Below are 56,747 nucleotides of genomic sequence, written 5' to 3'. Positions count from 1 at the left end.
TCAATTCTTACTCAGCAAGAAAGAGCAAGATATCAATATGGAAGAGCAGAACTTTCTGAATCTTTTTTTTGAGATTTGTCCTCAAGCAAAAAAAGCAAGGGGAATGGCTTTGAGTTTTCATACCATCTTTGAGAAAAAAGATGCCAAAGCACTGCCAGATTGGATACTGCAAGCAAAAGATAGTGGCATAGCGGCACTCAAAAACTTCGCTACAGGATTAGAAAGTGATTATGCAGCCGTGGAAGCTGCCGCTACCTATCATTGGAGTAATGGTCAAGTGGAAGGGCAAGTAAACCGACTCAAACTCATCAAAAGGCAGATGTACGGTCGTGCTGGCTTTGAATTACTCCGCAAAAGAGTGGTCAATCACTATGCCTCAGGTTGATATCATCAAAAATGAAGAAGAACCAGCAGGGACAGAAAATCTTTGAAAGCTATTGCACGGCTTGTCACAAAATTGAAGAACGATTTATAGGACCAGGTCTTAAAGAGGTAACTACTCGCAGAAGTCCTGAATGGATTATGAATATGATACTTAACCCGGATGGTATGGTAAAAGAAGACCCCATAGCAAAGCAACTTTTACAGGAATATCTGTCTCCCATGGCTAACCAGAATTTAACAGAAGAACAGGCAAGACAAATACTGGAATACTTCAGGACATTGAGTGAAGTGGATAGCCTTAATCATCAATCTTAAGTTATTTACTGATGTTACGCAAGATCTGCCAGATTTCGGAAATCTGGCAGATATACACCCTCCTCTTAGCATTTTGCACAATGATTTGCGTAACGTCAGTTGCTTATCTGTTTTCTTACTAGGTTTTCAAACGCCCCAACCCCTTAATCAAAGTAATACATAAGCCAAGAAAAGTAAGCAACCAGGCAATCAGCGCCACATAAATAAAGCCAGTGGGTATGAGTTGCAAATAAGACAATTCCAGCGCCTGACTCAACCGCCAGGTACATACCGTATACATGCCTAAGGGGAACACCATTCCCCAGTATTGTGGATGGTAAAAAAGCGGAATCTTGTTATAGAGATGCCTCCATATACCTAATATGATGATAATGGGTATCCACCAGGTGCCGGTAGCCCAGAAGAAAAGGCTAAAACCCTTAAGAAAAGGAATAAACTCCAGAAGACCTGTGGTCTCTTCAATAGTTAATATGAGTGTCGCGCCAGACAAAGTACTAATAGCTACAGCTCCCATATTGATCCAGAAGGGAGGCGCAAATTCTTCTGCCCGCATAGGAAAGAATGTGAGCCTGTAAAATATCAGCGTGATCAGGATGATGTACAACATACAGCCTAGTAAAAAACCGGAAAGGGTTAAGAACAGCACTCTTTCCTCTGGAAAAGGTAATTGGTCAGAGAGTAATGTGCCTAGTATAGAAACAGCTTGTGTAGCAACCACAATTACTAACCAGATACCATTGATACCTTTTTCCAGGGGAGGTTTTACCTTTTTTACCGTAATGAGTACAAAAAAAGAATAAATCAAAACCACCCATAGAATCAAAGAAAAAAACCATAGAATAATAGCCGGTCCATACATATCTCTCAAAAGAATGTATTGTACTCCTAAAATGCAGGAAGCCGCCACCAGCGTAAAAAAACCAGCTCCTTTTGCGTGCGAATCAAAGTCTTCCATAAAAGAGGGGAAGAAAAATAGTATGCGTAATAGCAACATGCACAACAACACAACAAAGGCTACATTATTAATCCAGAAAAGAATATCGCTGATGGCAGGGAAGTCCAAAAGATGAGCTGCAATGGAAACAATACCTGTTGACATCACCAAAGCAAAGTATGCTGGAAACAAGCTTTTAACCTCTGCTTTGAGTAGAGAAAATATCTTCATAACATTCATTTATCCTGTTTATGTTGAGTAACTTCTTGTAGAATGTCTTGATGCAATAACGCACCTTACTAAGGGCACTTTTCTAATATTAATCAGCCAAAAAGATGGTATTAATCATTTGAAATGGAAGTTTAAAAAAAGTTATTGCAGCTGTTATTGATTCTCAGATCATGGATTTTGTGATTCAGTTTATATTCATTAATTTAATTATTCGCAAATATAAGCTATCATCAATAAGTAAAATTACTAATTTTTTAATTACTGAATACATAAAATGATGACAAGCCCTGAGCTTTAACTTTCAGGGATTTTTTTAATAATGACTGTTTAAACCAACCGGCCATATGTTCAAAATATTTGCAACGCTAAACAGAAAGGCTTTACTGAATGCTACCCTCGCCATGATTCTGGTCATTGTGCTGGTGTATGTTGGCTCCCGGGACCTGCAAAACTTTGATGCTGCCCTTATAGCCTACCTGTTTGGGACTATATTTGCCATTTTTGGCATTGTCTACCGCTATTCTGTATGGCTACAACGCCCACCGACCAGGCTTTACTGGCAACGGACCTGGCAATTTGTGTTTAGCAAAAGGTTTATTCCTTATACCGGATTTGTCATTAGCCAGTTTGTCAAAAACATTCTGTTTCAGCGTTTTATATATCCGCGGGGAAGAACCCGCTGGGTAGGACACTTTCTGCTGGCTACCGGCTGCATGCTGGCCTTCCTAGTAACCATTCCTCTCACCTTTGGCTGGATACATTTTACGCTTAAGCCGGATGCTATCAATATCTATGAAGCACATTTGTTTGGCTTTCCTGTTTCTGAATTTACATTGGGCGGATTTGTTGCTTTTAACGCTTTTCACATCCTTAACTGGTGCTCTTTGTTCGTGATTATTGGTGCTATTATGATGATGCGCCGCCGCCTAACCCATGGAGGGCTTATTGCTACGCAATCTTTCCAAGACGATTGGCTACCACTGGTTTTACTGCTGGCAATTTCTGTTACAGGTTTGGGGCTAACTTTTGATTACTCCTTCATGCAGGGCAAAACGTTTGAGTTTATGTCAGTTACACATGCCATTACGGTAATTTTATTTCTGGTGTGGATTCCTTTTGGTAAATTTTTTCACATTTTCCAGCGCCCTGCTCAGTTGGGCAGCAACGTATACCGAAGAGAAGGAGAAAAACAGGGCATGGCAGTATGCCCTCATACCGGTGAGGAGTTCGCAACGCAACTTCATATCAACGATCTTAAAAAAGTAACCAAAGAATTAGATTTCAATTTTGATTTGGAGAACGGAAGCAGCCACCTTGATTACAGCCCGGAAGGGAAGCGGTCAGCACTTGCAAAAGCACATCTGGCGGCCCGTAATCAGCAGGGAAAATTCTTTGGATAATACTTACTACTAAAAACTAAGAGTATGGCAAAGCTACCGATTTCGGTTGATAAAATAATAGAAAACTATGGCCCTCATAAGGCCTATGCTCCCAAACAGGGCTTCCATGGCCACGCCGATCCCGATAAGCTGGTAAAAACACATTGCTGTTTTTGCGGAATGCAGTGCGGTTTACAGTTAAAAGTAAAAGACAATGCTGTAGTGGGTTTTGAACCCTGGATGGAATTCCCTTTCAACGAAGGCCGTATGTGCCCTAAGGGAGTCGCTCGCTATCTACAGAATAACCATGCTGACCGCCTGCTGTCTCCCCTTGAGCGAGTAGAAAGTGAAGGTTTTAAAGCAGTGGACTGGGAAACAGCCATGAGCAGAACGGTCACCGAAATCAAACGTATCCAGAGTACTTATGGAAATGATGCTTTTGCCATGCTCTCAGGTGTGTCGCTCACCAATGAGTTGAGTTATATGGTCGGTAAGTTTGCCCGAGTAGCACTTAAAACAGCCAACCTTGATTATAACGGCCGACTATGTATGGTAAGCGCTGGAGCAGGCAACAAAAAAGCCTTCGGTCTGGACCGCATCTCTAACAGTTGGGTTGATTTAAAACACGCGGAAGTGATCATGATCTGCGGGTCAAACGTCAGTGAGACTTTTCCTACCCTGATCCATTATATTTGGGAAGCCCGTGACAATGGCGCCAAACTTATCGTCGTAGATCCTCGGGTAACTCCTGTGGCCCGCACTGCCGATCTGCATCTGCCCGTACGTCCGGGTACTGACTCGGCTTTATATGGCGCTATGTTACAGCAACTGGTAGAAAATGACTGGCTGGATCATGATTTTATTAATCAACATACCAGTGGGTTTGATGCAACTATTGCCGCCGTAAAAGACTATAGTCTTGAGTGGGCTGAAAAAGTAACGGGCATACCTGCAGAAAGTATTAAGCAGGCCGCAGCTATGTGGGGCCAGGCTAAAACCAGCTTTATGATGCATGCCCGAGGGATAGAGCACCACTCCAAAGGCGTTGACAATGTGTTAGGGTGTATCAATCTGGTATTGGCTACCGGTAGAATTGGTAAACCTTATTGCGGGTATGGCACCATTACCGGTCAGGGAAATGGACAGGGAGGGCGTGAACACGGGCATAAATGTGACCAACTCCCCGGTAACCGCGATATTACCAACCCGGAACATCGTAAATATATCGCAGACGTTTGGGGCATTGATGAGAAAGATATGCCCGGCAAAGGACTTACAGCTTATGAAATTCTGGAGGCCATTCACAGAGGTGAAATTAAGGGCTTAATATCAATCTGTTTTAATCCGGTGGTTTCTTTACCAAATAATAATATGGTGCGTGAGGCACTGGAAAAGCTGGAGTATTATGTAGCCATTGATTTCTTTTTGAATGAAACTGCACGGCATGCCAATGTAGTACTGTCGGGTGCCCTACATGAAGAGGAAGAAGGGACCGTTACCTCGGCCGAAGGCCGGGTGATAAAAATCAATGCAGCAGTAACTCCACCTGGAGATGCACGTACCGATGCTTCTATATTAAAAGAACTAGCGGCACGCCTGGGCGCTGGCGATAAATTCGCTTTTAAAAACAGTGAGGCGATTTTTAATGAACTCAGGGTAGCTTCCAAAGGGGGGACAGCGGATTATTATGGAATCACTTATGAGAGAATTGTGAAAAACTATGGGGTTTTCTGGCCCTGTCCTAGCCTGGACCATCCCGGTACCCCAAGACTGTGGGAAGACAGGAAATTTGCTACTCCCGACGGAAAAGCGCATTTCAATCCGGCACCTTACCGTGATCCGGGCGAACCTACTGATAAAGAATACCCTGTAGTCCTTACCACAGGAAGGGTTGTCTCACAGTACCTGAGTGGTACTCAAACACGTCGCATTGGAAAACTGCTTGATCAATACCCTGAACCCCTATTGGAAATCCACCCGAGCCTTGCCCAGCAATTTGGTATCCAGGACCGTGACCTGGTAAAGGTAGTCACCCGAAGAGGGGAAGCAGAGTTTCCGGCACAAGTAGTAACCACCATACGGTCCGACACTGTTTTTATCCCCTATCACTGGGGCGGAAGCAAATCAGCCAACCAGCTAACCATAGGAAATCTTGATCCAATCTCAAAGATTCCTGAATTTAAGGTGTGTGCCTGTAAGCTGATTCCCTTAGGACGAAAAGCGCCACCAGTATCTGAATCTGATGCTTACCAGAGTGTTTAATATTTTTTCAATTATATACAGAATAGACTTATGGCAGAACCAGAGAAGAATTTTGATCAGGACATGGAATTTTTTGTGGATATGCAGCGCTGCATTAGTTGCCATGCCTGTGAAACGGCTTGTGCCGAATGTGAAACCAACGGGCAGGAAACCATGATCCACGTAAATTATGTAGACAGAGCGCATTCTGTACAAACTACTGTGCAGGTCTGTATGCATTGCGAAGATCCTGCCTGCGCTAATGTGTGCCCTGCTGATGCCATTTCAAAAGACAGCAATGGAGTAGTTCATTCAGCTAACACTTCCCGCTGTATTGGTTGTTCCAATTGCGTAATGGCATGTCCTTTTGGTGTACCTAAAAAGATGGAAGCAGCCGAGCTTATGATGAAGTGCAACCTTTGCTATGACCGCACCAGTGTAGGAAAAAAACCTATGTGTGCAACTGTGTGTCCCAGCGGAGCCTTGTATTATGGAACGCGGGAAGAGATGCGGAAGAAACGTCCGAATAGTGATCCTGTCAATACCTTTAAATTTGGTGCGCAAACAGTGCATACCAAAGTGAATGTGATGATGCCAAAAGGAAGTAAAGAACTAAAAGTACATTAAGATAATTGACCGATGGCTTACGAACCCAAAGAAAAGAATCCGCCAAACTGGAAGGGAGACTTTCCCATACGTCAGGATGAAGCAACGCATGTTACGCGCCGTGAATTTGCCAAGTTTCTTTGCCTCCTTTCAGGGGGGCTGGCGCTGGGCAATGGCTATGTCGTACTAAGTTCTTTTGCCTACCCCGATAAGGAACTGGAAGGAGAACATCTTGTATGTAATACTTCAGAGGTGCCGGTTGGAGGCATGACGATGTTTGCCATCAAGGGTACTAAAGAAATTCCCTATATTTTAATCCATTTAGCAGAAGGGGAATGGCGTGCCTTTGAGCAGAAATGCACTCATCTTTCCTGCGCAGTAGTGTATCGCGATGAGGTTAAGAAAATTGAATGCCCCTGCCACAACGGTTGGTTCAGTGCTGATACCGGCGAAGTACTGCAAGGTCCCCCACCCCGTGCCCTTCCGCAGTTAAGTGTGGTCGTACGGAATGAGAAAGTGTATGTGACTGCGTTTAAAGATACAATAAGCTAAACAAAAAAGTTATGAGCAGTTTCAGAGTTACCCAAAACCAGAGCCATCCCAATAAAACTAATACCTTGATGCTGGGTATTATCATGTTATTAATAGGCATTCTCAGCATACAGATATGGCTCCTCTATAGTGCCCTCAACAATGCCCTGGATGAAAACCAGGATCTTGCCATTGCTGCTTTCATCGGTTCCCTTCTCCTCTTCTTTACCGGGCTGTGGCTGCTCAAGTATCTGCCTGATGCCAGAGGAAGATTTCTGAAAAAAGAGTTATCAGAGAACAAGTACAAATAAAAATGGAAAATTAGAGCTAAGCAGAGGACCATTGAGCTCTTGGGGTGAATCTGAAGTATTTTGAGTTTCTTTTTTCATGATGGTGATCTTAAGTTGAGGATAACTTAGAACAGAAGAACAACTATACACCCTTAGTTTTTAACATTACTGATATGTACAAAAACTGTTTTGAGCTTTCCGACATAAAACTTTTGCCTTATGCCGGAAAGTTTCTATAAGATGTTCAAATATCGCATCAATTACTCCGTAATTTCAGTAGTAGGTCCAAAGAACTCAAAATGAATTCGTTCCTGCGGCACTCCCCAGGCTGTAATAGCATGATACAACATTCTCATAAATTCCTTAGGTCCGCAGAAGTAAAAGTCAGCTTCCTTACTCGGTAATAAATCTTGGATCAGATCTAGATTGATAAAACCCTTTGCATCATAATCTTTCCCTAAAATATCATTAGGCCCTGGTCTCTCATAACAGATGTAGGTATTTATATGATCATACTGCTGATCTATACTTTTAATATGGTCCTTAAAAGCGTGTTCTTTGCCATTTCTTGCTCCATGAATGTACCATACAGGGCGTTTTGAACCTTCCGCAACCAATGTATTCAACATACTCATCATAGGAGTTTGCCCTACTCCACCACTGATCAGCACTACTGGCAGAGATAGTTCTTTATTCAAATAGAAGTTTCCGGTAGGTATATGAACAGGTGCGACTGAGCCTTCCTGTAAATGGTCATGAAAATAGTTGGAGGCCACTCCCATCGGATACTCCTCAGGGTCAGTTACACCAGGCTCCCGTTTGATACTGACCCTATAGTAATCTTTGTCTGGTGAATCTGATAGGCTATAGTTACGCAACACCGTATGCTCTAGCCCGGGAATTTTCAGTTTGAAAGTAAGGTATTGTCCGGGTTCAAAACCAGCAATAGCTTTTCCATCTTCAGGTTGTAAATAAAAAGAAGTAATCATACTGCTTTCTTTCACTTTGCGGGCGATGACAAAGTTTCGGAATCCTTCCCATCCTCCCTTTTGTGTAGCGCCAGCATGGTATATCTCCTGTTCCCGCTTTATAAATACATTGGCTAGCAGTTGATAGGCTTCTCCCCAGGCTTCTATCACTTCATCAGTAGCAGCATCGCCAAGTACATCTTCAATAGCTCGTAAAAGATATTTACCTACAATAGGATAATGTTCCGGACGAATGTCAAGCCCGGCATGCTTCTGAGCCACGCGCTCTACTAAAGGAATTACTTCCTCCAGATTTTCTATATGCAAAGCATACTGATAAATGGCATCTGCCAGGCTTCTCGACTGCATCCCCGTAGCCTGATGACTCATGTTAAATATATTTTTTAACTCAGGATGATGCTGAAAAAGCAGCTCATACATTCTGATGGTAATGGCATTCCCATGTTCTTTTAAGGCTGGCGTTGTGGCTTTAACTACTTGAATAGTTTCTGATGAGAGCATAAATAATGCTGGTTAAAATTTTAAAAGATAAAAAGATATTTTAGTCTTTTAATACCCAATAATAGAGTATATAGTTTCAAAGCTAACCGAAGTTTTTTACAAAAAACGGGCAATAGGATTTCCAAAATAAGGATCAGCATACATTAACGTTTTATAATGCTAAAACATCCGATTATTTATTCTCCTTCTTATCTTTTCTCTCATTCGGATCCTCAATATATTCAGGACGCAACTCATCCGAATTGATATAGCATACCGGACTAGCATTTCTCACGGAAGTATCAGCTTTTTCTTTGTTTCTATTTTTCTTTGGCATAGCATACATTTATTTAGTACAATATTGATTCACTATAAACCAGGCTCTCAATCATAAATGATCAGACTCATTGGAGTTTCTATAAACTTATGTTATTTATCACGTTTCCTTCGTAGAGAAGATTCTAATTCCTAAATCTTTCCATATTCTTTTCGCTTAATTGTATACTAATTTAATCTCCGAAAGATGAAAATATTAGTAATAGAAGATGAAGCTGATATGCGTAATAATATCATAGAATCGCTGCAGGCAGAAAATTACCTGATAGAAACAGCCATAAATTATGATACAGCGCTTGAGAAAGTACACCTTTATGAATATGACTGTATCCTTCTGGATATATCTTTACCTGATGGTAGTGGTTTGGATATATTGAATGAGTTAAAAAAAAGCAATAAAGCAGAGGGAGTAATCATTGTTTCTGCTAAAAACTCGCTGGATGACCGGATACAGGGGCTTAACCTGGGCGCTGATGATTATCTATCCAAACCTTTTCATATGGCAGAACTGCATGCCCGCCTGAAATCTGTGCTACGCAGGAAAAAATTTAATGGCTCCAACAAAGTTAACGTGCAAAACTTGATCATAGATCCGGATGAACGCAGGGTAATAGTAAATGGAGAAGAGTTACAACTTAACCGTAAAGAGTTTGACATATTATTATACTTCGTTTCCAACAAAAACCGCCTGGTGAGCAAGTCAGCACTTGCGGAACATGTGTGGGGTGATCAGATTGACGAAGCGGATAGTTTTGAGTTTGTTTATTCACAAATCAAGAATCTTAGAAAAAAACTAAAAGACCAACAGGCAGCCATGGAGATTCAGGCTGTATACGGTGTGGGTTATAAACTGGTGTTGGCGTGAAATTACTGAATTATACCTCATCCTACTTCATAGGACTATTGCTGATCATCATATCGGTTTGGGCCATTATCTTTTATTTTGTTATGCTGGATGAGATTTACGATAGTATTGATGATGGGTTACAAAACTCCAAAATACTGATTATTCAGAAAGCAGCTAATGACAGTACGGTTCTATATCAAAGTAGCTTTCAGGAAGGCAATTATGCGATCAGGAAAATTTCGCCCAATGAGGCTATCACGCATGATGACACCTATCAAGACACTACCCTATACATGTTTAATGAAGAAGATTATGAACCGGTAAGAATGCTCAGATCAGTATTTCTTCTTGATCAACAATACTATGAGTTGAGCATCATTACCTCTATGGTAGAGGAAGATGACCTGATTGAAGACCTGCTATACGCTATTTTGTGGCTTTATCTGGGACTAGTCGCCAGTATGATTGTGCTCAACAACCTTCTACTGCAACGTATCTGGCAGCCTTTTTATAAGTTACTCAGATATTTAGAACGATTTCAGCTGGACCGACCAGAGTCAGTGCGTATACAAAAGACACAAGTTGAAGAATTTAACATCTTGAATGATACGATCAGTAAGCTTTTACAGAGTAATATCAATGTTTACAATCAACAAAAACAATTTATTGAAAACGCTTCCCATGAGTTGCAAACACCCCTTGCCATTAGCCTGAATAAACTAGAGCTAATTATAGGGAAAAATGACCTGACAGAAACACAACTCACCGGCTTAATGACTGTCATAAACAATCTGGAGCGTCTTACCCGGATGAATAAATCCCTGCTATTACTTTCCAAAATTGAAAACAGGCAGTTTCAGGATGTTGAAAAAGTGTCAGTTGATAAGCTGGTAAAAAATTTATGCGATGATTTTAAGGATCAGGCTGACTTTAGAGAGATTGAGTTCAGTTTACAGATAATCTCACCTTGTGAGAAACATATGAACCCAGAACTTGCGCGCATCATGATCTCAAATTTATTCAAGAATGCTATCGTTCATAATACAAGAGGAGGCTTAATCTCCATAAATGTCAACTACGACGGCTTTAGCATCTCTAATACCGGTATAGAGGAGCCATTGGATTCAGGCCAAATATTTGAGCGTTTCTATAAAAACAATACCAGAGTTCACTCTACAGGCTTGGGCATGGCAATTGTAAAATCCATAGCCAGTTTATACGATATTACTATACAATATAGCTACCGACAGCAACAGCATCATTTCAACATGCGATTGTAGGTCAATGATAGAAAATAACAGAAGCTTTCCGCTATTCCCAATTCTTTCCAGTTTTGTTATTGACCTTTGGGATATAATTAATTTAAACCCAAAAACTAATAACATGAGAATCATTATTTCACTTTTCATATTTAGTGGTGCGTTGATGTCTTGCGCACAGGATATTAATCTCAATGACATACCCTCAGTAGTATTGAATACTTTTAAAACTAATTTTCCCGATGCCCGGGATGTAGAATGGGAAAAACATGGAGATGATTACGAGGTGGAATTTGACCACAACCAAATAGATCATAATGCTTACATTGATGCTATGGGCGAGCTTATTCTTTACAAATACGACATCAGGCCAAGCGAACTTCCTGAAGCGGTAAAAAATACCATTCAGGTAGATTTCAAAGACTATCAGATTGATGACGCGGAACTCGTGGAAAAAGGCGGAGAAAAGCTCTATGATGTAGAATTGGATAGTAACTTAGCAGATCGTCAGGTAGTCTTAACACAAGATGGTCAGGTGACAGAAAATGCTTATTCCTTTATTGATTAATCATCAATTGAAAAGAGGCTGTCTAAAACATCAGGACAGCCTCTTTTCAATTCGTTTTCTTTACCCTTATTCCCTTTTCATAATATAATGGGGGATCCTAATTTGAGTATCTCAAGTTCATATACCTCACTTTATTTTTTACCTGAACAGCATAAGTTATTATAGAAAGTCCATTACATGAATGTCAAATTAAGTACTGTCCTACTTTTTATCTCTTTAGTGTGTCTGTTACATAATACATTTGCTCAGCAAAATGATGGTAAAGCAAAAGATTTCTTAACCACACAAATTGAATATACTTCAAAGGGCTTTCAATTTACCTCCCCAGACAATAAGTTTCAGTTGCAGATTGGTGGCAGGCTTCAGTTCAGGTTTGCCACGCCTAATGACCAGAACCCCATTACGTTTGCGAATTTTGCACCTGAGCGGGAGACAATATTTAAAATCAATCGGGCGCGACTAAAAGTAGGAGGCCATACTTTTCAACCCTGGTTAAAGTATTATTTTGAGTACGAACTGGGTGCTTCAAGATTACTGGACTTCAGGATAATGAGTGAAAAATGGCCCTGGCTGAGTTTCAAATTAGGACAGTGGAAGACAGAGTATACCCGAGAGAGGATGATTTCAAGTGGCAATCAGCAGATGATGGAACGCTCAATCATTAACCGTCCCTTTACCATAGACAGGCAGCAAGGTTTCACAATGTACGGGCATATCCAAAAGTCTAAATTAGCTGACTTTAACTATCATCTGGCTGTGCTTACCGGAACGGGCATTAATGCCAGGGAAAATGATGACGAAAACCTAATGTACACTGCCCGTGTTCAGTGGAATTTTTTAGGAGAAGCAGTGCCTATGATAGGTTCAGACCTGGAAGGTCGTCAAGAACCCTTGGCTTCAGTGGCCTTGGCAGGGGCAACCAACAGGAGCCGGTATACCAGGTTTTCTTCTTCAGGGGGAGGAAGCCTGGCTGGTTTTGAGATAGGGGAAGCCGGACAGTATACCGTTAACCAATGGTTGTTTGAAACGGCTTTTATGTACCGTTCATTCAGTTGGCATAGTGAGATGCACCTGAAAGACATAGATGATCATATCAACCAAACTTTCACTCGTCTGAGAGGAGGATTCTGGCAGGCAGGCTATGTGCTGAATCACGAATCAGATACTACAAAACCACTTTTTGAACCGGCCCTCCGTTATGCAATTTTCCAACCATCTATTGGCTTTCCTGAATATGCCAGAGAAGAGTTTTCTTTAGCCTTAAATTGCTTCTTCAGCAGACATGCGAATAAGCTGACTGCAGATGTCTCTTACTTTGAATTTGAGGAAGGTGATGTAGATATCTCTTATCAAAGCTGGAGATTTAGGGTGCAGTATGAAGTTTCCTTTTAATAGCTAATTTTAAGTCGCTTTAAAACCGGAAAAGTCATTTTAATGAACTTGTGTATTAATAAAAGTGATTTGACAGTTTAAATTTTTTAATATCAAAATATAATGCGTTAACTTTGTGTTAATTTTATAAGTTGTATTTGTAGTAGTGTTCTGCTAATTATTTGCTTTTCTATCAGTCAACCTGATTAATTTTTATCGTCTAAACATAAGCCATTTGGTCTTGTAAGAAGGGTTCAGAGAGCGCTAGCATTTACTGAAAACACAAAGCATTATGAAAACTCCATACGAAAAAACATTTAAATATGGGCTTCAGCGCCTTTTATTCGGCAAAACCAAGAAGAAGACACGCACTTTTTACACAGGACTTCTTTTGCTTTATATTTTTATTTACCTTCTGATAGAAAGTGTTAGGCTGTTTTGAAAAAGTAGCTCGTGTATAGGAGATATTGATATTTTTTAACTTATGGTGAAAATTATAAGATTCTTGAAAGAAAAAGTGTGGACAGTCCACGGAATGGCAATACTTTTTATATTGTGTTTATGTTTATATTTTGAAAGACCCATTTTAGGAGTACTAACCTCAACATATCTCCTTTTATTTTTATCTAGAAAACCGCGGAGGTAAAATATATTTGATCATTTAAAAATTTTATCGTGACTTTCATAACCCTAGTAATTTTCTGAGCGGTAACCTAAACTTAATGAAATAACAATTTTGAAATACCAAGCAAACCACCAATTCCTAAAGTAAACAACCCTGCTAAAAACATGCGTATCCTGGGACCATGCAGTAAGCATCCTATACGCAGCCCATAGACAAAAAGTGTGACATAGATTAAGCATTCTGCCAGCATCACTGCAGTTGCTACTGAAAACAATCCTACAGCTGCAATTAACAACATCAGTATGGGCAAGTAGGCTGAAGACAGAATCGGTCGGGTCTCATGCCAAATGATAAGAAGCTCTTTTTGTCCAGCTTTTTCTTTCCCGCAATTACCTGACTGATTGTTTCGCTGAATGCTTCGGCATGGGCTACCGAAAGTGAAGTCCCAAACAAAAGCAACATTCCGTGCCAAGCCGATAGTTGATGATCTTTGAAAGATAGCAACACCGCCAATATGGTAATAGATCCATAGAGTGTTTTTGAAATAAATGCTTTGCTAAAAAATTTCTCTGTCATCATCAGTAAGAATGGTTGTATTTTAATAACCTATTTCGGTGTGCTCATAATCTTAACCTCTTCATGGTTGTTTTTAATTTTTTTCCATCAGATACTCGGCCACAGCCTGATAAGCTGGTAGCGAATAGGCATCGTTGGCGGCATTAGCTGCAACCGGGTGCGAAGCTAGCCGTACAATCACCATTTCAGCTTTTGGGTCAATGTAGATAGCCTGTCCGTGCACCCCACGGGCGCTAAAGGCTCCGTGTTCATTTTCAGTCTTCCCAGTCGGGCATAACCACCACATATTGCGGTACGACCAGCCTTTGAGTTCAGTGTGATCTGATTTAGCGAAAGCTTCCTGACTCCCCCCTTTCTCAATATCTTCCACCGCAGCTTGCGGAATGATCTGCTTGCCTTGCCACTCTCCTTTGTTACGAATCATCTCTCCAAAGCGGGCCAGATCGCGCAGCCCGGCGTTAAAGCCACCTCCGGCAAAGGGAGTCCCTAGGCCATCCACCTGGTAATAGCTGTCTTGTTCCACACCTAACCGGCTCCAGATTTTGTCAGACAATAACTCGTCTACTGACTTACCCGTGGCCTTCGCCATAATCCAACCCAGCGCGTCGGCGTTGATGGTGTGGTAGCCAAAAGCTTCCCCGTGCTGTCCATTCTTTTTCACTGTTTCCAAGTACTCATAATATCCTATCGGACCGTCATAGTCTTCGGACTTGGGTAAAGGGCTTCCGGCTGCCGAGAAACTCCAGACTTCGGCGTTAGGATCAGCATAGTTCTCGCTGTATTCCAATGCGGTGGTTATGTCCATCACCTGTCGGACAGTGGCGTCGCCGAAGCCCGAGTTTTTTAGTTCCGGCACGTATTCCGCCACCAGTTTATGTTCGTCAATCACTCCTTCAGCAACCAGGGCAGCTGCCAGGGTGCCAGTAAACGATTTAGTGAGCGACATCACAGCATGTACATCAGTTTCGTTCAACTCACTAAAGTAGCGTTCGTAGACTACCTTACCTTGATGTAAAATAATGATACCATCGGTATAATTTTTCCACAACGACTCCTCTCAAGTCATGGAATCTTGTGCATCCCACAGCAAATAAGTTATCGAATTCATATTTTCGCCCCGCTCGTATTCAAAAGAAATCGGAGCATCTAAACCGCCTGATACTTCGACTGTGGGTAGGAATTCCCGCATATGCACCACACTCCAGCGTATGGCTGGAAACTCAAAAAAAGATCCACCCGATACTTTTAGCACTCTGTCAGGAGGAGGTGGAAAGTCCTGCATCCAACCGAAATTGCTGGGTTCACTTTCTTTTGCCGAAAGATATTCTTTATGGTACTGGGCAACGCTCTCATTGAGTGTAAACTATAAGGTGATTGACAAAAGAAGATAAATGTATCAGAGAGAATATAGTATATTCATAGTACGTGATTTAATCCAGGGTTTGCACACCACAATTTTGTGCAACCATTTACCGGAAGTAGAGGCCGGTCAGCCACCACACACCAGGCGAAGTGGATATCCATGTTCAATGGGAATATTTTTTCCATTCATAGCCCAAGCAACCAGCGTTTCATCCTGTAATGCCTTAGACATAGGAACTCCGCGCGAGATGGGTACTTTGAAGGGATCACCACTGAGATGCATATCTTTGTCATAATAACCAATGTATACTGCATCCTCCTTGATGCACACATCTTCTAGTATATCTTTGAGGAGTGCGCCTGTCCATTCAGCGTTGTATATTGGGGGGGGGGGTGATTGTGCTCTTTATTTATCATATCTAATGAATAAAAAACTTGAAATATCTGATTAGGGCAGCTAACTACACTTTAAAATGTTTATGCTTAGTAGCATGTATTAACCATGAGAAAACTAATTTATAAGAAAAAAACCCGAATTTTACTTCGGGTTTTACAGCCAGCCTTGGAGGAGAAGCCTTAAAAAAATACTTATGGATTCTCACCACCTAAACTTAACTAAACAATGATAAAAAAATTACTACTCCTCTATCCATCTGCCAGCCTTATCTTTCTCAGAGAAATGGAAGCTTTTTAGTTTGATGCCCCCAACTACATTGGTTAACTGAGCAGCTTGCTTGAGCCAGTCTTTCATGGTAATAATTGCAGCTTTTTCAAAATGTCCAAGATGACCAAAATTATATTTGAGGTCCTCAATCAGCGTATCCATAGAAAAACCATGAGAATCCACATATTCTACATATAGCCTTACCTTAGCGTGAGACTTAAGTTTTTCCCTAAGTTTGATTAGCACAGGTTTCAAATCTGCCTCACTGGTTGTTCCGTCTATACGGAACCCAACAATGTCATCTCGCCGGGTTGTGATTGTTTCCATCATACTAAAAATTACTATATTAAAGTAGTTGCATTCTGGTTAATCTATATTTAGAGCATAAACTAGAATTGTACTCTACCCGATGATTTTGAGTAAGAAAAAGAAAAGCTGAATTTTGAGGTTACCATACACTCTAAACTCAGCTTTACCATGAAATATTTATTAGAATCAAAGATAAAAAAACTTTGAATGCCTTTCCTGTTGTCCGCCATTTGTCACGACAGAAATTTGTCTGGCAGTTTGTAAAAACAGTTATCAAAATGCGCACTGTGCAATTCTGTGAGTTAGCTACGGAACTGAATGATGAAGTACGAGAGACTTCAAATGAACGGCGCATCCAAGCTTTTTTCAAAGATGCTCTTCTTGATTATCAACAAGTAGCGGCCCTTCTATCTAGGTTTCTACCCCCCGGAGAAGTGAGTCTGAGTCTTGACCGTACGGAATGGGATTTTGGCCAGTGCCAGGTTAATATTTTATGTATCACCGCTTGTGTAGGTAAAGTGGGCTTGCCTTTATACTTTGAGATGTTGGATAATAAAAGTGGGAATAGCAACTATCAAGATCGGATCGATCTACTGAAGCAGTGTGTAAGGCTGCTAGGTAAAGCACGCATCGCTTCAGTCATTATGGATAGAGAATTTATCGGCCATCAGTGGCTGACTTGGCTTCAGAAGGCTGAAATTCCCTTCTGTGTCCGCGTTCCTAAACATCATACTATCACCTTGCGTAACGGTGAAACCTACCAAGCCGAAGAATTAATGGCTCACCAGTCTACACGGTACTTTCAAAATGCTATTGTGGATGGAGTAAGAGTTAATGTAGCTATTAGAAGACTGGCTAACCGAGAAATGTTGTATGTCATCGGTACTCACTTTGCTAAGCAGCTTCCGCACATATATCGCAAACGCTGGACCATAGAGGTTTTCTTTCAAAGTTTGAAAGGACGCGGTTTCAAATTGGAAGGTTCACATTTACGAAGTCTAGACAAGTGGAAAAAACTATTTGCTTTAGTGTGTATTGCTTTTGCTATTTGCCTGTCCTTAGGCAGAGAGTTCTTGGATAAAACACAAAAAGTAGCGATCAAAAAGCACGGCTATCCAGCCAAGAGTACTTTCCGCAGAGGGTTAGATTGGTTCCGGCAGTATTTAAAAGGCAAGCATCAAGCTGACTTTGATAGGCTGCTTAAACTATTTCTGCGAAGAGTAGAGCGAACTGGGGCCTGCGATTATCAACTGATAAATATCATCGGGTAGAGTACTAGAATTGTTATTACAAAGTACGCAAAGTAAAAATCAGGATACAATGATGTAAGTCTCTCACATTTGATGATTAAAATCATTTTATTCCCATAGGTCTGGAGCTATTCTTTCACTTCAAAAAATAATTTAATGAACCCTAAGCCTGATTTTGATATTGTGAAAAACCACCTTCAGAAAAGCATATCCCGACAAGCCCCGCTAAAGGAATTACTAGAGCAGATCATCAAGTGGATAGAAGCCCAGTCCAGTGAGTTTTTAGTTTCTATACTCGTTGGTGACAAAAGCACAGGAAAATGGCAAATAGGCGCTGCTCCCTCACTGTCACCTGATTTATTGGAACTTATCAAACTTGTGGTATTCAAGCAGTTGCCTGGTATCAACAGCAATTCATCTTTTGAACCGATAAGCAAAAGAATTATTTGGAAAGATAGTACTTACTCACTTCAGAATGGCTGGTGGGCCACTCCCATTCATTCCAGACTAAATGGTAAATTATTAGGCGCACTCGTGTTTTTTTTCAAGGAATTCAGATCGCCCAAAAAAGATGAGATTTCATTGATCATCAACGGTGTGGACTGGGCGGCTACGGTGATTGAGCAAAAAATGTCAGTAGATGCAGTATTGACACCTGAGGTTAGACAGAGGACGTATACTGAAGAACTGGAACAAAAAGTAAAGGAGCGCACTCGAGAGTTGACTGCTATGGTGAAGAAACTGGTAGAAACCAACCTTTCCCTGGAATACCAGATCCATGAAACCCGGCAGGCAGATGCGCAGGCAAAGAAAAATTATGCTTTGTACGTGGCAATTGCCCGCTACTTTCCTAAAGTGATGATTGTGGTCATCAACCGGGACTATCAGATTGTATTTTTGGATGGTGAAGAATTGCGAAAAATAGAGTTGAGCAAAGAAAATGTAGAAGGACATTCTGTAAAACAGGTGAAGAACTTCTCTACAGAATGGAAAAAACAAATGCTCACCTATGCGCAAAAAACCTTTCATGGTGGACATTATTCTTACGAGATCAAATACAAAGCGAATAGTTACAAAGTCAACACTATGCCGTTGGATGAGGGTCACCTAGATGTAAACCTGGTGATGTTTGTTTTTACCAATATTAGCGAGCAAAAAAGTACTGAGCAGAAAATGCTTAAAGCCCTGAAAAAAGAAAAAGAACTCAGCGAGCTAAAATCCCGCTTTGTATCCATGGCCTCTCATGAGTTCAGAACGCCATTGAGCACCATCTTGTCTTCTGCCAACCTGATTGCCCGCCTGAATGAGCCAGGGAAGGAAGATAAAAGGCTGAAAAATGTGGAACGCATTAAATCCAGCGTAAAGAACCTGATAGATATTCTCAATGAGTTCCTTTCTCTGGGAAGGTTGGAAGAAGGGGCTTTACAGATGAAGAAAGAGATCTTTGACCTGATGGAGTTTATGGAAACCATTGTTCAGGAGTTGCAGCATGTACAGAAGCCGGGACAGGAAGTACAGCTTACTTCCGATCAGGAAACCATCCAGGTCAATCTGGATAAGCAGTTTACCCGAAATGTTTTTTTGAATCTTTTGTCTAACGCACTTAAATATTCTCCACCAAATGAACCAGTGGACTTGATTATAAATACTAATGATACATCTCTCACCGTAAAGATTATAGATCAGGGGATTGGTATACCGGAAGATGAACAGCAGAATTTGTTCAACCTGTTTTTTAGGGCACGTAATGTGACCAATATTGAAGGCACAGGCTTAGGACTGCCCATTGTCAAAAAATACATAGAACTTATGAATGGGGAAATTACTTTTGACAGTAAACTGGAGCAAGGCTCTACTTTCACAATCACGCTACCCTTAGACCAGGAAGAAAATGCATAAAATAGTATTGATAGAAGATAATGCTGATGTCAGAGAAACCACCGCCGATATTCTTGAATTGGCGAACTATGAGGTAATCACTGCTGAAAGCGGAAAGCTAGGCATAGAAAAGGCCACCGAGCATCAACCTGACCTGATCATCTGCGATATTATGATGCCCGGCCTGGATGGTTATGGAGTGCTGCATATCCTCAGTAAAAAAGCGGAAACCGCCAGTATTCCTTTTATTTTTCTCACTGCCAGGGCAGAAAAAGAAGATGTGCGCAAAGGCATGAACCTGGGTGCGGATGACTATCTAACCAAGCCTTTTGAAGAAATGGAGCTGCTGAATGCGGTGGAAAGTCGTCTGCGCAAAAATGAAATCCTGAAGAAGGAATACGCTAATAATATCAATGGGCTCAATGAATTTTACACAGAAGCCAGTGAATATAAAGAACTGAAAGACCTCTCCAAAAAGAGAAAGATCAAGACGTACAAAAAGAAAAAAGGCATTTTTCAGGAAGGCGTCAAAGCTGATATGCTTTACTTCCTAAGCAAAGGAAAGGCCAAAACTTTCAAGACTACCGAAGATGGTAAGGAATTCATTACCGGGATTTTTCAGGCAGGGGATTTCTTTGGGTTTATGCCTTTGCTCAGCGAGAAAGATACTTATACCGAAACTGCCATAGCTTTAGAAGATACAGAAGTCTGCCTGATCCCCCAGGAGGATTTCTTTAAGTTTCTCTATAGCAATCGTAGCGTAGCCAACAAATTCATCAAAATGCTTTCCAACAATCTGATGGAAAGAGAGGAGCAGTTATTACAGGTGTCTTATTTTTCAGTGAGGCAAAGGGTAGCCGAAGTGCTCTTGAGGGTAAGTGAACAATCTTCCAGACAGGATGGAACTCTCCCTGAAGTCACTTTAACCAGAGAAGACCTTGCCAGCCTGATCGGAACAGTGAAAGAGACAGTAATCAGGACTTTGGCGGATTTCAAAGAAGAAAGCCTGATTACTATTGACAGAAAAGGGATCACTATTCTGGACAAGGAGGGATTAATAAAAGTGAAGTCATAAGTGCGCTTCAATTTTGACGTTATACTTTTTTGATGATATAAATCATATGTTTTTTCAGACGTAGGTCATATTAGATATGAGAAATTAGCCTTTTCTTTGCTTCATCAATAGGCATTTCATATTCAACTTAATAATGAACAAGGTACCTCTAAAAGATAATCTGGAGCATAAGTGGAAGATACACCTGCATGTAAAGGTGTGCAATACACTTGCTGAGGGTGAGGCTTCGGTCCGAAACCTAAAAAACCGCCACCCTCCCCTGGAGCATCTTTCTGTATTGGGAAAAATAAACAGCTTTTCTGATGAGGATTTTTGTCATGTTTCAGCCTGTTTTACACATTTGACTTCTACAAAAATCCATATCCTTGACATTTCAGGGATAGGGAAAATTTTTGTGGCTGGTTCTTTATCCTCGCTTTTGCTGGAAAAAATTGATGGCAAAGCCTTGGGATCATTGGAGGGAGGCTTAATGGGAATCCTGAATGGCTATGGCTTGAGCAGTAAGAAAACTTCCTACTATCTGGAGCAGCTACGGAACGGAAAACTGGTGGTTATTGGATGGGAATATGCTTCTCTTTTAAAAAGCAATAACACTTTTACTTCAACAGGAATTGTAAAATAAATTCTGAAAAAAGCTTCACTAAAGGATATTCTGATATTCTAGATAAGGGGACGCGCTGGCTGGGTTGCAACCCCCGCCGGGGTAGCCCTTGTTTTAAATAGAATCAGAACAATACCCATTATATAAAATAAATCATTCCATTTAACGCATATCTAAAATGTCAAAAAAGATTGTAGTCACTGAAAGAGATTATGATTTGATCTCAAAATTTGTCAATTATAATCCTCATAATCTATCCAGTTATTCGTATTCAAGACTGGTGGAAGAATTAAAAGAGGCTAATATTGTCTCTGGAGATAAAATTCCAGAAGGCGTAATTGGCCTGAACTCGGAAGTTACATTGTATGAGAACACACTGGGAAAAGAGATTAAAATAACTTTAGTAGTGCCCAGTAAAGTAAACCCTAAAAACAATAAAATTTCAATATTTTCTCCACTAGGCGTAGCACTCATCGGATATCATGAAGGAGACTCAGTGGAATGGGAAGTACATGGAACTGTAAGGCAGTACAAAGTACTTCAAGTCATTAATTCCGGACATAAAGAATAATTTAAAGTAAAAAGTAGCATTAACCGTATTGTATTTCCTGCTGTTCTCATCATCCGGGCTGACAGGTTTTTCAATTCCAATCATCATATATAATATGTTTAATATCAGCTTAAGAAGAGGTAATAGCCTTGGCTTAGATCTTGGAAACAGTAATACTATTTTTACTGAAAAAGAAGGTGACTATTTTACCCAGCCCTCCTTTATTGCATTGCATAAAGATAAAAAGGCTGTGAAAGCAGTAGGGCAAGAAGCTTATGATATGCTGGGTAAAGCCAGTGAGCAATTTAAAATTGTAAAACCACTAAAAGGTGGAGTTATCATGGATTATGATTCGGCCAATTGTATGGTAAAGTCAATGATCAAAAACCATCACTCCAGATCTTCCTTTTTTTATGGCTTTGACAATGTGGTGGCAGGTATTCCTTATGATACTACCGAAGTGGAAAAAAGAGCTTTGCGAGATGTGCTAGAACAATTTAAAGCGCACCGGAAATATCTCATCTTTGAACCTATCGCAGCTGCCATTGGCATGGGGCTGGATATTCAGGAACCTGATGGTAAATTTTTGGTAGACATTGGTGGTGGCGTTACAGAAATTGTGATTATTTCATTATCTGGCATTGTGTCCCATCAGTCTATTAAAATAGCGGGAGATACTTTTGACGAAGACATACAAAATTACTTCAGAAAGCGATACAACATGTCTATTGGCAGTAAGGTAGCAGAGCAACTCAAGATCAAAGTCGGCTCAGCTACTGATACCCCTGAGGATGTTCCCGAACCCTACCAGATGATAGGCAAGAACCTGATGACCGGACTTCCGGTGAGTATAGAAATAGGTCACTCAGAAGTAGCAAATATCTTAGATAGCACTATCAGTAAGATAGAAGATGCTATTCTACAAGCACTTGAAACTTGTGAGCCAGAACTTGCTGGTGATATCTACGGAAACGGAATTTACCTGACAGGTGGAGGTTCTTTGTTACGTGGACTTAAGCAAAGATTGAAAGCCAAAACTAAGCTTCAGGTACAACATGATGTTGATGCTTTGCAGTCCGTGATCAGAGGTATTGCCAGGGTTATTCATTCCCCCAAACTGTATCAGGCTGTGTTATTCCAGTAACCACACTATTTTAAAAGTTTATGATGAAAAAGTGAATGATATTTGTCAATAGCTCGGAGAAGTTTAGAGTACTATTCAATTTGGCGTATGGGATCAATTTGTAGCAAAAATTTGACCTAACGCCAAATTGACAAATTTTCCATACCATCCTATCATCTTTCTCATGCTGCTTCTTTGGAATAAGACCTGCTTTAATAAGAATAACTTTTCAATGACAAAGATCATCAATTATGTATGACATGAGTCGTTTTACTACAAGCTGCCCCTTACTAACTTGTGAACAAGTTTTTACTCCGGATGGTATTGCCCCGCATCAAAGCTTGCGGATAAATTTTTTATAACATTAAAGCCATTTATCATGACGTTGGAAAGACAATTTATAAAAAATAAGAGTAGCTTCATATACAAGGGAATAGGTGCTATTACATTTGGCCTGGTAGCTTTGTGTTATCCTGGTGATGAAATCAATGCATTGGCCATCCCATTTGGATCTCTTTTGATTTTGAGTGGCTTAATCATTATCATTAGAAACATAAGCTCTCAAAAAAACAACAAATTCTCACCTCTAGGTAAAGGAGTGACAGAGTTATTCATAGGTAGCTTTGCTATTTTTTCTGCGGCAGCACAAATTAACCTTCTCTGGGAGTTGATCGCACTTTGGGTCATTGTGACCGGTGTTTTTCAAGTCCTCACTTTTAGCAGGATCAAACAAATTGTGCAGGAGTGGAAGGTTATGGTGATTTTAGGAAACCTTGCCGTCATCTTTGGGGCCAGCATGCTAGCCAATAGTTCAATACAGTGGATATCCCCCACCTACGAGCTGGCAATTTTTGCCATATTTTACGGAAGCTGTTTTATCTATATTTATTTTCAGCTCAAAGAAAAACGCAAGTACCTCAAAGATAAACCGGTCAGAGTTTTTCAACCCGAAACCAAAGCATTTTATGAAAAGGTGGTGTAGTATTCAATCCGTAAATTTAACTCTGGGTAAATAATTTTATTTGTTGATTTGAAACTACCCTACCTAATTAGTTAAGGGTTAAAAAAATTATATCGGATAAATTTGTCCGATATAATTTTTTGTTTTACCTTTCTACCAAACCAGAGAGAATATGTTTTCAAAAGCCTGTGAATATGGAATCCGGGCTACTATTTATGTAGCAGTACAGTCCCTGGAAGATAAAAGGACAAGCCTGAAGGGTATTGCTAATGAAATCGGATCGCCATTGGCGTTTACTGCTAAAATACTCCAACAACTGGTAAGAAGTAAGATACTAAGTTCTGTGATGGGACCAGCAGGAGGGTTTCAAATAGAAAAAAAGAAAATTGATCAGATCACTTTAAGCCAGATCGTTGATGCTATTGATGGCGATTATATTTACAGGGGGTGTGGCTTGGGGTTGGAAGAATGCAATGCTGCCCAGCCTTGCCCTGTGCATGACAAATTTGCCAGGATCAGGGATGAACTAAAATATATGCTCAATACTACCAGTTTATTTGAATTAGCCTCCGGTTTAGAAACAGGACTAACATTTTTAAAAAGATAAAAAAATTATTCAAAAATAGGATAAAAAGGTCTTAATATATTAAATAATGATTTACCTTATCACATTCTTATTTCCCCTACCCAAACTAAACAGCCTATTATTGCAAGCAAATACCATTGATACTGAGAATTGGCTGACCAGCCCCGGAGTGATCGGCACCTTGGTATTAATCGTCATTGTCATAGTAGTTGGCATACTCATTCTGATGGCCAGGTTGAATAGTTTTCTTGGAAGACAAAAAGATAAACAAGTCAGAAAACAAAAGTCGCAATGGAATGAAGAGCTGGTCAATCTGGAACAAAGCGAAATAGACACAATTCTGGAAAGGCGTAAAAGGGCGCATAAATATCAATTGAAAGGGGAAGAATTAGGTAGTGCTTATGATGTGTCAGACGAGAAGGGCTTGATCCATAAGGTGACCCACAAGCCGGAAAACCCCATCGCTGATGAAAAGAAAAGTGCGGCAGAAGCCATTGAAACACCTGACCAACTGAAAAAGCTTATTATTTTCTATCTGGGAACCGCGGTGTTTTGGCTGGTATTTGGCACATTCATAGGCCAATATTTAGGCATGAAATTCGTCTGGCCGGAACTGGATAGTGCTTCCTGGCTTTCGTTTGGCAGGCTTCGTCCGGTACATACCAATACGGTATTCTGGGGGTGGACTTCGCTCACCATGTTTGGCCTGGGGTACTTTGTCGTGTCCCGTACCTCTAACACCAAAATATATAACTACAATTGGGGTTGGCTGGCATTGGTATTGATCAACCTTACTGTAATTATCGGTAATATTTGCCTGATGTCAGGTATCAATAATGGTGGAGGGGAATACAGAGAGTATGTCTGGCCGGTGATGTCACTTTTCGCACTTGGCCTCATCATTAACTTCTTGAATTTTTATAAGACGGTGGCCAACCGCAAAATATCTGAAATTTACATATCCAATTGGTACATACTGGGTGCTATGGTTTGGACCATTGTACTGGTGATTATCGGGTATCTGCCCAACTTTCAAAACGGTTTGGGTGAGACTGTGATCCAGGGGTACTATATGCACCAGGGGGTCGGTATGTGGTTCATGACTTTTACCCTGGGGCTCATATATTATTATCTGCCCTCTGCTCTCAACAAACCCATCTATTCTTATTCGCTGGGAGTATTGGCTTTTTGGACGCAGATGCTATTTTACACCATGATCGGCACCCATCATTTTGTATTCAGCCCCCTACCCTGGTGGTTACAGACTGTGGCGATTGTTTTTAGTGCGGGTATGTTTATCCCGGTCATTGCCGGAACTACCAACTTCTTGATGACCATGAGAGGAAGCTGGAACCACATTTCCAAAAGCTATGTGCTGCCTTTCTTTTTGATAGGCGTGATCTTCTATTTTGTGGGTTCTGCCCAGGGCAGTTTCCAGGCATTTCGCTTCACCAATTACATCTGGCATTTTACAGACTTCAATGTAGCCCACTCCCACATGACGATGTACGGCATCATCGCGTTTATCCTCTGGGCCTGCATTTATGCAATTTTACCCAGGCTAACAGTCAAAGAGCCACCTCAGATTTTGGTAGGTGCCCATTTTTGGCTGGCACTGATCGGATTAATTGCCTATATGATATCGCTTATGGCAGGGGGAACGCTCAAAGGCCTGAGTTGGGTAGAAAACGCTCCATTTATTGAATCGGTGATTATGATGAGACAATACTGGGTATGGCGGGCTATTGGCGGAACCCTCATGTTCATATCTCACCTGCTTTTCGCCTACAATTTCTATTACATGGTCAAAAAAAGAAAGGTAACTGAACCTATAAACATTACACCAAAAAAAGTGAATCAAGCTGAACCTAAAGAGCATGTTTAATTTTCATAAAGACCATAGAAGTTTAGTATTTGTATCTTTTCTGGGATTCCTAATCTTGAGCCTGGGCGTAGCTGTATTTCCTGCCTACCAGTCGCAGGAAAACACTGCACCATTGCCCACCATGGAACCCATGACAGAAGCAGAAACCAATGGCCTTCACATCTTTGTCAATGAAGGCTGTGTAGCTTGTCATACCCAACAGGTAAGGAGTATAGAGATGGACAAAACTTGGGGTGACAGGCCCTCTATTCCTTCGGATTATTACTATAGCAAGCAACGAATGAGCCTGTGGCGGCAATCACCATCCGTACTGGGTAGTGAAAGAACCGGCCCGGACCTTACTAACATCGGGAAACGTCAGCCCAGTGAGGATTGGCATCTTTTGCACTTGTACAATCCACGTATTGTAGTCAAAGAATCTATTATGCCCTCTTACCCCTGGTTGTTTGAAGAGAAAAGTGAGGTGAACCAAAATGATCAGGTTTTAGCCATTCCCGAAGAATTTTCAAAAGAGGGTGTAAAAATAGTGCCTACAAAAATGGCTTTGGACCTGGTCGCTTACCTGCAATCACTGAAACAAGCACCACTAACCACTGAGCAGGAAGTTGATTTTATTCCTTCTACCCGCAAAAAGCTGGAAGATGTAAAAAGTGAAAACAATGACAATCAGGGAGCATCTTTGCCCGATGGTCAGTCCCTTTATACATCAACCTGCGCGGCTTGCCATCAGGCTGAGGGTACCGGCTTACCTGGTGCTTTTCCTCCTTTGGCAGGTAGTTCGGTAGTGAATGATGAAGACCCTGAATTACTGGTGCGTATCATACTGCAAGGCTATGACGCACGGCCTGAGTACGCACAAATGCCGGGCTTTGCTGATCAGCTAAGTGATGAAGAAATTGCTGCCATTGCCAATCATGAACGCTCAAGCTGGGGTAATGATGCACCATCTTTAACCGCCGAAGATGTGAAAAAGATCCGTGAATTAGTTATGAACCAAACACCATAAATACGATGGAAAACGCAGAAAACTATTTACCAAGTTTAATTACTTCTACACCGATAGAAGGCCGCGAACTCGCTATCAAGCTGGCAAGAAAATCTATTGCTGCCATACAAACGGATGCTGAGCTTAGGAAAAAGCTCAGGTCGGAGTATGCTGAAGATACCGCGCAGCTTATTGCTTCTGCCCAGGTGATCGCTACTGAGTTTCAGACGATTGCGGCAGCAAACAATTATTGGAGAAAGTAAAAGCAAAATCAAATGAGAAAGCTTATTCTAATTCTTTTTTTGATACTTACACTACCCACACAAATGGCACTCGCCTGTGAGGTATGCAAACAGAATCAGCCTGAGCCTTTACAGAACATTACGCATGGTGCAGGCCCACAGAGCGATTTGGATTTTGTGATCATCATTGTGGGTATAGTTATCGTCTCGTTTACGCTTTTTTATAGTCTCAAATTTCTTATCAAGCCCGGAGAAAAGCATCCCGGGCATATCAAAAATATTGTAGTAGATGAAAGATATTGAAACCCTGGAAGATAAGCGTGTCATTAAGATATTTCTGGATGATGAGGATGTTCCCTTTGCTGAATTCAAACCGCCGGTAAAATTTATGCTGGATACCACCAAAATTCCGGATGGAAAGCACCGCCTTAAAATTGTTGCCAAGTCATCTAACAATGTAGAAGGGATAAAAGAAATCCCTTTTGAAGTCCGCAACGGTCCGGAGATAGCAGTTGTAGGATTGAGGGCTAATGAGGTAGTGGATGAAAAGGTTTCCATCACAGTCAATGCCTATGGCAGCGAACGTAGAGATCATTTTGTGGTCACCGGCTCTGAAACTCCCAAGGGTATTCCTGCCTGGGTATGGGCGATTGTGATCGGATTCATTGGCTTTGCCATATTCTACTTCATCATGTACTGGACACCTGATTTTTATCAATCATTTTTCTGATGAAAAAGACCATTTTACACCTAGAAGATATCAAACTGCTGGTGGACAGCTTTTATGCTAAAGTCCGTGAGGATGCGATACTGGCACCGGTCTTTAATGAGCGAATTGGCAAGCGATGGCTGGAACACCTGGAAAAAATGTACAAGTTTTGGCAGACCGTCTTGCTGGATGAGCATACATATTACGGTAGCCCATTCGTGCCCCACGCCCGACTGGAAGTTGACAGATCGCATTTTGAGCGATGGCTCACCCTTATTTTATGCAACTGTGGAGGAATATTTCAAGGGAGAAAAAGCAGAAGAAGCTAAATGGCGGGCTAATAAAATGGCTGAGATGTTTCTGTTTAAAATTGAGTATTACAGGGACAATCCGAAAAAGCCAATACTATGAACACTGCAATAAAATACCCGCTTGCAATTGCTTCAGTTTTTCTCTGGATAGGCTTTGTTTGTGCTATCAGCTTTATGGAAGCCTGGCTTAAGTTTAAAGCCCCCGGGGTTAGCTTGCATATCGGCCTGGGCATCGGTCGCCTGGTATTTAATGTATTGAACAAGGTAGAATGGGTACTTGCCTTTGCAGTAATTACCAGCTTGTTATCATCAGGCGGTACACTTCAGGCGAGCTTTATGTTTTTATTCATTCCGCTCATTTTATTGGTAATACAGACATTCTGGTTGCTGCCTGCCCTGGATGTCAGGGCTGAGATGTACATACAGGGATTGGCGGTACCACCTTCAGATCTCCATATTTACTATATCGTCGCTGAAGTTTGCAAGGTAATTAGCCTATTCATATTCGGCATCAAAATAATCAGATAATGCTCAAAGAGATTGTACGCGAAATTAGAAAAGACATAAATAATAATTACCAGAATTCGGATGATAATCTCAATCCTCCAGAGGGTTTATCCAAGACAAAAAAGGTTACTTACTGGGACTACGTGAAGGTGGATACATTGCTGTCATTACAAAAACCCAAAACAGATTTTAAAGATGAAGTAACTTTTATCCTTTATCATCAACTTACTGAAATTGTTATGAAGATGATATTGCATGAGGTAGAGCAAATTTCAGGACAGGAATCTGTAGATGTAACTACACTTTCTGAGAAAATTGATCGCCTGAACCGCTACCTTGAACTAATGATCAACTCTTTTGACATCATGCGCTATGGTTTGAATTATAAAGACTACAATCAATTCAGAAAATCATTGGTACCGGCAAGTGGCTTTCAGAGTGTACAATTCCGGTTCATAGAATTGAGGTGTACCCGACTTGAAAACCTTCTTAATCAAAAAGGTAAAAAGTTAATATCAAATAGTGCAGCTACTCAAAAGCTTTTTAAACATATCTACTGGAAAGGTGCAGGAATTAAGCCTGAAACCGGAGAGAAAACGGATACTTTAAGCATGTTTGAAGAAAAATACATTGATCAGCTTATAGATTTAGCAGAACAGATGGAAGGTCATACACTTGAAGACAAAATAATAGGCATAGGAGGCTCATTACCCCCAATATTGAATCAAGCATTACGGCGTTTTGACTATTTATTTAATGTTAATTGGCCGCTTGTACATTTAAATACTGCCGAATATTACCTTAATGCAAAAGGGGAAGAAAAGGTAGCTACTGGAGGTAGTAAATGGAGAAAATATCTACACCCTAAATATCAACAGCGCAGGTTTTTTCCTTTGTTGTGGTCTGAAGAAGAAATTAAAAATTGGGGCAAATGCTGAACTTAAGGAAACTGTGTCAATAGAATTTGAAAAAAAAAATGGTTATGAAAAAGTTAGTGAATCCTACGATAGGTGAAATTGTAGCAACAGATTATCGTACAGCTACAGTTTTTCAAAAGTACGGTATTGATTTTTGTTGCCGTGGTAACCGCACTATTGAAGAAGCGTGTAAAGACCAGCCAATTGATTTTGAAAAAATATTGAATGACCTAGCAGCTATAAAGAAACAAAAAGATGACACTGGTCCCGAATTTAGAAGCTGGCCGTTGGATCAACTGGTTGATTATATACAGTATAAACACCATAAATATGTAGAAGAGAAATTAGAACAGATTAAGCCTTTACTTGATAAGGTATGTAATGTTCACGGCAAGTATCACCCAGAGCTCTACAAAATACAAAAAGAGTTTATGGAAGGAGCAGGTGAGTTGACCAAACATATGAAGAAGGAAGAATTCATTCTTTTTCCATTTATCAAAAAGATGGCTACACAGGGCCAGGTTAGTAGCCCTTTGTTCAAAACAGTACAAAACCCCATAAGCATGATGCTTCATGAACATGATACTGAAGGTGAACGTTTTCGCAAAATTAGTTCACTAACAGATCAGTATGCTCCACCAACTGACGCCTGTAATACTTACATTTTGACTTACGCATTATTAAAAGAGTTTGAAGAGGATTTACATCTGCACATTCATTTGGAGAACAATATTTTATTTCCCAAAGCTCTTGCCTTGGAGAAAAAGTTAGATCATTAAACTGGACCAAAAAAAGATAAGCATGAAACATAAAATTAAACAGGAGCAACTTGAGTGGACAAAAAGTAAAATAAAAGGGTTTTATGGAAAAGAGCTTATTGCTCAGGAAAAAGGAAGCGTTAAACTGGTCAGGATTGATCCCGTAGCTACTTATCCGGAGCATCTTCATCCCAGCAAAACCGAATATGCTCATATCATTGAAGGTAACCCAATTATTGTGATAGAAAATCAGCACTACACGAGCAAACCTGGAGATTTTTACATTTTCCCTGTTAACACCAAGCACGCTATTATTAATAATACAAGTGATGAATGTTTGTTATTAATTGGAGCTATTGAGAATTGACTCATGATGGATACAGTTAATTGTAATTTAAAAATTAAGAGAATATACGAAGAGTATTCCAAGAATGATGGTTACAGGATTCTTATTGACCGTATTTGGCCGAGAGGAATTAAAAAAAAGGATGCTAAACTTGATGCATGGATGAAAGAGATAGCACCTTCCTCTTCATTAAGAAAATGGTTTGGCCATGAAGCTGAAAAATTTGATGAGTTTTCAGCGAAATATAGGGAAGAGCTCTCGGATAAAAGAGAAACTTTACAAAAAATTCTTGCTGTTGCAGACAGTCAAAAGTTGACTTTACTTTATGCAGCGAAAGACACGAAAATGAACCATGCTGTGGTGTTACTAAATTTTTTAAATAACAGTATTTAATATGAATACTTATGAGACAGTAAGCGAGGCAGTAAACGACCTTATAAAAAGAGGGTACACTACCGACTTTTCTCTTTATAAAGAAAATGACTGTTTAATATGCAAAAAAACTTCGCTAAGACTTGCACCCGATGAATTTAAAATTGATGAAATTCATCGTTTTGAAGGAATGACAGATCCGGGAGATCAAATGATTGTATATGCCATTTCATCAGACATACACCAAACAAAAGGCATTGTAGTCAATGCTTTTGGCATTTACTCAGATGCCACTTCTTCCAAGATTGTAGAGCGTTTGAGCAGACATATAATTTAACTTACATTAAACAGAATAAGATATGGACAAAGATGAGAAGCCTTTCTTTCTCCCTGCTACACGGGAAATTACAAAGATGAAAGAAACGCTGGCACCAGAAGTAATGAATGCCTGGCAGAATTTTAGCCGTACGGTTTTTAAAGAGGGAACCCTGGATGAAAAAACCAAGCAGCTTATTGCTGTGGCAATTGCGCATGTGACGCAGTGTCCTTATTGCATTAAAGGGCATACCAAACAAGCAATGAAGAAAGGAGCTAGTAAAAAAGAGATCATGGAGGCCATCTGGGTAGCAGCGGAAATGCGTGCTGGTGCGGCTACTGCTCATGCAAATATTGCTATTAATGAAATGGAAGAAAAATGAAAACTTCAAAACCAATAAAACGCGATAAATCCTTACAACCTTTAAGCCGTGAGCATCATCATAGCCTGCTTCTATGCTGGAAAATCAGATCAAGTTTTAGAAAGAGAGTTGAAGTAAAGCGAATAAAAAAATATGCTGATTGGTTTTTTGAGAACCACATCAAACCCCATTTTAAGATTGAAGAAAAGCATGTTTTTCCTGTGCTTGGTGATGAGCATGAACTGGTAAAAAAAGCCCTTGCCGAACACAGAAGGTTAACAAGGCTATTTGAGAATGATGAAGAGGTGGAGAAGTCACTGAACCGCATAGAGGAAGAACTGGAAGCCCATATCCGCTTTGAAGAACGTGTTCTGTTTAATGAAATTCAAAATGTAGCTTCAGAGGAGCAGTTGAAACTAATTGATAAACATCATTCTGAAACAAAATTTCAGGAAAATACTGAAGATGAATTCTGGAAATAATGTTTAATTGGAACAAACAGTTTCAACTTAAATGTGAATAGAAAAGGATAAAATATGAACTGGGTTTTGTTAATAATAGCAGGATTATTTGAAGTGTGCTTTGCAGCTTGTCTTGGAAAAACAAAAGAAAGCACCGGAACTGAAACAACATATTGGTACATTGGATTTTTAATATGCTTAGGAATAAGCATGTACCTGCTCGTAAAAGTAACTCAAGCATTGCCCATAGGAACCGCTTATGCCGTGTGGACAGGAATAGGAGCCGTAGGAACGGTGCTCGTCGGAATTCTGGTATTCAAAGAACCTGCTACTTTTTGGAGACTGTTTTTTATCACCACTTTAATTGCTTCAATCATCGGGCTGAAGTTAGTATCAAATTGAATGGACTAGTAAAGCACATACTGCCAATCTTCTAGCGAAAAGCAAGGTTAAGCATATGTAAAGGTAAATAAAATATATAAAGACCTTTTTAACTTTTTATTTTCTTATATTGATATTTATTTGAGTACAAAGTATGAATCACATGGCGTACGCAAAAATATTATCAGACGATAAAGGCTTAGAAGCATTGGTAGTCGGGCAACTGAAGAAAGTTTTTGACCCGGAAATTCCTCTGGATGTGCTGGGACTGGGGCTAATCTATCATGTAGAAATCGTTATCAAAAAAGTATCAGTATTAATGACGCTTACCAATCCTGCCTGTCCGTCTGGTGCAGCTATAGTGCAGACAGTAGAACTGGCTATCAGCGACCTGAAAGAAGTGGAAACCGTAGATGTAGAACTCACTTTTGACCCTCCATACACCTTTGAGACGATGTCGGAGGCAGGTAAGCTTGAGCTGGGTTTCCTGTAAAATTATGATATAGGTTATTTTGCATATTCATCATTTAAGGAACAGGCAAGCCAGTTCTTATTGACGACAATTTTTTAAACAAACCTGGCAACAGATTTTTAGTATGGAAAAACTTTTAATAGCTATCAGTTTTGGACTTTTTCTCATCATCATCTACCTGGTCTTTCGTACGACTACACTAATTTCTCTAATAAGCAAAGGAGAAATAAAAGAGAATATAGATAGTAGTAACCAACTCAACGCTGTAATGATGATCGTCTTTCTGGTGGGCGGCATGGGACTCATATTCTGGTATTCCAATAGAGCTTCTGAGCATTTCTTGCCGGAGTCCGCCTCTGTCCACGGGGATTGGATTGATCAGCTGTTTTGGATTACCATGTATATTACTGGCTTTGTTTTCGTAATTACTCAGGGTTTACTTTTCTATTTTTCTTACAGATACCGATATAGGCCCGGACGAAAGGCATTTTTCTATCCCTATAACAACAAGCTTGAAATTACCTGGACAATTGTTCCTACCATAACTTTTATCGTAATGTTTATTGCAGGCTTGAGTTCGTGGAACAAAATCACTTCAAAAGCTCCTGATAATGCTGTAGTCATTGAAATAGTAGGGCAGCAATTCAACTGGAATGTAAGGTATCCGGGAGAAGATGGGACATTAGGAGAGCACGATTACAAATTAATAGACGCGGTCAATAACCTTGGCCTGGACTTCACTGACCGTGCGAGTTTTGACGACTTTACCGCTCTTCAACTGCATATTCCCAAAGGAAAACCGGTACTTCTAAAAATCAGGGCAAAAGATGTAATTCACAGCGTATATATTCCTCATTTCCGGTTGAAAATGGATGCAGTACCTGGCATGATGACCAGGTTTCATTTCGTAGCTAAGTATTCTACTCAAGAGATGAGGCAAAAACTGGGTAATCCGGATTTTAATTTTGAAATGGCCTGTGCAGAAGTATGTGGGCGCGGCCATTTCGCCATGCGTTTTATTGTGGTGGTAGAGGAAGAAGAAGATTTTAATGAATGGTATAAAAATCAGGAAAGCTGGCTTTCTAAGAATCCGGAATATCTTTCAGTAGTACCTGATGAGCTAAAAGAACTGGCAAAAAAGAAAGCGAAAGGAGATGAGGAGTCTACTCCGGGAAGTACTGCATCATTATTAGAAAACATATATTTTTAGTTATGTCTGTACAAAATATTAACCAGAAACCTGATGAGCACTCAGTGGTGTCAGACGAACATCATGAAGATAGTTTTATCACCAAATATATTTTTAGTACCGACCATAAAATGATTGCCAAACAGTATTTAGTTACCGGTATTATGTGGGCAGTCATCGGAGGGCTTTTATCCCTACTCTTCCGTCTCCAACTGGGTTTTCCCGAATCCAATATGAATTGGCTCGAGCCTTTACTTGGTGATTGGATACAAAACGGTAAAATAGACCCTGAATTTTACCTGGCCCTGGTAACCATGCACGGTACCATCATGGTTTTTTTTGTATTAACAGCAGGGTTAAGTGGTACTTTCAGCAACTTTCTGATTCCTCTACAAATTGGCGCCCGGGATATGGCATCCGGCTTCATGAACATGCTATCTTACTGGTTATTTTTTGTCGCTGGTGTGATCATGTTCTTATCTATGTTTATTGAAACAGGACCTGCAGCAGGGGGCTGGACAGTATATCCACCGCTCAGTGTACTACCTCAGGCCATTTCAGGTTCCGGGTTGGGAATGACACTTTGGCTCATCAGCATGGTCTTCTTCATAGCATCAACCCTTATGGGGGGCATCAATTATATCACTACTATAATCAATCTTAGAACCAGAGGAATGTCTTTCAAAAAACTACCGCTGACCATTTGGGCACTATTTTTTACCGCAATTTTGGGGTTATTAACTTTTCCGGTATTATTTGCTGCAACCTTGCTTCTCATTTTTGACAGAAGCTTTGGTACCAGTTTTTATCTTTCTGATATCTATATAGCTGGTGAAGCTCTATCTAATGTTGGAGGCAGCCCGATTTTATATCAGCATTTATTTTGGTTTTTGGGACATCCGGAGGTTTATATTGCCATACTACCTGCTTTTGGAATAGTATCAGAGGTCATTGCTACTAATGCACGTAAACCAATATTTGGTTATCTAGCTATGGTTGGTACCATGTTTGTCATCACTTTTTTATCTATTACTGTATGGGCTCATCATATGTTTGTTTCAGGTATGAACCCTTTTTTAGGGTCAATATTTATGCTGGCATCATTCATTATTGCTGTACCCTCTTCAGTAAAAGTCTTCAACTGGCTGACCACCCTTTGGCGAGGAAATATCCATTTCACCCCGGCTATGCTATTTGCCATCGGCATGGTCTCATTTTTTATTGCTGGAGGGGTAACGGGTTTGTTTGTAGCTAACTCTGCTATAGATATTCAGCTTCATGATACGTATTTTATAGTAGCCCACTTTCATTTGGTGATGGGCAGCGCGTCCTTCTTTGGTTTTCTGACTGGCGTATACCATTGGTTTCCAAAAATGTTTGGCAGAATGATGCACAGAGGTTTAGGGCATCTACACTTTTGGTTAACCTTTGCTGGCGTTTACCTGGTTTTTTTTCCTATGCATTATATAGGGATGGCAGGTTTTCCCAGAAGGTATTATTCTTTTACCGGTTTTGAGGTTTTCAGAACATTTGTGGATCTAAATGCATTTATCAGTATTGCTGCTTTCATTACATTCGGTGCACAAATCATTTTTCTGTTTAATTTCTTTTATAGTATGTACCGTGGACGCCTGGCACCTGCAAATCCCTGGAGGTCTAATACTTTAGAATGGACTACTCCCCGCTTTCCGGGGCATGGAAACTGGCCCGGAGAAATCCCTAAAGTATATAGATGGGCTTATGATTATAGTAAGCCTGGTGCTCAGGAAGACTTTATTCCTCAGACAATACCATTTTCGCAAACGCCCGAATCTAACCTGCCGGAAGAGACAAAATTGGTTAGTGAAGGTTTGCCTGAGGTTGTGGGAGAGGATTTGCAGAGCAAACTTAAAGAAAAGGGCAAGTAGCTTAATTATAACAAAAAAAGAACATCGTCTCCTATATTTTTAATATGTGCAATGGTATATCTGAAAGTCCTGTTCATGACTCATTCTATATAAATCATTCGCCTTATCATTTTTTTATCACTTAAAAATCACAGATCATGAAAAAAGTAGTTATTAATGGGTTGGGAAGAATTGGAAGAGCAACTTTAAAGGTCTTACTTGAAAAGCATGACTTTGAATTAGTTGCTGTTAATGACCTGGTTTCACCGAAAAACCTTGCTTATCTGTTAAAATACGATACTGTTTATGGTAGATATCATAAGAAGGTGGAAAATGACGGAAAACATTTGATCATTGATGGCAAAAAATATATGGTAATTAATGAAAAAGACCCTGCTAACCTGCCCTGGAAAGATCTGGACATTGACATTGTTTTTGAATGCACGGGCATATTCACCAAAAAAGAAGATCTGCAAAAACATGTTAAGGCAGGGGCAAAATATGTCATTCTTTCAGCACCATCCAAAAGTGAAGAGATTTCTACAGTAGTTCACGGTGTGAACCGAAACCATGAAAATAATCCGGAGATCATATCCTGTGCAAGTTGCACTACAAATTGCATCACTCCCGTTGTAGAAATTATAAACAGGCGGATTGGCATAGAAAAAGCTAATATGACTACAGTACATGCTTATACTTCTACCCAGGGCCTGGTTGATATGCCCAACGATAAGATGCGTAGAGGCCGTGCGGCAGCAGCTAATTTTGTACCTACCTCAACAGGTGCTGCACTGGCTACCACACAGGCACTGCCGGAATTAAAAGATAAATTTGACGGTGCTGCGATACGGGGACCTGTCCCGGTAGGCTCTATTGCCGATATTAACTTTATTACTTCCAGGAAAACATCAGTAGAAGAAGTGAAAGATATCTTTAAAGAGGAAGCAGAAAGTGATAGATATCAAGATATACTGGGCGTTACTGAAGAGCAGCTTGTTTCATCCGATATTGTAATGGACCCTAGAGCTTCCATTGTTGATCTTTCTATGATACAGGTCACTGGTGGTGACTTGGTAAAAGTAATGAGTTGGTATGATAATGAGTGGGGGTATGTAAATCAGATGGTTAGGGAAGCAGAAAGTATACTATCTCAATAGCAATGACAAAAAACTAATGTTTGACAAAGGCTAGGTAAATATTAAAAAAGGGGGTAGCTTAGTGAATATCAACACCTCCTTTTATACTAGGTTTTGAATAATTAAAATAATGATAGAACTTGTATTAGTGATATATAGAACTATTGTTGCTTTTAATTTACTCAAGATTAAAGCCAACTGTCTGCCTCGAAAAAGCAAGATCATCTTTCCGAATCTTATAAGCACTCACGAGTGTGCTTATTCCTAGTCCTGTTTAATTTTATTCGTCCTCTTCATTCACCTATCAATATGATAGCTGAAATACTCGTAGAATAAAGTTTCTAAATTTCACCCTTCAGGACAGCTTCTAATTTTTCTATTCAGAAAAAAAACGGCTATTAGACCCAATGGCTGTTATTAAACAATATTAAAAATTTATGATCATGGCTAAAAGAAGCAAAAGTCTAAAAGAATCCACAAAAAATTTGAAGGAAAGAAGACAAGAGAAGATTTTAAAAAAAGTTGAAGAAAAAATGAATAAAAGAAGAAAAACAAGACGGTAAACTTTAATCTGTGAGCCGGGAGATATTATACCCGGCTCTTTTTCAAACTATTACCCAGCAACCTTCTAACACAATGTCAGGTATAAACATAAGGTGAGTAAACCTGAGTACAAATGGGTATTGGCAAGTCTATCATGCAAAAAGTAAGCAAGTCAAAAATACATAGTCCTATTGCTTTTGCCCGCACGTTCTTTGACCGTAAGGACAGGCTTTATCTAAACCAGCAAGTAAAAAGCTTTTTCTTTGGACAATACCTTGCTAGTGGTTTAAAAATTACTTTAGGTATTGTATTGCCTTCATTGATTTTTGCTTGGTTTGATGAACTAACTTATGGGCTAATCATCTCTCTGGGGGCTCTCTATGTAAGTATCTCTGATCAACCAGGGCCAGTGTTGCATCGAAGAAACGGAATGTTGGTTACTAATATTTCTATTTTTTCTATAGCTATAGTAACTGGCATGATCAACCAGCATACCTGGCTTCTGGCGATTGAAATACCTCTTTTCTGTTTTGCACTTTCCATGCTGATGGTGTATGGATCACGGGCCGCCGCTGTGGGTACCGCCACTTTACTGATGATGATATCAAGTATGCATTTTGACAGTGGATATAGCGTTGGGTATGCTTTCTTGATTCTAAGTGGAGGTGTTTGGTATATGCTACTCAGTTTATTTTTGAGTCGCATCAGGCCTTACCGCCTGGCACAACAATATCTGGGAGAATGTATACTTGAAGTAGCCCGCTACATTCGTCTGAAAGCAGAATTTTATGATGACAAATTTGCTGTTAATGAGCTGTATAAAAAGTTAATAGTTCAGCAAATCGTAGTAAATGAACAACAAGATAATGTAAGGCAAATTGTTTTCAGGACGAGGAAGAAAGTAAGAGAGACCATGCGATCAGGCCGCTTGGTAATTATGATCTTTACAGATATTATTGAAGCATTTGAGCTAGCCATGTCTTCACAAATTGATTATAGCATACTAAGACAAAGATTCTTAAAACACCAGATATTACCAGCTTATAGGAATTTGCTCATTACTATGGCTAAGGAGTTTGATGATTTGGGCTACGCTTTGATCAACAATGAAAAACCAAGGCCGTTAGTAAATTTTGATTCTCATCTGAACATAATCAAAGAAAGGCTGCTTGCACTGGAGTCAGAAGGGATTTCTGTGAGGATACTGAAGAAAACCCTGGTTAATATAAGAAATATAACACGCCTATTAAGTGATATGTATAATTATTTTCAGGCTGAACAACTTACTTTTTTATCTAAAACTGAGGAGTCTGATTTAACAAAATTTGTTTCTCGTCAGGATTTTGACTTAAAAATTTTCAAAGACAACCTTTCACTACGTTCTACTGCTTTCAGACATTCAATCAGATTAACATTTGGATGTTTTTTGGGGTACATGATTTCCCTGGAACTACCCTATGGTCAACACAGCTATTGGATATTAATTACCATTTTAGTGATCCTGAAACCTGATTTTAGCATATCAAAAAAACGAAATTACGAAAGGGTTTTAGGCACAGTTGCGGGTGGGTTAACAGGCGCGCTCATACTTTTACTGATTCAGAATGAAGTAGCAAAACTCATATTACTCGTCATTTTTATGGTTATAGCCTTTAGTTTTAATAGAATTAAATATGTGATCAGTGTATTATTCATGACCGCGCTCATATTGATACTATTCAGCTTCATTTATAAAACGAGTAATCTGGAAGTAACCACAGAAAGGATTATCTATACCCTTATTGGATCTGCTATCGCATTTCTGGTTAGCTATTTTGTTCTTCCCAGTTGGGAGACCTCACAGATCAAGACTAATCTGATTAATATTCTAAAAGCTAACCTTATCTACTTGCAAAAGATAATTGCCATGTCTGGTGACAAGTCATTTCCTATTACAGATTACAGGCTTGCTCGTAAAGATGTATATATGCAAACCGCGAATATGGGCTCGGCTTTTCAGAGGATGCTCCATGAACCGAAAAATAAGCAGGAAAAAGCTCCCTATATCAATGAGTTTGTAGTGCTGAACCATATTTTATCATCATATCTAGCTGCTTTATCTTCTAGTTTAGAAAAAAATCATGCAAAAAAAATAATAAACACTGAACATTTGAAACTTATTCGGAAGACAAAGTTCCTGTTACAGGAAGCAATAAAACATATTGATCAAAAGCCGTTTAATGTTGATTTTGAATTACCTGATGTAACAAAGGAATCTAATAAAGATGCCTTCGATGCTCAGTCCATTCAAAAACAATTGGAGCTAATAAGAAAAGTATCGGCAGATCTTGAGAAATTAAGCCAAACGCTAAGTAAACTACCAAATTAAGTGTACAATCTATTAGTCAGACACGCAATGTATTTGTCTAATATTCCTGGATTGGGAGCAGGTTCATTTCTCATTAATCATCCTTTAAAATCTTAAAGGTCATCTTATCTATGGAGCGATCTAACATGATCTGACAAGCTAATCTACTTTGTGCTTTTTGATTAGGCAATCTATTGAGGGTATGTTGCTCAAATGAGTCTATCTCTCCAATATTACCGTGAATTACCTCTACGTGACAAGTACCACACATTGCCCTGCCTTTACAATCACCCCATTCTTCCCATAGTTCATTCACTATTAGCTCCATAAGATTTCTATATGCTAAAGGAGCAAAATTCACTTTCTTTATTTGTCCATCCTCATCTATTACTGTGATACTAAATCGGTCCATATTCAAGTTGTCATTTTTTCAAAAACACCAGACCTTTTTCCAAATCTTCGGTTACCTCCTGTACAGTAGTTCGTTCAAGCATCTCTTTAATAGAATCTCTGATTTGCTTGAACTCATCATGAATGGGGCAGGGCCTGCGTTCAGAGCACTCTTTGATACCCAGCCCACAGCCGGTAAAGAGTTTATTGCCGTCAATCGCCCTCACAATATCAATGAGCCTGATATCTTTTCTCCCTTCTTCAATGTAGAAGCCACCGTGCGGCCCTTTTACAGAACTGATTAAATCCATACGGCTTAGGTTTTGCAGGATTTTAGCCGTAAAATGTTCCGGAACATCAATCTCATTGCTGATGTCCTTAATGCCTACTTTTTTGCCTTCCTGGCTTTTAGCTACAATATAAATTACTGCCCTGATGCCGTATTCACATGCTTTAGAGAACATAATTTTTTCTTGATTGTGAGAAATAAGTTAGACATATGCTACTTAACACATGAACAGGTCTTTTCTAACATTTAATTTTTTACAGAAAATACCTCTTCGGGTACCACGCTATAATATTCATCATCAGGGGTAATCCATTGCAGGGATAACGTATTATCTTTCGGCTTTAGAAGGTACTCCACCACGATAGGATAGGTACCGGCTTTCAGGTCAACGGCTATTTCATGATCGTCCTTGTTTTCGTTAATAATTTTATCACCATTCATAAACACCCTCCCTTCACCGGACTTGATCAGTTTAAAAAAGTATTTACCCTTCTCGCTGATATGTATAGACCCGCTGGCACGGAGAAGCACACGCTCCTGCAAAGGCTCAAAAGCCTCCTGCCCGGTAAAATGAATGACATTGGCCAGTCCATTGTGCAAAGGGCTAACAGGAGAAGTCTTATCAGTGCTGGCATTTACATAATGCGCCTCCAATCCATCTGAAGGGTAAATACTTAGCTTTAGTCCGTTTGCTTCCCTGGCTGCCGCTGGTTTATTTTGAAAAACCTCAGAGAGCTTTAAGCCAGGCGTGTGCAAGAGTGGATCTTTATTAACCGTAGAATCACTTAGGGAAAGTATCCACCTAACTATTTTTTTTGCATTTTTTTTCTCTAAGAATGGATGTTTGGACATCTGCTGACTACCCCAAATCCCTCCTCCGCCTTCAATAATCTTGTTGGCCAACTTGCTGATCGTACTGAAATCAGCCTCGTACCTTTGTGAGATTTGTACATATGTGGGGCCCACAGATTTGTCTTCAATATTATGGCAATTCAGACAGTCATCATTTCTAATAAAAGTCAAGGCGCTTTTTGTTTTCTTCTTGCTTACCTCCTGTTTTTCTTCTTTTTGGTTACAAGCGGATAAACAAACTGTTCCGATAACAAACACAAAAATTAGTAATCTACTTCCACTGCCTGATAGTCTTTTTCTCATGTGTTTTACAATAATAATTTTGAGTAAAGATAATAATTTGATAATAAGGGACAAAAAAGTCTTTTTTTATGTTTAGCTAATTCTTTAGCGAGCACGATAAGTGGGTATCAAATATTTTGATAGTAAGCATGAAAGCTTTTCATCAAAAAAATTAGGGCTGCAACTTATCTACGCATAATTTTGGGCAAAATTAAAAAGATGGAGATAAGGTATTTACGTCTGATCAAAGTGATTGTGAAGGAAGGCAGCATTACCCGTGCCATTGATAAGCTCCATCTGTCGCAAAGCGCGCTCAGCTACCAGTTGAAGGAAGCTAAAGTGCAGCTAGGCACGCCTATCTTCTATCGTCACAATAAAAAACTGATCCTTACTCCGATAGGCAAAAAGCTGTATAAAGCTGCTAATAACGTACTCAAGGAAATTGATTCCACAGAACCGGAGATCAAAAAACTGATCTCGGGAGAAACCGGGATGATTCAGATCAGTACGGAATGCAATACCAGTTATCACTGGCTGCCGCCTGTACTCAATAAATTCAAAAATGAGTTCCCTAATGTGGGGTGCAAATTGTATTTGAGGCTACTCACTGCTCTATAGAGAAACCAATGGAAGGAGAGCTGGAACCCATCATCAAACAGTATACTGAACAAAGAGAAGACGCGGAGCATTTCTGTGACTTTGTGATTTGCAAAGGTATAGTAGAGTCTCTCATTGTAGAAAATCAAAACCTTGCTTTATGATAGCTGAGGGTACTTTGTGTGTGCATCCTATCTCAAGTAACAAGTGTAAGGAGCCATCAATCACTTCTCCTATTTACACTTCTACAGCATACTCTTATATGGACGCTGAAGAACGCCTATACCCAGGCTTTCTATCTACCTTTAATCAGATTAGGTTGGGAGAGGTGATCGCGAGACTGGAAGGAGGAGATTGTGGTATTGCCTTAAATTCCGGCATGGCTGCCATTAGTAGTACTATACTTTCTCTTGTAAAGGAAGGTGATCATATTATTTTTTCTCGTGACCTCTATGGCGGCACTTCACAATTTGCTACTGATGAACTGATTCAGAGGGGTATCTCATGTGATTTTGCTGAAAATACCCTGTACAGTTTTGAGTCTAAAAGACAAAAAAACACTCGGGTCGTCTTTTTTGAATCACCCACTAATCCATTATTAAATATCATTGACCTTCAGGAGATTGCCCTCTGGGCAAAAAAACATGAACTGATTACCATCATTGATAATACCTTCGCTACACCCATCAATCAAAAGCCACTCTCATTTGGCATTGACATCGTAGTTCACAGTGGCACTAAATATTTAAGCGGCCATAATGACCTTGTATTTGGCGCTACAGTAACAAACAATACTTTCTATAAAGAATCCATCCTGTCCACTGCTAAACTATATGGTGGAGCGCTGTCCCCCACTCTCTGCTACCAGGCTGAAAAGAATATTAAAACTTTAGATTTAAGAGTTCAGCAACAGAACAGGTCTGCTATGCGGATTGCTTCATATCTGGAAAATCACCCAAGGATAAAAAAAGTATACTATCCGGGTCTCAGGTCTCACCCTTCCTACCAGCTCGCAAAAAGGCAAATGTCAGCCTTCGGTGGTATGATATCGTTTGAATTACATGAAGTCGCATACTTAAACCCATTCTTAAAAAACCTAATTATCATTCATCCTGCGCTAAGTTTAGGTGGGGTAGAAAGCCTGATTTGTGTACCAGCCCAAACTTCTCATGCGGCAATAAGCGAAAAACAAAGAGAGTTACTAGGAATTAGTGAGAAGCTATTAAGACTATCAGTAGGTATAGAAAATACTGATGATCTAATTCATGACATTGAGAGCGCTTTGCAATGTTTGTAAATATTATTCCAATAAATACAAATGAAGAATAAAAATCCGCTTACCAAAACAGATAAGTGGATTTCTGCTTTACAAATCGTTAAACTGCTACTTCTTTTTCTTTTTTTGCTTGGGGATAATGCTTATCAGAAAGGTCAATCTCATCCTTTACTGACCAGCCGGTTTTTAGTCCGATAACAAACCAGCCCAGGGCCAGCACTCCTACGGCAAAAATGGTATCGCCAATCACACGTAGCCAGCGAAGAGTATCCATGCCGGGCTGTTGCATAAACTCAGCGGAACGGGCATACCACAAACCTACTTCCACACTTACCCAGGTTTGCGCCAGCCCGATGGGCAACACACTGATGAGCACCATCAAAGCCAATCCGATATTGATAGACCAGAAGGCGAAGCGAATCACGCCATCTTTCCATACATTACGAGCAGCCAGACCTTTGAGCACAAAGAGCATCAGTCCAATTCCTAAGATCCCATACACCCCAAACAGCGCGGTATGGCCATGGACCGGTGTAGTATTTAACCCTTGCATATAATAAAGCGCAATGGGTGGGTTGATCAGGAATCCAAAGATACCCGCTCCTACCAGGTTCCAGAAAGCCACCGCTACAAAGCAGTAGATCGGCCACTTATAGGCTTTGATCCATCCGGTAGAACGGCTCAGAGAGAGGTTATGATAAGCCTCAAAACCAATCAGTACCAAAGGAACCACTTCCAGGGCACTGAAGGTAGCTCCCAACGCCAGCACAGCAGTAGGCGTACCGCTAAAATAGAGGTGATGGAAAGTACCTATGATTCCTCCTGACAAGAAAATAATGGTGGAAAATAATACCGTAGCTGTGGCGATACTCGCTTTGATCAACCCCATTCTTACAAACAGGAAAGAGATAACAACGGTAGCAAAAACTTCAAAGAAGCCTTCCACCCACAGGTGTACTACCCACCAGCGCCAGTATTCCGCCACCGCCAGATTCGTTTGCCGTCCCCACATCAGTCCGGCTCCATAGAAAACAGCAATGGCAATGGAAGATATCAGGAACATCGCCAGCATATGCCGGCTGTCTTTCTGAGTTTTGAAAGCGGGCCATATCGCTCTACCCATTAGGAACAACCAGATGAAAAGACCTGCAAAAAGAAAGATTTGCCAGAACCTACCCAGGTCCACATATTCATAACCTTGATGTCCAAACCAGAAATTAGCTTCATACCCAAGTTTTTGCATGACACCAAACCACTGCCCTGTCAGTGAACCCAGTACAATGACAAGCAAGGCACCAAACAAAATATTAACTCCCAGTGCCTGGTATTTTGGCTCTTTGCCCGACACCGCTGGCGCAATGAATAAGCCCGTGGCCAGCCATGAAGTAGCAATCCAGAAGATCGCCAGTTGAATATGCCAGGTGCGAGTTACCGAGTAGGGTAAATATTCTGCTAGGGGAAAGCCATAAAATGCTGTTCCCTCAACTCCATAATGTGCTGTTACTGCCCCCAGGATTACCTGTACTACTATCAATGCCATCACTACCCAGAAGTACTTAAGGGTAGCTCGCATAGATGGTGTAGGCTGAAGCCCCAACAGCGGATCTTTATCCGGCAGCTCTGAAGGGTCAGGATTCTCTTCATGATGAGAGGCATAATAATAAGCAAGTAAGCCAATGCCAGCCAGCAATAATATAACGCTAAATCCTGTCCAGAGAATTAGTCCACTGGTCGGCTCATTGGCTACCAGTCGTTCGGGAGGCCAGTTATTCGTATAAGTTATTTCACTTCCCGGTCTGTTGGTCACACAGGCCCATGTTGCCCAGAAGAAGAAAGCATTCATCTCCCGCATTCTGCTTTGTTCCTGGATAGAATTCGCCGGAATGGCATAAGCATCTCTTAGTGCTTCCTGTACCGGATCATTCATAAACAAACCCGCATAAAAATGGCTGTTATCTTCTATAGCCTGAGCTCTCATAGATGTAATGGTCAGTATACCTGATTGAGGATCATAGGTATTTTGCCGCAACTGCTTTTGCAAGCGTGCTCTTAAAGCAGCTTGTTTTTCTTCATCTAATGCATCATAGGCAGTACTGAAGTCCTGCTCGGCCATTGTATTGAGCATAAAAACCGCCTCTTTATGCAGCCAGTCGGCAGTCCAGTCGGGAGCGACATAGGCACCATGTCCCCAGATACTACCTACTTCCTGCCCTCCCATAGACTGCCAAACATTCTGACCATTTTTGATGTCTTCTTCAGTGAAAATGGTTTCTCCTTCTTCGGTCACTATCTGTCTGGGTATGGGAGGAGCCTGGCGATAAATTTCTATCCCGTAATATCCCAGCACGGCAAAAGACCCCACCATTACCACGACAAACCCGATCCATAACTTTTTGTACTTCATAATGATAAAAATTAGGTTGTCAACATATTAAAAAGTGTCTATCAGTGTAGACTGGTCGTATCAGGCTTACTCATCTGAAGTTGCTTGATGAATTTAGGAAAGAGGATATTGTTCTCCAAATGCACATGGGCATAGAGATCTTCTTCAAATTCAGCCAGCTCCTGGTAAAGCATTTTATAAGACTGACAGGCATCTTCGGGTAAGGTGTAGTCATTGGTCAGGTTACGAATTCTTTTCATCTCATCCCCTGCACCTTCGTGTTCCTCATTGAGTTCTTTCAGCAACTCGGCAATTTCAGCTTCAGATATGCTGACGGGTTGTTGATCCCATGCTTTGATGAGTGGAAACAGTTTATCTTCTTCCTTATGTAAGTGCTGAAGCAACTCTTCATGCAGTTCTATAAAATCATGATAGATATCAATCAGCTCAGGATGCTCCTTCCCATGCACTTTGCTTACCTTCTCGGCCAGCAGATGAATCTGCGGCCCCTGATTTCTGATGTATTCATGGTGGTTGTTGACAATGAAGTCGCAGAGCATGGAAAGCGGCCAGTGACTGACTCTCAGGTTTTGCTTTTCGGGTTGAACCTGCCGGATAGCCTGATTCACCTCTTCGGGATCTACACCGGCCTTTCGGCAGGCATCTTCAAAGCTTCTTTTTCCGCCACAACAATAGTCTATTTTCAACTTGTGGAATACAGCAGCAGCCTGCGGGTATTGTTGAACCACTTCGCCAACAGTGATTTTAGCAGGCTGCTTATGGATTTGCACCTGCCAAACTTCCGGACCGGCTTGCAGCACTTTCCACTGTAACTGTCCGGGTCGCTCTTCCTGAAACTGATAGAACAGCGGTTTAGGATCATGGTCATTGATAAGCATAAGGCTTTCACCTTCGGGAAGCTTGTCAAAAGATTCAAAAATAAATTGATGCTTATCTTTTGGGGCGATTTCTCTTACATCTATCGTGCTCATTTTCTTAAGGTTATGAATCAATAATGAGCTAAAGATAAAGGAGGTGAAGTTTAGAGGTTTATGATCTTAATCACATTGACTCAGAAAAAAAATTCTTTTTCTGGCTAATGAACAGTAAGCCAAGTCCAATAGGCATGATAAGACTCAGGTAAAAGAGCAGTTCAAAAAAATGATTGAATCCGGGAAGCCCATTGATATTGAGTAGAGACTGTAATACCAGCGCCAGTTCACTCAGGATAAAACCCATTATAAATACCCATATGCCAGTTTGCTGCCAAAAATTGGAAAGAATGAGCCAGTGCTCTTGTACAAACCAGCCCAGCAAAAAGAAAGTAGTAATCCCAATGAAGTTCAGATGCAGATAGGCAATCACGAAATTTCTTTGCGCATAAGCCAGATTAGCTACAAAAGGTAAGGCTTCGGCTAACAGCAAAATATTCTTCACTACTAACGAAATCAGCACCAGCAGCCATAGCAAGGCTACCATTTTACCTAATCTCTTTGTCCACTGTAAACGGACTACATTCAGGATACGGAACAGAAAGTAAAGACTTATGAGCTGAGCAAAAGCCGACAAGCCTGCCAACACATAAAGCCAGAGATGAGGCTGCGTCCACAAAACGGAAGAAGCATAAGTGGGTATGGCTGCCACAGCATTGAGCCAGAAGAATACCTGACCATCCTTCTTAAAATAGCCCATATCATTTTTCTCCAGCCAGTAAAAGAATAATCCCATGACGGCAAAGAGAAACCAGCCATTGTACTGAAAATGCAGGTAGAAGTAAATTGCCAGATGATACCAATGGGTAGCCGACAAGCCATTAGCCATGATAGGTCCCAGGGCAAAAGGTCCAATAGAGGAAATAAGCATAAGGATGATGGCGAAACGGACGACCACAAATGAAAAGCGATGTATGCCATAGGGCTGTGTTTCTTCTCTTCTATCCTTCAAAAATCTCCAGGCAAAAAAATAGGACAAAAAGATATGCAGGGTAGAGACAATGATGCTTCCTGCGGCATAACCCTGTACAGGAAATAAAATCAGCATGCCTAAAACAGTAATCTGAAACGCCCAGAAGAGTCGGTCAAAAATTTGTAAGCGTTCTCTTTTCACATAAGCTGCTACCAGCGCCACAAAAAAGGCATTAAAAATCCAGCCCAGAAAAGCCACATGGGAATGGCCGTGTAGCCAGAATTTATAATTAAGCCCCGGCACAGTACTGAGGTAGAAAGAACGCAGAAACACACCCAGTACCGCTACGATAAAAAGAAAAAGCAGAGAAACCCAGGCCCATCTTTTGAACATCTTCTGGCTCAATGCTACTCTTACTTTTGGCATGGACTGGGTAGATGGCATGACTTAAGAAACGATTTTGAGGGTTTTCATCTTGAAGCGAAAAATATCGGCAATGCTTTGTGCTTTCATACGGGCTTCTTCGGCTTTTCGTCCGGCAAAATGCTCGTCCAGCGTCTGCATAAACAGGCGTAGCCAGCGATCAAAGTGCTCTCCTCTAATGGGTAGAGGCAGGTGTTTGTCAAACGGGCTGCCTTTATAGACGTTTTCTCCCAGCAGCAGCTTGGCCCAGAAATCATACATTTTGGGGAGATGAGTTTCCCAATGTACCTGGGCTATTTCATTGAAAATAGGCGATAACAGTTCATCCTGATTAACTTTATTATAGAATTCATCCACCAGCAGGCGAATGTCTTCTTTGGTTTGAATATCTTTCATGACAATATCTTTTCTGGGTGCTGAGAAGCCGCCCTGTTTTTTAAGTTTTGACGAGCAGCAATAGTTCCTATGCTGAACAGGTATGCGAAAATAAGGAGGCCATTGGACAAGCCACTCCATTGATGCAGCTCATATATTCCTCCTATACTGCCGATTATGCGCAAGGCCAGGCTGAGTTGTAATCCGAAGAGCCAGAGGTAAAGTATGGGATGGTAAGGTTTAGCAGAAAGCTTAAGTACGCCCGGCAAGATGATAGGTCCGTGGGCAAAAATCATGGAAAAAACGAAGCCGATGAAAAAACTGTGCAGCACCGCATCGTAGTAAAAGTCGCTGAGTAGGCAGAGAGCACCGCACATCAGCAGCCAGAAGTAGCCACAAAGTAAAGAGGCCGCTACAAACTGGGTCAGCCCCTCTTTTCTGATGCTGATTCGCGCGATATCATAGCGATACAGCCATACTCCCATCAGGATCAATCCACTTCCAAAAATCATTCTTCCCGCACCATGAAACGGAAACACTAATCCCAACAGAAAAATAGCTATTGCCAGCAGAAAGCTGCTGCTTTTGAGTTTAGAATCTGGCAAAAAGCGGCCGAGGTCCAAACGCTCTCCGGTGATGGTAAGCAGCAAAAATCCTATCCACCAGCTCACAGCCAGCGGGTACAGTTGGGATTTGACTAACAACAGGTTGCCAATCAGCCAGCAAACAGCACCGGCTATCATCAGCAGCATATGCCTTTCCTCATGACGCTGGTAGAGGTAATAAAGCATAACCGCATATCCTAGGCTGGCAGCAGCTAAGAGCACATAGGCTACTAGGCTCAGATGTGTCAGAAAGAAAAAGGTGCTGATACCTGAAAGAAGAGGAGTCAGATATGCCCAGTATTTTTTGATGACCACGGCTCTTTCCAGGCTGATCAAAGTACCCAGAAAGCTACCCACCATCATAGCGCCATGCTCTCCAGCATTTACAGAAATCGGAAAATAGAGTCCTAGCCTCAGCCAGCCTGCGGTAGTAGCCGTGAGCAATGCCAAACCGACCAGCGGTAAAATATGATAGGGATTTTTCATGGCTGCTAGTTTATGTCTTGTTGTAATAAATCAAAACCTTTGTTCAAAACTAGCGCAATACAAGCCAAACCATTATGACCTCAATCATATTCCTCAAAAATCTCTGCGATTGGCAGTTCTCCCTGCTCCCCACAGAGGAATCAATATCCAAACGAGTGAGCAAATGAAAGCCAATGTGATACCTAGAGAGGTACCGAAGAATTTATTAAACACAGCTCCGGTGTAGCCCAGAAGTGCTGATATATCCAGCTTGAGCATCATCAGAATGCGGGAAAGGTCTACCGGATTAAAGAGGGTGAAAGCAATGGCAAATTTATCTACCGGATAATCCTCAAAAGCCAGGAGTAAAAGCAGGAATATTCCATCATACAGTACTGCCATAAACAGCCACACCAGCAGTGCCAGTCCGAAGCCCTTGACTCTGTTTTCATTTTTGAGTGAAATCCAGAAGGCAATGGCAGTAAAAATAAAGGTCAGCAGCAAGCCGGTAAGCAGCAATGTGAAGAAATTCCATATCTGGGCCGATATAAAGATGCCATAAAAGAGAAATGGAAGTCCTAATCCCAGTAGCAGGCTCAGAGAAAGAGAAAGCGCCAGCCCCAGGTACTGCCCTCCAAAAATGGAAGCGCGGCGTATAGGCTGGGCCAGCAGTAGTTCTACAAATTCCCGGCTGCTGTAATAGTAAATTACGCCAAACATGATGCTTACCAGCGGACTCAGCACGATAATGATGTTCATCAGGCTGATGATGGCTTTGGATAGGTCATTGCTAAAGTACAACAGACCTGTGGCACAGAGCAGATAGAACAGAAAATAGATAATGCTCCAGCGGCTCCGCATCAGATCAAAGAAGGTGAATTTGAATATTTTTAACATGACAATAGCAGATTTAAAATTACAGATTCCAGATTGAAATATTGATCATTCAGGAGGAACTCGATTAATCGTGTTTGTACAGTTTTGGAATTAAGTTGAGTAGTTCAATCATTCATCATCAAAATGCTTTCTTTTTTTTTGAGTAGCATTTGAGCGATGGCATGCTCCAGGTCTACCTCACCACTTTGCCTTACCAATTCCTGAAGACTGCCCCTAAAGTGAATATGTCCCTCCAGCAGAAATACAATTTCATCGGCCAGCGTTTCTACCAGGCTCATAATGTGGGTAGTAAGAATAATAGTCTTACCAGCCTCTCTTTCTCTGAGGATCATCTCTTTCAAGCGGATCATCGCTACCGGATCAAGTCCTACAGTGGGTTCATCAAGGATGATGACAGGATTGTCAAACATCAGACTGAGGAGTATATTGACCTTCTGCCGGGTTCCTCCGGAAAGAGAGCGCAACGTTTTATCCAGAAACTCTTCCAGTTCAAAACCCTCTATGATTTCTGCTTCATACACGGCTTGCTGTTGCCTGATGTCTTTCACCATACTTATCAGCTCCTTTACTTTCAGGTTCTCAGGGAAGCGGGCGATCTGGGGCAGGTAAGCAATATGCTGACGGTACAGCCATTCTCTGTGGATTTTTTTTCCTTCAAGATAAATTTCTCCCTTATCAGGATGCACCAGGCCGAGCAGACTTTTGATGAGGGTAGTTTTACCAGAACCATTGGGACCCAGAATGGCAAAAATGCCTCCTGAACTAATATCTAAATCTACTCCTTTAAGCACCTGATTGGGTCCGAAAGATTTATATAAATTTTTGATCGTAATCATGATACTGGTTTCATTAAAGGTGAAGGATCTACCAGGTTTTGCGGAGTGATGGCCGGAGCCACTTTTTCGGCAAAATTGATAATGTCTATGAAAAGACTCCGCAACAAAATGATAGAAGGCTGCACCCGGTTGATGACATAGGAGAACAGCTTGACCGGATGGTAGGGCACATCCCCTACTCCATTTTTATCCAGGTCATAGCCGCTGTATTCGCTCCAGTAATTACTTTCGTAGGTGTTATAGTTGTGCTGACTGTTGGTGGACAAGTCAAAGGTATTGGACAGAAAATTATTTTTCGTAAACACATTGCTGTCACTACTGCCGGAGATACGCAGTGCCCAGCCGTTTCTCCTGAAGTTATTGTGCGTAATCTTACAGCGGTTGGCCCCTTCAGCGTAGATACCACTGGTATTTTCGGTAAATTCATTGTGGGTAATCTCGCTGTCATAAATTTCTTTGAGCAATAAGCCATAGGAGGCACTTCCCCAGTTTTTTTCAAAGACATTGCGCTGCATATTGATCTGCTTGGAAAACATGACCGCTACGCCTGCCCCATTATTGCGAAATGTATTACCCAGATAATTGTCGTGGTTTGAAAACATAAAATGCAGGCCGTAACGCAGATTTCCTTCGCTTACATTCTCTGCTATGGTGCTGTAGTTGACAAACTCCAGATAAATCCCATCGCGGTGATTTTTGACGATATTGTTTTTGATGGTGATACTATCACAGTACCAGAGGTGGATGGCATTGCCGGAAGAGGCTTCATTTTCCGCATTGCCGATAATCTCATTGTCTGCCACAGTACAATGGACAGATTCTTCCAGCATTACTCCAAAGAAGGTGTTGATCAACTGGTTGCCGCGTAAAGTGCTTCCCCGGCTATTACTTAGCTTGATACCTGCCTGATCTTTGAGATAGCTAACCCCTACATTCTGAATTTTGAAACCGCTTACAGTCACAGAATCAGCAGTGATGGTCAGAATCTCGTTCTGGTTTTCTCCATCCAGCACCGGGAAATCCTGACCTAGCAGTACCAAGGGTTTGTCAATGATGATATTGCCTTCTTTGTAAACACCTTTTTCTACCACAATTGTATCACCGGTGCTGGCAAACTGTAAGGCTTCAGTGAGTGATGTATGCCGACGCTCCACCCCTACGTAATGGGTTTGGGCATAAACTGCACCTAGACCTAAAAAAATGAACAGCAAAATATTCAGCAAAGCTTTCATGATCATTCCTCACTTTCTTCCTTAGTATATGCTTGCGGATCGGCCAATTGCCAGATGGTATCAAATTGTTCATTCAGTTGTTTCCAGCGGTAGAGCTCTCCTCCATTCTCCTGCTGAAACTGCTGTGCAATCTCCTTATTCTGAAAAGCAGCCATGTTCAATCCCATAGGGCTAGGCATCTGGTCTGTCTTCAGGTAATAGGCTTCTTTTGCATTAATCAGTAAACCTGGCTTAGTAAAACCTGTTACGAGAGAGTATGCTATATCTTCATGGGCAAGCTGATCTGTTTTATAAAAGTTGACCATACATTCTATGGCGTCAAACTTGAAGACCTTGCCTTTGGCAGAAACCAGCTCGCTGCCGTAGCGCTGATCTACGATGGTCATTTGGCAGTACTGGCATTGTTCTTCACCATAGTTGATAGGCTGAGGCTCTACGGAACATCCATTAATGAAAAGTATCAGTACCAATATGGCAATGGAAATGGGCTGAACCGCTTTTTTCTTTTTTATATTTCTCCACTTCAGCCAACTGGCTGCCAGGCCCAGCACCATCGCTAAACCCAGGAACATGCTGCCCCAATGAGGATAAGAGTAGGCATCAAAGTTGAGCAACATTTTCTGTCCAAACAAAGGTGGCTGGTATATCATACCAGGTATTTTGATGGGCGCATTAGGATCTAGGTCATGCCCATAATCATATTCCCAGAGATAAAAATCGTAGATTCCCAGTATACCCAGGATAATTAGTAGTATGCTCCAGGCCACAAAGCCTTGTCGTTTGTTGACAAAAAACAGTATGATACCCATTACAACCATCCCGATGACAATATAAGGGAAGTACTGTAGCTCAGGGATTGAATCTGGCTCTATGTACTTCATACCGATATAGTGGTTCAGGATATTGATATTCTGCAAGACAGATTCACTGTTGCCTGATATTTGGTTGATCCAGATGTACATAGTGATGCCATCAGGATATTGTGGAGCAAAGAGGGTAATCTGCCATAAGGGAAAAGCAAATAGCAAGAGCAAGCTCAAAGCTCCGATCAAAAACAATATTCTCGGTGAATTTTTCATGGCTATAGCCTATTAATGAATAGAAAAGCAGGCTTCCCTAAGTGGGAAGCCAATGCTCTTATCATTTATTTCCGGTTTTCCAGCTCAGGGCAACACTGCTTCCTTTGGAAGAAACCCTTGCATAGCCCTGCATTTCCTGATGCAGTGCTGAGCAGAAGTCGGTACAGTAGAAAGGGTACACACCGGCTTTCTGCGGTTCCCAGAGCAGTGTTTCAGTCTGTCCGGGCATCACCAGCAATTCAGCATTATTAGCACCCATGATGCTCAGTCCGTGAGGCACGTCCCAATCCTGTTCCAGGTTGGTCAGGTGGAAGTATACCTTATCTCCCACTTCAATACCCTCAATATTGTCCGGAGCAAAGTGACTGCGAATGGAAGTCATGTACACATGTACTTCATTGCCGTTCCTCTCAACCCTTGCCTCGTTTTCCTTTTTGGCAGCATGAGGGTGGTGATTCTCTGACAGCTTAAAGGTCTTGACAGATCTTGGCTTCACCAGTTCGGCAGGGAGAGCCTGTGCATAGTGTGGCTCACCGATGGTAGGGAAGTCCAGTAACAATTCCATTTTATCTCCGGAGATATCGTAGAGCTGGGCAGAGTGTGCCAGTTCCGGGCCGGTTGGCAGATATCGGTCTTTGGTGATCTTGTTCAGCGCGACCAGGTATTTGCCAAATGGCTGTTGAGAGTCACCACCAGGAATCATCAGGTGACCTATGGAGTAATAAGTGGGTGCACGATCTACTACCTCTTTGGAATCCACCTTCCATTTCACCACCTCTGAAGAGATGAAGAAAGAGGTATAGGCATTGCCTTTGCCGTCAAACTCAGTATGCAACGGCCCCAATCCCGCCTGCTTCACGATACCATCCAGCACTGATTCGTATTTAAGCACTGGGATACCATCTATGGTAGTTTCAAAATCTTCATTTTCAATGGCCTGCATCATTTTGCTAAAGGAGTGCACCGACATATCCGCTGACAATTTACCATTACCCACAATATATTCTCCGGTAGGATCTACATCTACACCATGAGGGGACTTAGGTGTAGGCAGGAAGTAGACAAGTCCGGGACATTCTTCAGGAATCAGCACTTTTACAGATTTTTTCTGAGTGGCAGTGGCGGAATGAGTCTCATCGCTGTACTCATTATTATAATAAGAAGCAGGCATCTCCTTGGCCTTTCCTTGTGCCAGATATTCCTCAGCCTTCTTCCAGTTGACGGCTGCAATAAAATCCTTGTCGTTTTGTGATGCGCCAATTTCTTTCAGCGTATTGGATTGCTCAGTGTTGTAAGTAGTGAAGAATACCCATCCATGTGACTGACCTTTGCCGGCATGTGCCAGGTCATAATCATAGCCGGGTACCAGCACCTGAAAAGCCATATCCATGTCACCACTTTCCTGATCCACACTGATAAAGCTCAGTGAACCTTTGTATTTTTCTTTGTACTGATCCAGCGCCACATCTTCATTAGGAATCGGTACGCTAAAACGGGTACCAGCTACCACATATTCAGAATTGGCAGTGATAAAGGGTGAAGAGTGATTACCCCCAGAATTTGGAATCTCAATGATTTCGGCAGTTTCAAATGTACTCAGATCTACTCTGGCAATGCGGGGAGTATTGTTACCATTGATGAAAATCCAGCGGCCATCCGGCACTCCATCGGTCTGAGAGAGTTCGGGGTGGTGGGCATCATCCCAGGGTACAAAACCATAAGAGGTTTGCAGCATAGGCTTGGTTTCTTCATTATAGCCATAACCTTTTTCCGGATCCTGAGAAAAAACGGGGATCACCCTGAACAATCTGCCGGAAGGTAAGCCGTATACGCTGATCTGTCCGCTAAACCCTCCCGACATAAAAGCATAAAACTCATCATGGTTTCCGGGGGCTACATATACTTTGGAGGCAGCGTTGCTGACATTCATTACGCCACCGGCTTCGTTGTTTGAGCGCTGGGGAGTACAGGCAAAAGTAAAAGCTGCACTCAGGATCAAAGCGGTGTATTTTTTTATGAAATGTATCATGACGTTTACTGATTTGATGGTTATTGTTTCATTTTACTTCATCTACTGAGCGGAAGTATTCCAGTATCCTTCTGGCATCCTCACGGCTGATATTCTGATTGGCCATGGGAGATAAGTATTCTGCCAGTAGAGCTTTAGCGACAGGGTCTTTTTGCACCATCTCATTAGGATTCATGATCATATTCATGATCCATTCTGGAGAACGACGGGCAGTAATTTCTTTTAGTGCAGGACCTACATAACGATCTTCCAACTGGTGGCAGGCGGTACAATTCTCTTCAAAAATCACCTTACCTTCTGCCGCCATCGTTACGTCTATCGGACCCAGGTCAACATGATCTACCGGACCGACTCCCTTATTATCCATAGGGTCAGTCAATTCCTCGG

63 protein-coding genes and 1 pseudogene (2 of these 64 cut by a window edge) are annotated in these 56,747 nt (G+C 41.0%); 43 read left to right on the top strand and 21 right to left on the bottom strand.

The window, feature by feature from the left end; all coding sequences use genetic code 11:
- Positions 1 to 385, top strand: the end of a protein-coding gene (locus OKW21_RS32255; RefSeq protein WP_420870149.1) for an ISL3 family transposase. The gene continues 1,223 nt to the left of window position 1, outside the view; 385 of the gene's 1,608 nt are visible here — the last part of the coding sequence; its start codon lies off the left edge, out of view; it ends in the stop codon at positions 383 to 385.
- An 11-nt stretch (positions 386 to 396) separates the two neighbouring features.
- Complete coding sequence (locus tag OKW21_RS32250) at positions 397 to 699, top strand: c-type cytochrome (protein WP_277488191.1); 303 nt, start codon at positions 397 to 399, stop codon at positions 697 to 699.
- A gap of 118 nt (positions 700 to 817) precedes the next feature.
- Here the strand turns inward: OKW21_RS32250 and OKW21_RS32245 are convergent, their stop codons facing one another.
- Positions 818 to 1,864, bottom strand: coding sequence for a tellurite resistance/C4-dicarboxylate transporter family protein (locus OKW21_RS32245; protein ID WP_277488189.1), 1,047 nt, complete (start codon positions 1,862 to 1,864; stop codon positions 818 to 820).
- A gap of 344 nt (positions 1,865 to 2,208) precedes the next feature.
- Here OKW21_RS32245 and OKW21_RS32240 point away from each other — a divergent pair, with 344 nt between their 5' ends.
- The 5 genes from OKW21_RS32240 to OKW21_RS32220 are packed head-to-tail and all read left to right on the top strand — an operon-like array spanning position 2,209 to position 6,932.
- Positions 2,209 to 3,264 (top strand): MFS transporter, encoded by a 1,056-nt coding sequence (locus OKW21_RS32240; RefSeq protein WP_277488187.1) that lies wholly within the window; start codon positions 2,209 to 2,211, stop codon positions 3,262 to 3,264.
- Between the two features lie 24 nt (positions 3,265 to 3,288).
- On the top strand, positions 3,289 to 5,505 hold the full coding sequence (locus OKW21_RS32235; protein WP_277488185.1) for a molybdopterin oxidoreductase family protein: 2,217 nt from the start codon (positions 3,289 to 3,291) through the stop codon (positions 5,503 to 5,505).
- Between the two features lie 30 nt (positions 5,506 to 5,535).
- The gene (locus OKW21_RS32230) at positions 5,536 to 6,111 is read left to right on the top strand and encodes a 4Fe-4S dicluster domain-containing protein (protein ID WP_277488182.1); all 576 of its coding nucleotides are present in this window, start codon (positions 5,536 to 5,538) and stop codon (positions 6,109 to 6,111) included.
- A gap of 12 nt (positions 6,112 to 6,123) precedes the next feature.
- On the top strand, positions 6,124 to 6,642 hold the full coding sequence (locus OKW21_RS32225) for a QcrA and Rieske domain-containing protein (RefSeq protein WP_277488180.1): 519 nt from the start codon (positions 6,124 to 6,126) through the stop codon (positions 6,640 to 6,642).
- Between the two features lie 11 nt (positions 6,643 to 6,653).
- The gene (locus OKW21_RS32220; protein WP_277488178.1) at positions 6,654 to 6,932 is read left to right on the top strand and encodes a DUF6755 family protein; all 279 of its coding nucleotides are present in this window, start codon (positions 6,654 to 6,656) and stop codon (positions 6,930 to 6,932) included.
- 239 nt (positions 6,933 to 7,171) lie between these two features.
- On the opposite strand, the gene hmpA is transcribed toward OKW21_RS32220, so the two are convergent.
- Together hmpA and OKW21_RS32210 are read right to left on the bottom strand one after the other, a co-directional pair.
- Positions 7,172 to 8,401, bottom strand: coding sequence for an NO-inducible flavohemoprotein (hmpA, locus tag OKW21_RS32215; protein WP_277488177.1), 1,230 nt, complete (start codon positions 8,399 to 8,401; stop codon positions 7,172 to 7,174).
- 172 nt (positions 8,402 to 8,573) lie between these two features.
- Complete coding sequence (locus OKW21_RS32210; protein ID WP_277488174.1) at positions 8,574 to 8,717, bottom strand: hypothetical protein; 144 nt, start codon at positions 8,715 to 8,717, stop codon at positions 8,574 to 8,576.
- A 186-nt stretch (positions 8,718 to 8,903) separates the two neighbouring features.
- Here OKW21_RS32210 and OKW21_RS32205 point away from each other — a divergent pair, with 186 nt between their 5' ends.
- The 4 genes from OKW21_RS32205 to OKW21_RS32190 all read left to right on the top strand — a co-directional run bounded on the left by OKW21_RS32205 (position 8,904) and on the right by OKW21_RS32190 (position 12,782).
- Positions 8,904 to 9,581 carry a response regulator transcription factor gene (locus OKW21_RS32205; RefSeq protein WP_277488172.1) on the top strand — a complete coding sequence of 226 codons (678 nt, stop codon included), beginning with the start codon at positions 8,904 to 8,906 and terminating at the stop codon, positions 9,579 to 9,581.
- On the top strand, positions 9,578 to 10,843 hold the full coding sequence (locus OKW21_RS32200; RefSeq protein ID WP_277488170.1) for a sensor histidine kinase: 1,266 nt from the start codon (positions 9,578 to 9,580) through the stop codon (positions 10,841 to 10,843). Before OKW21_RS32205 ends, OKW21_RS32200 begins: the two co-directional genes overlap by 4 nt.
- A 103-nt stretch (positions 10,844 to 10,946) precedes the next feature.
- Entirely contained in the window at positions 10,947 to 11,390 is a 444-nt protein-coding gene (locus tag OKW21_RS32195; RefSeq protein ID WP_277488168.1) for a PepSY-like domain-containing protein, read from the top strand.
- Positions 11,391 to 11,567: 177 nt separating this feature from the next.
- On the top strand, positions 11,568 to 12,782 hold the full coding sequence (locus OKW21_RS32190) for an OprO/OprP family phosphate-selective porin (protein WP_277488166.1): 1,215 nt from the start codon (positions 11,568 to 11,570) through the stop codon (positions 12,780 to 12,782).
- Positions 12,783 to 13,683: 901 nt separating this feature from the next.
- Here the strand turns inward: OKW21_RS32190 and OKW21_RS32185 are convergent.
- Together OKW21_RS32185 and OKW21_RS32180 are read right to left on the bottom strand one after the other, a co-directional pair.
- Complete coding sequence (locus OKW21_RS32185) at positions 13,684 to 13,965, bottom strand: hypothetical protein (protein ID WP_277488164.1); 282 nt, start codon at positions 13,963 to 13,965, stop codon at positions 13,684 to 13,686.
- A gap of 70 nt (positions 13,966 to 14,035) precedes the next feature.
- The gene (locus OKW21_RS32180; RefSeq protein WP_277488161.1) at positions 14,036 to 15,010 is read right to left on the bottom strand and encodes a serine hydrolase domain-containing protein; all 975 of its coding nucleotides are present in this window, start codon (positions 15,008 to 15,010) and stop codon (positions 14,036 to 14,038) included.
- 160 nt (positions 15,011 to 15,170) lie between these two features.
- Between OKW21_RS32180 and OKW21_RS32175 the strand changes: the two genes are divergently transcribed.
- Positions 15,171 to 15,353 carry a hypothetical protein gene (locus OKW21_RS32175; RefSeq protein ID WP_277488159.1) on the top strand — a complete coding sequence of 61 codons (183 nt, stop codon included), beginning with the start codon at positions 15,171 to 15,173 and terminating at the stop codon, positions 15,351 to 15,353.
- A gap of 101 nt (positions 15,354 to 15,454) precedes the next feature.
- Here OKW21_RS32175 and OKW21_RS32170 read toward each other — a convergent pair.
- Together OKW21_RS32170 and OKW21_RS32165 are read right to left on the bottom strand one after the other, a co-directional pair.
- Positions 15,455 to 15,697 (bottom strand): annotated as a pseudogene (locus OKW21_RS32170) (molybdopterin-dependent oxidoreductase); the annotation flags it as partial.
- Positions 15,698 to 15,961: 264 nt separating this feature from the next.
- Complete coding sequence (locus OKW21_RS32165) at positions 15,962 to 16,318, bottom strand: SpoIIAA family protein (protein WP_277488157.1); 357 nt, start codon at positions 16,316 to 16,318, stop codon at positions 15,962 to 15,964.
- Positions 16,319 to 16,575: 257 nt separating this feature from the next.
- Here OKW21_RS32165 and OKW21_RS32160 point away from each other — a divergent pair, with 257 nt between their 5' ends.
- The 28 genes from OKW21_RS32160 (at position 16,576) to OKW21_RS32025 (ending at position 40,466) form a co-directional block, all read left to right on the top strand.
- Complete coding sequence (locus OKW21_RS32160; RefSeq protein ID WP_277476649.1) at positions 16,576 to 17,568, top strand: IS4 family transposase; 993 nt, start codon at positions 16,576 to 16,578, stop codon at positions 17,566 to 17,568.
- A 135-nt stretch (positions 17,569 to 17,703) separates the two neighbouring features.
- Entirely contained in the window at positions 17,704 to 19,446 is a 1,743-nt protein-coding gene (locus tag OKW21_RS32155) for a sensor histidine kinase (RefSeq protein ID WP_277488155.1), read from the top strand.
- Positions 19,439 to 20,500: a response regulator gene (locus tag OKW21_RS32150; protein ID WP_277488152.1), complete on the top strand. Its 1,062-nt coding sequence runs from the start codon at positions 19,439 to 19,441 to the stop codon at positions 20,498 to 20,500. The genes OKW21_RS32155 and OKW21_RS32150 overlap by 8 nt, the downstream gene beginning before the upstream one ends.
- Positions 20,501 to 20,633: 133 nt before the next feature.
- A complete protein-coding gene (locus OKW21_RS32145; protein WP_277488149.1) occupies positions 20,634 to 21,122 on the top strand; it encodes a hypothetical protein in 489 nt (162 codons plus the stop codon).
- Between the two features lie 157 nt (positions 21,123 to 21,279).
- Positions 21,280 to 21,672 (top strand): GreA/GreB family elongation factor, encoded by a 393-nt coding sequence (locus tag OKW21_RS32140; RefSeq protein WP_277488147.1) that lies wholly within the window; start codon positions 21,280 to 21,282, stop codon positions 21,670 to 21,672.
- A gap of 94 nt (positions 21,673 to 21,766) precedes the next feature.
- Positions 21,767 to 22,795 carry a rod shape-determining protein gene (gene mreB, locus OKW21_RS32135; protein ID WP_277488145.1) on the top strand — a complete coding sequence of 343 codons (1,029 nt, stop codon included), beginning with the start codon at positions 21,767 to 21,769 and terminating at the stop codon, positions 22,793 to 22,795.
- A gap of 358 nt (positions 22,796 to 23,153) precedes the next feature.
- Positions 23,154 to 23,756, top strand: coding sequence for an HdeD family acid-resistance protein (locus tag OKW21_RS32130; protein ID WP_277488144.1), 603 nt, complete (start codon positions 23,154 to 23,156; stop codon positions 23,754 to 23,756).
- A 151-nt stretch (positions 23,757 to 23,907) separates the two neighbouring features.
- The gene (locus OKW21_RS32125) at positions 23,908 to 24,342 is read left to right on the top strand and encodes an RrF2 family transcriptional regulator (protein ID WP_277488143.1); all 435 of its coding nucleotides are present in this window, start codon (positions 23,908 to 23,910) and stop codon (positions 24,340 to 24,342) included.
- Between the two features lie 100 nt (positions 24,343 to 24,442).
- A complete protein-coding gene (locus OKW21_RS32120) occupies positions 24,443 to 26,206 on the top strand; it encodes a cbb3-type cytochrome c oxidase subunit I (protein WP_277488142.1) in 1,764 nt (587 codons plus the stop codon).
- Positions 26,199 to 27,212, top strand: a complete 1,014-nt coding sequence (locus tag OKW21_RS32115) for a cbb3-type cytochrome c oxidase subunit II (protein ID WP_277488141.1) — start codon at positions 26,199 to 26,201, stop codon at positions 27,210 to 27,212. The genes OKW21_RS32120 and OKW21_RS32115 overlap by 8 nt, the downstream gene beginning before the upstream one ends.
- Before the next feature lie 5 nt (positions 27,213 to 27,217).
- Entirely contained in the window at positions 27,218 to 27,454 is a 237-nt protein-coding gene (locus tag OKW21_RS32110) for a hexameric tyrosine-coordinated heme protein (protein ID WP_277488140.1), read from the top strand.
- A 12-nt stretch (positions 27,455 to 27,466) separates the two neighbouring features.
- Entirely contained in the window at positions 27,467 to 27,736 is a 270-nt protein-coding gene (locus OKW21_RS32105) for a hypothetical protein (RefSeq protein ID WP_277488139.1), read from the top strand.
- On the top strand, positions 27,723 to 28,163 hold the full coding sequence (locus tag OKW21_RS32100) for a cytochrome C (protein ID WP_338130127.1): 441 nt from the start codon (positions 27,723 to 27,725) through the stop codon (positions 28,161 to 28,163). Before OKW21_RS32105 ends, OKW21_RS32100 begins: the two co-directional genes overlap by 14 nt.
- Entirely contained in the window at positions 28,163 to 28,471 is a 309-nt protein-coding gene (locus OKW21_RS32095; RefSeq protein ID WP_338130126.1) for a group III truncated hemoglobin, read from the top strand. Before OKW21_RS32100 ends, OKW21_RS32095 begins: the two co-directional genes overlap by 1 nt.
- 78 nt (positions 28,472 to 28,549) lie before the next feature.
- Positions 28,550 to 28,981, top strand: a complete 432-nt coding sequence (locus OKW21_RS32090; protein ID WP_277488138.1) for a hypothetical protein — start codon at positions 28,550 to 28,552, stop codon at positions 28,979 to 28,981.
- Positions 28,981 to 29,898 (top strand): tryptophan 2,3-dioxygenase family protein, encoded by a 918-nt coding sequence (locus tag OKW21_RS32085; RefSeq protein WP_277488137.1) that lies wholly within the window; start codon positions 28,981 to 28,983, stop codon positions 29,896 to 29,898. Before OKW21_RS32090 ends, OKW21_RS32085 begins: the two co-directional genes overlap by 1 nt.
- 44 nt (positions 29,899 to 29,942) lie before the next feature.
- Complete coding sequence (ric, locus tag OKW21_RS32080; RefSeq protein WP_277488136.1) at positions 29,943 to 30,656, top strand: iron-sulfur cluster repair di-iron protein; 714 nt, start codon at positions 29,943 to 29,945, stop codon at positions 30,654 to 30,656.
- A 22-nt stretch (positions 30,657 to 30,678) separates the two neighbouring features.
- Complete coding sequence (locus tag OKW21_RS32075) at positions 30,679 to 31,002, top strand: cupin domain-containing protein (RefSeq protein ID WP_277488135.1); 324 nt, start codon at positions 30,679 to 30,681, stop codon at positions 31,000 to 31,002.
- Positions 31,003 to 31,005: 3 nt separating this feature from the next.
- Positions 31,006 to 31,374, top strand: coding sequence for a DUF488 domain-containing protein (locus OKW21_RS32070; protein ID WP_277488134.1), 369 nt, complete (start codon positions 31,006 to 31,008; stop codon positions 31,372 to 31,374).
- Between the two features lies 1 nt (position 31,375).
- Complete coding sequence (locus tag OKW21_RS32065; RefSeq protein ID WP_277488133.1) at positions 31,376 to 31,690, top strand: phosphoribosylpyrophosphate synthetase; 315 nt, start codon at positions 31,376 to 31,378, stop codon at positions 31,688 to 31,690.
- A 22-nt stretch (positions 31,691 to 31,712) separates the two neighbouring features.
- Positions 31,713 to 32,051, top strand: a complete 339-nt coding sequence (locus tag OKW21_RS32060; RefSeq protein WP_277488132.1) for a carboxymuconolactone decarboxylase family protein — start codon at positions 31,713 to 31,715, stop codon at positions 32,049 to 32,051.
- Entirely contained in the window at positions 32,048 to 32,512 is a 465-nt protein-coding gene (locus OKW21_RS32055; protein ID WP_277488131.1) for a hemerythrin domain-containing protein, read from the top strand. The genes OKW21_RS32060 and OKW21_RS32055 overlap by 4 nt, the downstream gene beginning before the upstream one ends.
- 54 nt (positions 32,513 to 32,566) lie before the next feature.
- Entirely contained in the window at positions 32,567 to 32,893 is a 327-nt protein-coding gene (locus tag OKW21_RS32050) for a DMT family transporter (protein ID WP_277488129.1), read from the top strand.
- 142 nt (positions 32,894 to 33,035) lie between these two features.
- Complete coding sequence (locus tag OKW21_RS32045; protein ID WP_277488128.1) at positions 33,036 to 33,365, top strand: iron-sulfur cluster assembly protein; 330 nt, start codon at positions 33,036 to 33,038, stop codon at positions 33,363 to 33,365.
- A 103-nt stretch (positions 33,366 to 33,468) separates the two neighbouring features.
- Positions 33,469 to 34,554: a cytochrome c oxidase subunit II gene (locus OKW21_RS32040; RefSeq protein WP_277488126.1), complete on the top strand. Its 1,086-nt coding sequence runs from the start codon at positions 33,469 to 33,471 to the stop codon at positions 34,552 to 34,554.
- A 2-nt stretch (positions 34,555 to 34,556) separates the two neighbouring features.
- Entirely contained in the window at positions 34,557 to 36,440 is a 1,884-nt protein-coding gene (locus OKW21_RS32035; protein WP_277488125.1) for a cytochrome c oxidase subunit I, read from the top strand.
- A 137-nt stretch (positions 36,441 to 36,577) separates the two neighbouring features.
- Positions 36,578 to 37,576 (top strand): type I glyceraldehyde-3-phosphate dehydrogenase, encoded by a 999-nt coding sequence (gene gap, locus OKW21_RS32030; RefSeq protein ID WP_277488124.1) that lies wholly within the window; start codon positions 36,578 to 36,580, stop codon positions 37,574 to 37,576.
- A gap of 655 nt (positions 37,577 to 38,231) precedes the next feature.
- Positions 38,232 to 40,466, top strand: a complete 2,235-nt coding sequence (locus tag OKW21_RS32025; protein WP_277488123.1) for an FUSC family protein — start codon at positions 38,232 to 38,234, stop codon at positions 40,464 to 40,466.
- Positions 40,467 to 40,539: 73 nt separating this feature from the next.
- On the opposite strand, the gene OKW21_RS32020 is transcribed toward OKW21_RS32025, so the two are convergent.
- From OKW21_RS32020 to OKW21_RS32010, 3 genes are all read right to left on the bottom strand, one after another.
- A complete protein-coding gene (locus tag OKW21_RS32020) occupies positions 40,540 to 40,857 on the bottom strand; it encodes a 2Fe-2S iron-sulfur cluster-binding protein (RefSeq protein WP_277488121.1) in 318 nt (105 codons plus the stop codon).
- Between the two features lie 10 nt (positions 40,858 to 40,867).
- Positions 40,868 to 41,299 carry an RrF2 family transcriptional regulator gene (locus tag OKW21_RS32015; RefSeq protein WP_277488118.1) on the bottom strand — a complete coding sequence of 144 codons (432 nt, stop codon included), beginning with the start codon at positions 41,297 to 41,299 and terminating at the stop codon, positions 40,868 to 40,870.
- 71 nt (positions 41,300 to 41,370) lie between these two features.
- Positions 41,371 to 42,279: a PA14 domain-containing protein gene (locus OKW21_RS32010; RefSeq protein ID WP_277488116.1), complete on the bottom strand. Its 909-nt coding sequence runs from the start codon at positions 42,277 to 42,279 to the stop codon at positions 41,371 to 41,373.
- 198 nt (positions 42,280 to 42,477) lie between these two features.
- Between OKW21_RS32010 and OKW21_RS32005 the strand changes: the two genes are divergently transcribed.
- The 3 genes from OKW21_RS32005 to OKW21_RS31995 are packed head-to-tail and all read left to right on the top strand — an operon-like array spanning position 42,478 to position 44,152.
- Positions 42,478 to 42,876 carry a LysR family transcriptional regulator gene (locus tag OKW21_RS32005; RefSeq protein ID WP_277488113.1) on the top strand — a complete coding sequence of 133 codons (399 nt, stop codon included), beginning with the start codon at positions 42,478 to 42,480 and terminating at the stop codon, positions 42,874 to 42,876.
- An 8-nt stretch (positions 42,877 to 42,884) separates the two neighbouring features.
- Positions 42,885 to 43,019, top strand: a complete 135-nt coding sequence (locus OKW21_RS32000; protein WP_277488111.1) for a hypothetical protein — start codon at positions 42,885 to 42,887, stop codon at positions 43,017 to 43,019.
- Positions 43,016 to 44,152: a trans-sulfuration enzyme family protein gene (locus tag OKW21_RS31995; protein WP_277488110.1), complete on the top strand. Its 1,137-nt coding sequence runs from the start codon at positions 43,016 to 43,018 to the stop codon at positions 44,150 to 44,152. The genes OKW21_RS32000 and OKW21_RS31995 overlap by 4 nt, the downstream gene beginning before the upstream one ends.
- A gap of 79 nt (positions 44,153 to 44,231) precedes the next feature.
- Here the strand turns inward: OKW21_RS31995 and OKW21_RS31990 are convergent, their stop codons facing one another.
- The 11 genes from OKW21_RS31990 to OKW21_RS31940 all read right to left on the bottom strand — a co-directional run.
- Positions 44,232 to 46,535, bottom strand: a complete 2,304-nt coding sequence (locus tag OKW21_RS31990) for a nitric-oxide reductase large subunit (RefSeq protein ID WP_277488109.1) — start codon at positions 46,533 to 46,535, stop codon at positions 44,232 to 44,234.
- A gap of 41 nt (positions 46,536 to 46,576) precedes the next feature.
- Positions 46,577 to 47,506, bottom strand: coding sequence for an iron-sulfur cluster repair di-iron protein (gene ric, locus OKW21_RS31985; protein WP_277488107.1), 930 nt, complete (start codon positions 47,504 to 47,506; stop codon positions 46,577 to 46,579).
- A gap of 70 nt (positions 47,507 to 47,576) precedes the next feature.
- A complete protein-coding gene (locus OKW21_RS31980; protein ID WP_277488106.1) occupies positions 47,577 to 48,863 on the bottom strand; it encodes a hypothetical protein in 1,287 nt (428 codons plus the stop codon).
- A gap of 3 nt (positions 48,864 to 48,866) precedes the next feature.
- Positions 48,867 to 49,238 (bottom strand): group III truncated hemoglobin, encoded by a 372-nt coding sequence (locus tag OKW21_RS31975; protein WP_277488104.1) that lies wholly within the window; start codon positions 49,236 to 49,238, stop codon positions 48,867 to 48,869.
- Positions 49,235 to 50,308, bottom strand: coding sequence for a hypothetical protein (locus tag OKW21_RS31970; RefSeq protein ID WP_277488101.1), 1,074 nt, complete (start codon positions 50,306 to 50,308; stop codon positions 49,235 to 49,237). Before OKW21_RS31970 ends, OKW21_RS31975 begins: the two co-directional genes overlap by 4 nt.
- Positions 50,309 to 50,401: 93 nt before the next feature.
- Entirely contained in the window at positions 50,402 to 51,184 is a 783-nt protein-coding gene (locus tag OKW21_RS31965) for an ABC transporter permease (RefSeq protein ID WP_277488099.1), read from the bottom strand.
- Between the two features lie 104 nt (positions 51,185 to 51,288).
- Positions 51,289 to 52,020 (bottom strand): ABC transporter ATP-binding protein, encoded by a 732-nt coding sequence (locus OKW21_RS31960; RefSeq protein ID WP_277488097.1) that lies wholly within the window; start codon positions 52,018 to 52,020, stop codon positions 51,289 to 51,291.
- A complete protein-coding gene (locus OKW21_RS31955) occupies positions 52,017 to 53,252 on the bottom strand; it encodes a nitrous oxide reductase family maturation protein NosD (RefSeq protein WP_277488095.1) in 1,236 nt (411 codons plus the stop codon). Before OKW21_RS31955 ends, OKW21_RS31960 begins: the two co-directional genes overlap by 4 nt.
- A 2-nt stretch (positions 53,253 to 53,254) precedes the next feature.
- Complete coding sequence (locus OKW21_RS31950; protein ID WP_277488093.1) at positions 53,255 to 54,331, bottom strand: nitrous oxide reductase accessory protein NosL; 1,077 nt, start codon at positions 54,329 to 54,331, stop codon at positions 53,255 to 53,257.
- A 61-nt stretch (positions 54,332 to 54,392) separates the two neighbouring features.
- The gene (gene nosZ / locus OKW21_RS31945; RefSeq protein WP_277488091.1) at positions 54,393 to 56,360 is read right to left on the bottom strand and encodes a Sec-dependent nitrous-oxide reductase; all 1,968 of its coding nucleotides are present in this window, start codon (positions 56,358 to 56,360) and stop codon (positions 54,393 to 54,395) included.
- Positions 56,361 to 56,388: 28 nt separating this feature from the next.
- Positions 56,389 to 56,747: the 3' portion of a c-type cytochrome gene (locus tag OKW21_RS31940; protein WP_277488089.1), read on the bottom strand. 169 nt of this gene lie beyond the right edge of the window; the window shows 359 of its 528 coding nt (coding positions 170-528); its start codon lies off the right edge, out of view — the gene reads right to left on this strand; its stop codon occupies positions 56,389 to 56,391.

The organism is Catalinimonas alkaloidigena (assembly GCF_029504655.1).
Lineage (GTDB): Bacteria > Bacteroidota > Bacteroidia > Cytophagales > Cyclobacteriaceae > Catalinimonas > Catalinimonas alkaloidigena.
This window is presented reverse-complemented; position numbering and strand designations above follow the sequence as displayed.

Coding starts and splice junctions, on each gene's coding strand:
- OKW21_RS32250 (WP_277488191.1), top strand. CDS start 397: ATGAAGAAGAACCAGCAGGGACAGAAAATCTTTGAAAGCTATTGCACG.
- OKW21_RS32245 (WP_277488189.1), bottom strand. CDS start 1,864: ATGAAGATATTTTCTCTACTCAAAGCAGAGGTTAAAAGCTTGTTTCCA.
- OKW21_RS32240 (WP_277488187.1), top strand. CDS start 2,209: ATGTTCAAAATATTTGCAACGCTAAACAGAAAGGCTTTACTGAATGCT.
- OKW21_RS32235 (WP_277488185.1), top strand. CDS start 3,289: ATGGCAAAGCTACCGATTTCGGTTGATAAAATAATAGAAAACTATGGC.
- OKW21_RS32230 (WP_277488182.1), top strand. CDS start 5,536: ATGGCAGAACCAGAGAAGAATTTTGATCAGGACATGGAATTTTTTGTG.
- OKW21_RS32225 (WP_277488180.1), top strand. CDS start 6,124: ATGGCTTACGAACCCAAAGAAAAGAATCCGCCAAACTGGAAGGGAGAC.
- OKW21_RS32220 (WP_277488178.1), top strand. CDS start 6,654: ATGAGCAGTTTCAGAGTTACCCAAAACCAGAGCCATCCCAATAAAACT.
- hmpA (WP_277488177.1), bottom strand. CDS start 8,401: ATGCTCTCATCAGAAACTATTCAAGTAGTTAAAGCCACAACGCCAGCC.
- OKW21_RS32210 (WP_277488174.1), bottom strand. CDS start 8,717: ATGCCAAAGAAAAATAGAAACAAAGAAAAAGCTGATACTTCCGTGAGA.
- OKW21_RS32205 (WP_277488172.1), top strand. CDS start 8,904: ATGAAAATATTAGTAATAGAAGATGAAGCTGATATGCGTAATAATATC.
- OKW21_RS32195 (WP_277488168.1), top strand. CDS start 10,947: ATGAGAATCATTATTTCACTTTTCATATTTAGTGGTGCGTTGATGTCT.
- OKW21_RS32190 (WP_277488166.1), top strand. CDS start 11,568: ATGAATGTCAAATTAAGTACTGTCCTACTTTTTATCTCTTTAGTGTGT.
- OKW21_RS32185 (WP_277488164.1), bottom strand. CDS start 13,965: ATGATGACAGAGAAATTTTTTAGCAAAGCATTTATTTCAAAAACACTC.
- OKW21_RS32175 (WP_277488159.1), top strand. CDS start 15,171: ATGGCTGGAAACTCAAAAAAAGATCCACCCGATACTTTTAGCACTCTG.
- OKW21_RS32165 (WP_277488157.1), bottom strand. CDS start 16,318: ATGATGGAAACAATCACAACCCGGCGAGATGACATTGTTGGGTTCCGT.
- OKW21_RS32160 (WP_277476649.1), top strand. CDS start 16,576: ATGCGCACTGTGCAATTCTGTGAGTTAGCTACGGAACTGAATGATGAA.
- OKW21_RS32155 (WP_277488155.1), top strand. CDS start 17,704: ATGAACCCTAAGCCTGATTTTGATATTGTGAAAAACCACCTTCAGAAA.
- OKW21_RS32150 (WP_277488152.1), top strand. CDS start 19,439: ATGCATAAAATAGTATTGATAGAAGATAATGCTGATGTCAGAGAAACC.
- OKW21_RS32145 (WP_277488149.1), top strand. CDS start 20,634: ATGAACAAGGTACCTCTAAAAGATAATCTGGAGCATAAGTGGAAGATA.
- OKW21_RS32140 (WP_277488147.1), top strand. CDS start 21,280: ATGTCAAAAAAGATTGTAGTCACTGAAAGAGATTATGATTTGATCTCA.
- mreB (WP_277488145.1), top strand. CDS start 21,767: ATGTTTAATATCAGCTTAAGAAGAGGTAATAGCCTTGGCTTAGATCTT.
- OKW21_RS32130 (WP_277488144.1), top strand. CDS start 23,154: ATGACGTTGGAAAGACAATTTATAAAAAATAAGAGTAGCTTCATATAC.
- OKW21_RS32125 (WP_277488143.1), top strand. CDS start 23,908: ATGTTTTCAAAAGCCTGTGAATATGGAATCCGGGCTACTATTTATGTA.
- OKW21_RS32115 (WP_277488141.1), top strand. CDS start 26,199: ATGTTTAATTTTCATAAAGACCATAGAAGTTTAGTATTTGTATCTTTT.
- OKW21_RS32110 (WP_277488140.1), top strand. CDS start 27,218: ATGGAAAACGCAGAAAACTATTTACCAAGTTTAATTACTTCTACACCG.
- OKW21_RS32105 (WP_277488139.1), top strand. CDS start 27,467: ATGAGAAAGCTTATTCTAATTCTTTTTTTGATACTTACACTACCCACA.
- OKW21_RS32100 (WP_338130127.1), top strand. CDS start 27,723: ATGAAAGATATTGAAACCCTGGAAGATAAGCGTGTCATTAAGATATTT.
- OKW21_RS32095 (WP_338130126.1), top strand. CDS start 28,163: ATGAAAAAGACCATTTTACACCTAGAAGATATCAAACTGCTGGTGGAC.
- OKW21_RS32090 (WP_277488138.1), top strand. CDS start 28,550: ATGAACACTGCAATAAAATACCCGCTTGCAATTGCTTCAGTTTTTCTC.
- OKW21_RS32085 (WP_277488137.1), top strand. CDS start 28,981: ATGCTCAAAGAGATTGTACGCGAAATTAGAAAAGACATAAATAATAAT.
- ric (WP_277488136.1), top strand. CDS start 29,943: ATGAAAAAGTTAGTGAATCCTACGATAGGTGAAATTGTAGCAACAGAT.
- OKW21_RS32075 (WP_277488135.1), top strand. CDS start 30,679: ATGAAACATAAAATTAAACAGGAGCAACTTGAGTGGACAAAAAGTAAA.
- OKW21_RS32070 (WP_277488134.1), top strand. CDS start 31,006: ATGATGGATACAGTTAATTGTAATTTAAAAATTAAGAGAATATACGAA.
- OKW21_RS32065 (WP_277488133.1), top strand. CDS start 31,376: ATGAATACTTATGAGACAGTAAGCGAGGCAGTAAACGACCTTATAAAA.
- OKW21_RS32060 (WP_277488132.1), top strand. CDS start 31,713: ATGGACAAAGATGAGAAGCCTTTCTTTCTCCCTGCTACACGGGAAATT.
- OKW21_RS32055 (WP_277488131.1), top strand. CDS start 32,048: ATGAAAACTTCAAAACCAATAAAACGCGATAAATCCTTACAACCTTTA.
- OKW21_RS32050 (WP_277488129.1), top strand. CDS start 32,567: ATGAACTGGGTTTTGTTAATAATAGCAGGATTATTTGAAGTGTGCTTT.
- OKW21_RS32045 (WP_277488128.1), top strand. CDS start 33,036: ATGGCGTACGCAAAAATATTATCAGACGATAAAGGCTTAGAAGCATTG.
- OKW21_RS32040 (WP_277488126.1), top strand. CDS start 33,469: ATGGAAAAACTTTTAATAGCTATCAGTTTTGGACTTTTTCTCATCATC.
- OKW21_RS32035 (WP_277488125.1), top strand. CDS start 34,557: ATGTCTGTACAAAATATTAACCAGAAACCTGATGAGCACTCAGTGGTG.
- gap (WP_277488124.1), top strand. CDS start 36,578: ATGAAAAAAGTAGTTATTAATGGGTTGGGAAGAATTGGAAGAGCAACT.
- OKW21_RS32025 (WP_277488123.1), top strand. CDS start 38,232: ATGGGTATTGGCAAGTCTATCATGCAAAAAGTAAGCAAGTCAAAAATA.
- OKW21_RS32020 (WP_277488121.1), bottom strand. CDS start 40,857: ATGGACCGATTTAGTATCACAGTAATAGATGAGGATGGACAAATAAAG.
- OKW21_RS32015 (WP_277488118.1), bottom strand. CDS start 41,299: ATGTTCTCTAAAGCATGTGAATACGGCATCAGGGCAGTAATTTATATT.
- OKW21_RS32010 (WP_277488116.1), bottom strand. CDS start 42,279: ATGAGAAAAAGACTATCAGGCAGTGGAAGTAGATTACTAATTTTTGTG.
- OKW21_RS32005 (WP_277488113.1), top strand. CDS start 42,478: ATGGAGATAAGGTATTTACGTCTGATCAAAGTGATTGTGAAGGAAGGC.
- OKW21_RS32000 (WP_277488111.1), top strand. CDS start 42,885: ATGGAAGGAGAGCTGGAACCCATCATCAAACAGTATACTGAACAAAGA.
- OKW21_RS31995 (WP_277488110.1), top strand. CDS start 43,016: ATGATAGCTGAGGGTACTTTGTGTGTGCATCCTATCTCAAGTAACAAG.
- OKW21_RS31990 (WP_277488109.1), bottom strand. CDS start 46,535: ATGAAGTACAAAAAGTTATGGATCGGGTTTGTCGTGGTAATGGTGGGG.
- ric (WP_277488107.1), bottom strand. CDS start 47,506: ATGAGCACGATAGATGTAAGAGAAATCGCCCCAAAAGATAAGCATCAA.
- OKW21_RS31980 (WP_277488106.1), bottom strand. CDS start 48,863: ATGCCATCTACCCAGTCCATGCCAAAAGTAAGAGTAGCATTGAGCCAG.
- OKW21_RS31975 (WP_277488104.1), bottom strand. CDS start 49,238: ATGAAAGATATTCAAACCAAAGAAGACATTCGCCTGCTGGTGGATGAA.
- OKW21_RS31970 (WP_277488101.1), bottom strand. CDS start 50,308: ATGAAAAATCCCTATCATATTTTACCGCTGGTCGGTTTGGCATTGCTC.
- OKW21_RS31965 (WP_277488099.1), bottom strand. CDS start 51,184: ATGTTAAAAATATTCAAATTCACCTTCTTTGATCTGATGCGGAGCCGC.
- OKW21_RS31960 (WP_277488097.1), bottom strand. CDS start 52,020: ATGATTACGATCAAAAATTTATATAAATCTTTCGGACCCAATCAGGTG.
- OKW21_RS31955 (WP_277488095.1), bottom strand. CDS start 53,252: ATGAAAGCTTTGCTGAATATTTTGCTGTTCATTTTTTTAGGTCTAGGT.
- OKW21_RS31950 (WP_277488093.1), bottom strand. CDS start 54,331: ATGAAAAATTCACCGAGAATATTGTTTTTGATCGGAGCTTTGAGCTTG.
- nosZ (WP_277488091.1), bottom strand. CDS start 56,360: ATGATACATTTCATAAAAAAATACACCGCTTTGATCCTGAGTGCAGCT.